The following is a 57,530-nucleotide window of genomic DNA, read 5'->3' as shown; positions in this document are numbered from 1 at the left end:
GTCGACACCGAATGCCACTCTTTCGAAGCGCTGATGCCCCAGCTCGGCAAGCACGAACTCCGACCAGTCCTGGCGCAGGTTGCCGAAGAACATCAGCCGCAGACGATCACAGGTCGCCATGATGCGCACCCGCACCACTCGTTCGGGGGCCTCCGGCCACCAGGCGCTCAGCGGTCGCGGCACCGGCTCTCGCGCCAGCAGCGCCTCGCGCAGGGCTCCCTTGCCCACGGTCGCAGGCAGGCCCGCCTCGGCGATCTCTGCCGCCAGGGCCTGGCGCAGCTCGGTGAGTCGCAGCTGGGTGAAGAGCGTCGCCACATCGAGCACCGGCGCCTCTTCCACCAGCCCGGCCGCCACCAGCGGCGCCAGCGCCGACTCGGTATCGCCGATCTCGGCATCGATCTCGGGATAGGCCAGCCGCGAAGGGCGAAAGTGCTCGCCCTTGCGCATGACCATGCGCACCAGCAGCGCCCGTGAACCAAGCGGCAGGCCGGCAAACAGAGCCAGGAAGGCGTGCTCATCATCGCCGAGCAGGTCGCCGTGGCGCTCGGCCACCCAGGCCAGCACATGCTCGAAGTTTGCCAGGTAATACAGCGGGTCTTCGAGGGGGGCGGCGATGCCTTGATTACTGTTCATATATCCATGATATCAGCCGACAGGGGCAGACTCACCCCTCCAACGACGGCCAGTCGCCGGAAAAGTCTTGAGCGGTGCTGCCATCTGCGACAGCCCAAGGCAGCAATGTCGGTGGCGGCGCCGGCAGGCCAGCGTCATAAGGAATCATCCGGGTCGGAGGTCTTGCACTTCCCAGGACTGACGCCGCGCCATGGCCCCCCATGGCCCACGGTGTCGGCTGCATAGGCGTCGCGCTCTCCGAGGGGGCGAGGCTCACCGACGGTCGTATCACGGTAGGTCTGGCGCTCCATTTCCGCGTTGAACTCGGCCCCGAGCAGCACCACAAAGGCCGAGAGCCAGAACCACAGCATCAGCATCACCACCGCGCCCAGTGACCCATAGATTTCGCTTACGCTGACCACGCGACCGAAATAGAGCGATAGCCCAATGGAGCCGGTCAGCCACACCAAGGTGGCGACGACAGAGCCGACGCTGAGCCACCTCCAGCGTGGCGACCGCCGATAGGGCCCGAAGCGGTAGAAAACGGCAATCACCAGCATCATCACCACCAGCAGTGTCGGCCAGCGCAGCCAGGCGATGGCCCTTACCAGCAGGGTATCCAGCCCCAGCATGCCGATCGCCAGCGGGAAGAAGGCGACAAAGGCAACGGTGACCAGCAGCATGAGGATCAGCCCCAGCGTCAGAGCCGCGACGATCAGGCCGCGATGCAGCGCTCCGCGTCTGTCCTGTTCTCCATAGACAACATTCAGTCCCAGCACCATCCACAGCACGCCCTTGGAGCCGATAAACATCGCTACCAGCACGCTGCCCAGCGCCGTGAGACTGAGGCCGGTACTGGTGCTCTCGCCGATCTTGCGTGCCTGGTCGTTGATCAGGCTGGAGGCCTCGGGCGGCAGGTAACGGCTCAGCTGAATGATCTGACCCGCCAGGTCCTGAGGATCCATCACCAGCGCCCAGATCGAGATGATGGCCGCGATCATCGGGAAGAGCGCCAGCATGGCATTGAAGGCAATACCGGCAGCCATCATGGCGACGAGATCCTGGGTGACCTCCTGCTTGACGCGCCACAGGATGTCCAGCCAGCCACCCGCGGGGATCTGACCGGGCTTGCTGGCGCAACGCCCATGTGTCTGCTTCGCCATAGGCACCTCCGTTGCAGTGGGGAAGCTGCAGCGCTCTCCTTGCTCATTTATCGATGTTGCCAGTTGATATCGGCAGTCTCACATCCCGGCGGCAAGCTCGGCGATGACGCCGGCGGCGGGGATCGGACGACAGCGACTGGCGTTCTGCCCGGCCCAGAGTGGCGAGAAGTCACCGCTGCCCGTGGCCTCGGCGGCAGCGCGTAGCGGCGCGATTGCCGAGGTGGCCAGGGGAAAGGCCGGGGCCACCTCGGCCATGGGCCCCAGCTCTCGCATCAGCCGGGTGACGATGCCTCGGGCCGGACGACCGCTATAAAGGTTGGTCAGCGCCGTATGACATGCCGCCTCCGACTGCAGCGCGCGGCGATGGATCGCCGAGATCGTGGTCTCGGGGCAGCACAGCAGGGAGGTGCCTACCTGCACGGCATCGGCACCCAACGCCCGGGCCGCCGCCACCCCGCTGGCATCGGCGATCCCCCCGGCGGCGACCAGGGGCAGGCCGACGGCATCACGCACCTGGGGCAACAGGGCAAGGATGCCCATCTGGGTCGTGATCTCCTCTCTCAGGAACATGCCGCGATGCCCTCCAGCCTCCAGCCCCTGAACGATCAACGCATCGGCTCCCCGAGCGTCGAGCCAGCGAGCCTCCTCCACCGTGGTGGCCGTGGAGAGAACCGTGGCGCCCCAGGCCTTGATCCGTTCGAGCAGGGCGGCGTCGGGCAGACCGAAGTGAAAGCTCACTACCTCGGGCCGAAAGGGTTCCAGGACATCACAGGCCTGATGGTCGAAGGGGCGACGCCCTGGCCCCTGGGTCACTGCATCGATATCCAGGCCGAACTCGGCGAAGAAGGGCGCGAGCGCCTTGTGCCAGCGCGCCTGGACGCCAGGGTCCGGCTCGGGAGGAGCATGGCAGAAGAAGTTGACGTTGAGTGGCGCCGAGGTGGCGGCGCGGAACGCCGCGAGCTCCTCGCCCATGGCCTCGGGCGAGAGCATGGCACAGGGCAGCGCCCCCAGCCCTCCGGCTCGCGCCACGGCGATGGCAAGGGCGCTGTCCTGGGCACCGGCCATGGGTGCCTGGAGGATAGGCAGCTCGATGCCGAGACGCTGGTGCAGAGATGGCGAGAGGGTCATGACAGGCTCCGTCACGGGGGTGAGTATCGCTATAGTCTGCTTGCCCCCTCTTGTCCGCGGCAAGACGACATTGGGCGCAGCGCAGGTCTTCAACAAGAACCGGCGCGGTGGCTGTTGCGGGATGGTCAACGCTCACTCTGCGGCGGGCTCCAGCACCATCTGGGCGTCCCGGATGCGGATATCGAAATGGTCGAGGAAGCTCATGCCCAGCAGGGCGGTATCGCCCTCCAGGCCCAGGCTAACGGAACCACGCACATCACGGGCCACATAGCCGCCCAGGCTGACCTCATCGAGCATGGTGAGATCACCGCGCACTCGGCCGTTGGCGGTATTGAACCAGGCGCTGCCGGTCGCCTCGAGCCCCAGCCGCTCGGCCATCTGCCGCGGCAGTGCCACATAGGTGGCACCGGTATCCACCAGAAACTCCACCGGCTCGCCGTTGATTCGACCGGTGGCCACGAAGTGGCCGCCGCGATTGCGCTCGAGCACCACCGGCGTGCCCTCACCCACGGCATTGACCAGATGGCTGTTGGGGTTGCGCTGGCGCTCCACGAAACCCTGGAACCACCAGGTCCCGGTCGCGATGAACAGCATCCAGAACAGCAGCATCATGCCAAGCCCGGTGCGCTTCACTCCCCTGCCCTGATCGCTCATCCTGTCACTCCCGGCAAGGCCCCGATCTCCTTTGACCCACTCGAGGCTAGTGGATTCCCCACGCTCGACGGATCACTCTGCCGAGAGATCACCCCTGGCGCGGCCGTTGCGTGCCTCCCAGGCCGCGGCGGCGCGCTGGCCTCGAGCCTGGTCGACGAACAGGCAGATCAGGATGGCAACGACAAACAGCGCCGCACACAGCAGTATCGAGGCCTGCAGCCCCACCACCGACTGCAGCAGCCCCAGGGCGATGATGCCGAAGACACCGGCCAGCTTGTTGGCCAGCCCCCAGAAGCCGAAGAACTCGGCGGCCTTGCGAGTCGGCGAGAAGAGCCCCACCAGGGCACGGCTGGCGGACTGACTGGAGCCCAGCGAGAGCCCCGCCAGGCAGCCGACGAAGAGAAACAGATGCTGGGCCTCCCAGCCGAGCCCGAAGCGCCCATTGAGCAGGGCCGTCACCTCGGGGGTGGCCCAGATGGCAAGTATCGCCGCCACCCACAGCACCAGGGTGAACTGGTAGGTGAGCTTGGTGCCGATGCGATCCTGGATAAAGCCGAAACCCAGGGCACCGGCCGCCGCGGTGACCTGCACGATGATGAACATCAGGTTGCGAATCGACTCGTCCCAGCCGATCACCTGGGCGCCGTAGATAAAGGCGAAGGCGATGATGATGTAGACCCCGGCCATGGAGAAGAGCAGCGAGACCAGGAAGGTCGCCAGGTCCCGAAAGCGCCGCAGCTCATGCAGGGTCGTCGAGACACGCTCCCGGGCGATATCCCGGTAGGGCTTGCCGGCGGGCTGCGGCGTGCCACGCTCCTTCACCCACAGGAAGGTAGGAATGGCGGTGACCAGGAAGAAGCCGGCGGCGAAGGGCCCCACCCAGCGAATACGCTCGAAATTCTCCGCCGTCGCCTCCCCCAGCGCCACCAGGGTGAAGCCGGCGGCGAAGAGCCCCCCGACGTAGCCCAGCGCCCAGCCGAACCCGGAGATCTTGCCCAGATCCTCCGGCGGCCCGAGATCGGGCAGGAAGGCGGCGATAAATGACTCGCCCATGGAGTAGGCGTAGTTGGAGACCACGATCAGCGCGAGGCCAAGCAGCACGTAGCCCGGCGCCACGAAGTAGAGCATGGCGGTGGCGGCCACCGTGGCCAGGTAGCTGGCAAACAGGAAGCGCTTCTTCTCGGCGCGGTAGTCCATCACCGCGCCGCACAGCGGCCCGGTGACCACCACCAGCAGATAGCTGACGGCCAGCGCCAGGCTCCACAGGAAGTTGGCCAACCGGTAGTCGCCGCCGCGCTCACCGACGATCACCGTGGTGAACAGTTCACCGAAGACCACGGTGATGATCAGCAGGGTGTAGGCCTGGTTGGCGAAGTCGAACATCGCCCAACCCAAAATCTCCTTGCGCGAGGCCCTGGGCCTGCTGGGCGCGTCGGCGGCGGTCACGCTCATGGCGGGGCATCCCTATCGAGAAAGGGGCCAAGATAGCAGTCGCGGGCCTCCCCGGCCATTGAGGTTCGAGGGGCAAGGGTAGAGACAAGTGCTAGACCAGATCCCGAGTGATCGTCTCGTCCCAGGTCCCTGCATAGATACGGGTATCGCCCTCCCAGGCATCCAGGGTGGCACGGATACGGAAGTTGTCGACGTCGCTGGTCAGCAGGGTTCGGGTCAGGGTGTGGACCTCCCAGTCACCACGCCTGAAGCTGCGCCTCCACTCGGTCCAGCCGCTGACGCTGTCATAATTGCCGTAGGTGTACTGGTAACGCTCGGTGACCCGAGCCGCAATCTCGAGGCCAATATCGTCGATTCGATAGCGCCCCTCGTCGTGAATCACCTCCAGCATCGTCTTGTCGCTGGCGAGATCACGGATCACCCGCCAGGTCTCCTGGGTCGGCTGTAGCAGCGTCTTGGCCAGGGGCGGTGCGCCTTCGGGCTCGGCGAAGGGCACCAGGGCTGCCTCCTCCTGTGGCCGCGGCTCACGCAGGGGCAGCAACAGGCGGCTTTCCGCGGGCCACACGGTCAGGCGGACCGGGCGGGGTGCCGGCCAGGCCAGGGGCCAGTAGCTGGTGGAGAGCGCCAGGCGGATGGCATGACCGGCGGCGAATTGCTGGGCAATATGCTTGAGTGATATGCGCACGCGGTAGCGCCGTCCCGGCTCCATTGGCTCGGGGTGCTCATCGCTGTCGCGGTGGCTCAGGTTGAGCAACCCATAGGAGACCCGGGTGGCCTTGTCGTCTTGCCCGATATCGGAGAGGCGCAGCGCCACCATGGCCACCGGCTGGTCGGCGGCCACCATCAGCTCGACCACCGGAGCCCCGCAGATCTCCAGGGGGGCATCCAGGCGAGAGGTCTGGAAGACCAGTGCCCCGCCATCCTCGTCGCGCTGATCATAGGGCAGGTCCGGGGGGGCATTGTAGGAGCACCATTTGCCGGCGTAGAGCCCCACCGAGAGCGGCGACCGGATATCCAGGGTCGCCTCGGGGTCGCTCCCCGCCATCTCCTCTTCAGGCAGCAGGTCATGCCCCGGGGTCAGCCGTAGCGCCCAGGGGAGGATGTTCGGCGATGGCCAGTCGGGTTCGGCGACCCAGCGTCCGGGGCGCTCGTCGTAGCGGGCCGAGGGTGGGGCAGAATCCTGCATCCACAGCCGCAGCATGGGCTCGTCCATGATCCCGGTCTGCTCGCCCTTGAGCCACTGATCCCACCAGCGCAGCGACTCCTGAAGGAAGCCGATGGCCGGACCGGGCACGCCGAGATGCGGATACTTGTGAGCCCAGGGGCCCACCAGCCCCTTGCGCGGAACATCTATGCCCTCCAGCAGGCGAAACACCGCGTTGCAGTAGCCATCCGCCCAGCCGCTGACCGCATAGACCGGACACTGGATCCGCGCGTAATCCTCGCATACCGAGCCATGTTTCCAATAGTCGTCGCGACGCTGGTGTTCTAGCCACTGAGTGAGCCACAGGCCGCTGCCATCGAGGCGCTGCATCCACATATCGCGCCAGCGATCCCCCACCAGCTCCGGATCCGGCGGACAGGCGTTGCCGTCGAACATGGTCGATGCCCAGGAGAGATTGTCGGCGAGCAGACAGCCCCCCATATGATGAATGTCATCGGCGTAGCGATCGTCGGTAAAGCACAGAGTGATCACCGCCTTGAGCTGAGGCGGCTGCAGAGCGGCGATCTGCAGGCCGTTGAAGCCACCCCACGAGATGCCCACCATGCCCACGTCACCGGTACACCAGGGCTGGTCGGCCAGCCACTCCAGAACCGCCAAGCCGTCATCGAGCTCCTGGGGGGTATATTCGTCGGTGAGCACGCCGTCGGAATCGCCGGTGCCGCGGATATCGACCCGTACCCCGGCGTAGCCATGGCCGGCCCAGTAGGGGTGAACCTGGACGTCACGCTCGGCGGTGAGGTCGCGCTTGCGATAGGGCAAGTACTCGAGGATCGCCGGAACGGGATGACGCTCGGCGTCCACGGGACGCCAGATGCGCACCCCCAGGCGAATGCCGTCGGGCAGCGTGATCCAGGTCTCCTCCTCCATAACCCGGCGCGGAAAATCGGTGACGATGCGCATTCCTGTCCTCCTCCGTCAGCCTTCGATCTCGTCGAACTCGAACGTCAGTCGGGCCGCCAGACGCTCGTAGTCCTCGAGGAGGCGTTCTGCGCTGTCGGCGCCCATCCAGATATAGGCCAGGGCATAGCTGTAGCTGTCCTGCTCGAGCAGCGTCGACAGGCGCTGCCCGGCCTCCACCTGAAGGGCGATCACGCTACCCGGAAAATCCGCCTCCAGGGCGGCGACTTCCGCGTCACTCGGCACTCGGGTGGCCACGGCATCGACGAAGAACACCCGATAGAAGAACTTGGCCGCCACGGCGTATTCACCCTGGCGATGCGGCATGTCGGGGCGCCGCCCCAGGGCCAGGTCGATGGTGACCTGCTGGTTGCTGACCCCGTCGACCTTCTCGAAGAGGTCGCAGTGGGACTGGGAGATACGGGTATTGATCTCCAGCAGCCAGATGCGGTCCTGCACCTCGTCCCAGAAGTACTCGATGTTGAAGGCCGAGTTGTCGAAGCCGATGTGGCGCATCACCCTGTCGGTGAGTTCGCGCATCTTGTCCTGGATGGGGGCGGGCAGCCCCGAGGGGTAGCGATAGTGGAAGAAGCTCAGCACCTGAGGATAGCGCAGCGAGTCGACGATGCCGTAGCTGACCACCTCGCCCTCGAAGACGTAGCCCTCCACCGTGCACTGCCACCCGCCGATGATCTCCTCGGCCATGCAGAAGTGGCCGTCCACGGCGGCGATCTCGTCGGGCAGCCGGGCACGCTCGAGCACGGTGTTGAAGGGATCGGCGATCAGGCCGATCTCCTCACGCAGTTTCTCGATGGCGTGGTAGAAGTCTTCCGGGGTGTCGATGCGAAAGCCCAGCCGCGACCCCGAGGACTTGATTGGCTTGATGAAGAACGGGAAGTAGAGTCCGGCTTCGCCGATATGGACCAGCGCCTCGTCATCGAAGGGATCGAAGGCCGTGAAGCCGGGAATATAATCGGCGATCACCTCCTTCTGCACTCGGCGACTCCAGTACTTGTGCTCGCACTTGAGCAGGCTGGACAGCGTGGGGGAACGAGTGCCGAAACGCTCGCAGAGGATCGGCAGCATGGTCGACACCGGGAAGTCCATGTAGCCGACGATGGCATCCACGCTGCCATCGAAGGCCTCCAGCCGCTCGGTGGCTTCATCGAGCATGGCGGAAATGTCGAAGACCTCGGTGTCGTAGACCGCCGCGGGGTCGATGACCCCATGAAAGCGCCAACCGTCGGCTCCCCTGAGGCTCTCTAACCGCTCCCGGTTGAAGTCGTTGAGCCCCACCACGAAGACATGGCGCACTGCACTGTTCATGGTCACCTCCCGCCGCCCCTCGACGGCACCACTGACCAAGCCTGGTCGCCGTCACGGCGACACGGCCATCATCTTGCAGCATAGTCCTTGCAGCATGATCCAGCCGAGGAGGGATGAGCGGGCCCAGGCTACAGCACCAGGCTGACGATCAACGCCGAACCGCCGACCACCAGGGCGATGATCACGGCCAGTACGACCAGGCGATCGAGCCAACGATCGAAGCGTGTATACCGGGCAGCGGAGTGTCGCCGTCGAGTCGCTCCCCGACGGCGACGCTCACCCGTAACAGGAGTGGGAGGCATGGCGGAAGTCCGATTTCACCATTGATACCCAAAGCTTACGACCTGCACCAGCGGTAGGCCAGCGATGAGAGGCCCTCGCGGGGATTGATAGGTCACTCGACCACCTTGAGGCTCGAGGCAGTTGCCCCTCCCCCGCCCGGCGAAGCGGTCTCGACGTAAGCGGCATTGCATCGAAGGCGATCCGCCCCCATCAATACTCTTCAGCAGGCTAACTTTTTCGCCCCACGCCAACCGGAGCTTTCATGTCTCGCCTCGCCGCTACTTCCTTGTCCGTTCTCGACCTGGCCCCCATCCGCGAGGGTGGCAGCGCCGCCGACAGCTACCGTGAAAGCGTGGCCCTGGCCCAATTGACCGAGCGCCTGGGCTTTACCCGCTTCTGGCTCGCCGAACATCATGGCATCGAGGGCATCGCCAGCGCCGCCACCGCGGTGCTGATCGGCCATGTGGCCGGTGCCACCCAGCGCATCCGTGTGGGCAGCGGCGGCATCATGCTGCCCAACCATCCGCCCCTGGTGATCGCCGAGCAGTTCGGCACCCTGGAAACCCTCTACCCCGGGCGTATCGACCTGGGGCTGGGCCGCGCACCGGGTTCCGACGGTGCCACCATGGCGGCGCTGCGCCGTGACCCCTATGCCGGGGTGGACGACTTCCCGCAACGCCTGGAGGAGCTGCAAGGCTTTCTCGACGACCCGCGACCCGACCAGCGGGTGCTCGCGGTTCCCGGCCAGGGCACCCATGTCCCCCTCTGGCTGCTGGGCTCCAGCGGCTACAGCGCCCAGCTCGCCGCACGCCTGGGCCTGCCCTTCGCCTTCGCCGCCCAGTTCGCCCCGGGGTATCTGTTCGAGGCACTGCGCCTCTACCGCGACAACTTTCAGCCCTCTGCGGTCCTCGAGCGCCCCCACGCCATGGTCGGGCTGCCGGTGGTCGCCGCCGAGACCGATGCCCACGCCGACTACCTGGCTTCCACCATGCGCCAGAAGTTCCTGGGCATGATTCGTGGTCGACGCACCAGCGCCAAGCCCCCGGTGGAGCACCTGGAGATGTCGCCTATCGAGGAGGCTCAGCTGCAACAGTTCCTGGGGGCCGCCATCGTCGGCGGCCCCGGGACCGTGCAGCAGGGGCTGGAGGCCTTCCTCGAACAGACCGGCGCCGACGAGCTGATGCTCAACACCGACGTCTATGCCCTGGAGGACCGCCTGAGAAGCTACGAGATCGTTGCCGACATGTGGAAGAGGTAGTCTATAAGGAACGAACTCTGTCCCCGGGCTTTCCAAGGGGCAGTTCATCTTGCGTCACACCCGACGCGACCCCTGGAGGTTAACATGCCCGACTCCCAAGGCCCGCACCGAGATCCCCGCCAGAATCCCGCCTGGCGCGCCGCCCAGCAGTGGCAGCAGCGCGCACGCCAACGCCAGGGCAATGGCCTGCTCGAAAGCCTCAAGATGCTGCTCGCCTGGCTGCTGTTCGGCACCCTGATGATCGTGGCCATGGTCTTCGGCCTGATCTTCATGCTGCTGGGCTGGGCGCTGATGCCGCTGCTGCGCCACCGCCTGAAGAAGCGCATGGAGCAGATGCGTGCCGATCAGGCCGAAGATGTCAGCGGCGGCTTCAGCTACCGCGAGCCCCGCTATCGCGAGACTCACTCCTCCAGAGGAAACCACCACGAACAGCAGGTGCTGGAGGGGGATTATGAGGTGAAGGGGGACGAGGATCAGAAGCGGTAAGCAGAGTCGACAAACACTACGGGCCCGCCATCAGGCGGGCCCGTATCACGATAGCTCCACATCAAGGGTCGCCAGAGAGCAGGCTTATTCCAGCGACTCGTAGGGTAGCCCGACGTAGTTCTCGGCGATGGTGGTCAGCCCCGCCTCGGAGCTTGTCACATAGTCGAGCTCGGCCTGCTGCATGCGAGTATTAAAGTCCTCTTCTTCGGAGAACTTGTGCAACATCGAAGTCATCCACCAGGAGAAGCGCTCGGCCTTCCAGATCCGCTTGAGACAGGTCGCGGAGTAGTTGGGGATCAGGTCGGTGCGCCCCTCCTGGTAGACCTGGACCATCAACCGATAGAGGGTGTTGACGTCGCTTGCCGCCAGGTTGAGCCCCTTGGCCCCGGTGGGCGGCACGATATGTGCCGCATCCCCTACCAGGAACAGCCGGCCGTACTGCATCGGCTCGACCACGAAGCTGCGCAGCGGGGCAATGCTCTTCTCGAGAGACGGTCCGGTGACCAGCTTGGCGGCGACATCATCGGGAACACGCCGCTTGAGCTCCTCCCAGAAGCGCTCGTCGGACCACTCCTCGACCTTCTCGTCTAGCCCCACCTGAATATAGTAGCGGCTGCGGGTCGATGACCGCATGCTGCACAGGGCGAAGCCACGCTCATGGCGGGCATAGATCAGCTCGTCGGCCACCGGCGGAGTATCGGAGAGCAGACCCAGCCAGCCGAAGGGATAGACCTTCTCAAACTCCTTGATGCGATCCGCCGGGATTGACTTTCGCGAGATACCGTGGAAGCCGTCGCAACCTGCCACGTAGTCGCAATCGAGACGGTGAGTCTCGCCATCCTTTTCGAAAGTGATATAGGGACTATCGCTCTCGAGGTCGTGGGGCTGCACGTTGTCGGCCTCGTAGATGGTCGTGCCTCCGATCGCTTCCCGCGCCTCCATCAGATCACGCGTCACCTCGGTCTGGCCGTAGACCATCACGGTCTTGCCCCCTGTCAGCCCGGCCAGGTCGACGCGCACACGACGATTGTCCAGGGCCAGCTCCACACCATCATGAACCTCACCCTCTTCATCCATGCGCTTGTCGACACCCGCCTCGCGCAGCAGATCGACCATACCCTGCTCGAGTACACCCGCACGAATACGGCCCAACACGTACTCACCGCTCTTGCGCTCGAGAATAATATTGTCGATTCCCTGGCGGCTCAGCAGCTGGCCAAGCAGAAGGCCCGAGGGCCCGGCACCGATGATCGCGACCTGAGTTTTCATGACGGGGAGACTCCACTGTTTGGAATGGTGAACAGATGTTCGCTATATGAATTGTATTTTTTACTGAAAACCCGCCCCGAATAAGACAATATTGGTAGTTAAATATGGACAATCACAATACAAGCCTGCAACTTTAGTCACATGCCTGCTGAAAAGCTTATGTCCACCAACGCCGTCCCCGTCTTCAAGCTGTATGGCGAGACGCGCCACTGGCCAACCCCGGATCTACTCCACTGGGAATCGATTGCCGAGCGCAGCCGGCTGCACGACTGGAAAATCCAGCCTCACCGCCATGCCGACCTGCTGCACCTGCTCCATTTGACCACCGGGCGCGTCCGCCTTGAGCTGGAGGGGAGCCAGCGCTCCCATGAGGCTCCCCTGATCATCGTAGTGCCCGCCATGAGCATCCATGGCTTCCACTTCTCACCGGATACCCAGGGCCATATCATCACCCTGGCCAGCCCCCTGGCCGAACGGCTGGAGCAGCAGCTGGGTGCCCTGGCAGGAGCAATGTCACTGGCCACCGCCTACCCTCTCGAGGCCGATCGACCGGCCCGGCGCATCGCGACCCTGGTGGACCAGCTGGGAGACGAGTATCGCCACCCCGCCCCCGGCCGCGAGCGCATCCTGGAAGCGCTCACCGAGGCGCTGTTCATCGAGATCTCCCGCCTGATCGCGAGACCGCTCCACACCGGCAGCACGAGTGCTCCTCGCCCCCAGGAGCGAGGACTGGTACATCTGCAAAACTACCAGGCACTTATCGAACAACAGTTTCGTCAGCAGCCTAGTGTCGAACGGTTCGCCGAGCAGCTCGGCATGACCAGCGCTCATCTCAACCTGCTGTGCCGTCGCCTCGCCAATCGCAGTGCCCTGCAACTGCTGCATGAACGGCTGCTGCTCGAGGCGAAGCGCCAGCTTACCTACACCAACATGACGGTCGCCCAGGTTGCGGATAGCCTTGGGTTTTCGGAACCCGCCTACTTCACTCGCTTCTTCAAGCGCCTGACCGGCCTGGCACCGCGTGAGTTTCGGCGGCGCCAGGCCTAAGCGCGGCCTCGATATCATGCCCGCGGCAGTACCCCAAAAACGACAGCGCCCCCGCGAGCATGGCTCTCGGGGGCACTTGTTAGTCTAGAGATTGGCCCAGGGACTTCTGATGCTCACATCAGGAACAGCGCCGTCAGCGCCGGAAAGAGGATCAGCAAGGCCAGTCGCACGAAATCCGAGACGATAAAGGGTGCTACCCCCTTGAATATCTCGCCCAACCCGACATGAGGCGCCATGGCCTTGATCACGAATACGTTCATCCCAACCGGAGGGGTTATCAGCCCCAGCTCAACGGTCAGCACGGTGATGATGCCGAACCAGATGGGGTCGATACCGAGCGCCTGGATAATCGGATAAACCACCGGCACCGTGATTACCAGCATGGCAATCGCATCCATGAACATCCCCAGCACGAAATAGAGCAGCAGGATGCACAGCACCACGACCATGGGCGAAAGCTCCATGCCATAGAGCAGATCGGTAATCGAGAAGGAGATCCGTGACACCGAGATGAAGTAGCCCAGGGTCTCGGCACCTACCAGCATGAAGAACACCACCGCCGAGAGCGCCAGGGTCTCCTGCACGCTGCGCCATAACGCGGCTGCGCGCATGCCCTTGACCAGGGCGTAGAGCAGGGTGGCGAAGGCGCCGACACTGGCTCCCTCGGTAGGGGTGAAGGCGCCAAAGTAGATGCCCAGAATCATTACCAGAAAGACCGCGAAGAAGGGCACCAGGCCAGAGAGCGAAGCCAGCTTCTGTGTCCAGGTGGTCGACTCGCCGGCCACCGCCAGCGATGGCTTGATCCGCATCACCACGCTGACCGTCAGTGCATACATCACCAGCCCCATCAGCCCCGGCACCAGGCCTGCCATGAACATGTCGCCGACCGATTGCTCGGTAAGGATGGCGTAGATCAGCAGGGCGATGGAGGGCGGAATCATGATGCCCAGGGTTCCCCCGGCCGCCAGCGCGCCGGTGGCCAGGCCCCGGTTGTAGCCGTAGCGTTCCATCTCGGGCAGAGCGACACGGGTCATGGTGCTGGCGGTGGCCAGCGAGGAACCGGAGATCGCCGAGAAGATGCCGCAGGAGCCGACGGCAGCGATGGCCAGGCCACCCTTCCAGCCACCGCAGATCACACGGGTAGAGTGGAACAGCTTGCCGGCCATGCCGGAGTGTGCCGCCAGCACGCCCATGAGGATGAACATCGGTACCGCACTGAAGCTGTAGTTGGAGAGCACTTCTACCGGCACGGTCTTGAGCTGGGCGATGGCGGCATCCCAGCTGATCACCTGGGCAAAACCCACCACCCCGACAATCAACATGGTCAACGCTACTGGTACCCGTAGCATCATCAGTACCAACAAGAGGCCCAGACCGATGGCCCCGATCATCTCACTCCCCATGGGAGACCTCCCCTTCGACGCCGAAGATGGCACTCAACAAGGCATGGACCAGACTCCGTAGTCCCAGCATCAGACTGAGTACGGCGGCGGCGTAATAGATGGGCCCCATGGGAATCCGCAGATCCTGAGTCACCTCACCATACCGAGCAGCCGAACTGCCGGACTCCAGCAGACCGAAAAAGAGCACCAGGCCAAGGGCCGTGAAACCCAGAAGATAGACGCCGTGCAGGCGGTTCTTGATGGTGGGTGACAGGCCATGGGAGAAGGCCTCCACCACCACCTGGCTCTTCTCCACATTGGCGGCCATGGCCGCCAGCAGCGAGAACAGCATCAAATAGCTCACCAGTTCCACACTACCGGTCACGCTCAACGCCACGCTCCCGTCGGTGAGCCGCGATAGATAGCGGGTAGTGACATCAACGATGGTGACCCCCAGCAGCCCCAGCAGGGCGATGCCGGCCACTAGCTTGCACAACAGGGCCAGCCAGTGGCTGGCCCTTTTCAAGGTTGACTGCATATGGCTTTACCCCTGATCGGCGACGCAGGACGCGCTGGCGGCCAGGGCCGCCTCGTAGACCTCGCGACCGGGCAGTCCTCGCTCTTCGAGCTCGTCCAGGTAGCTCTCGATCCCGTCCTGCAGCGGCTTCTGCCAGTCCGCATTTTCCAGCGGGCTTTCGATCTCGCGGATGGTATGTCCCGCTGCCTTTGCCTCCTGCTTGCCCTCCACGTCGAGGCGGTCGAATACCGTCCCCGCATTCTCTGCCCATTTCATTCCGGAGTTGGCATCGATCACCGCCTGCTGCTCTGGGCTAAGGCGGTCGTAGGCGCGCTGGTTCATGGTCGCCACGAAGATCAGGGTGTAGAACGGCACCTCGGTGTGATACTCGACCAGTTCAATGATACGAAAGCCCTTTAGCCCCTCCCACGGAAAGCTCAGACCGTCGATGACACCTCGCTGCATGGAGGTGTAGATATCCGGCGCCGGCATGCCCACGGGGGTTGTCCCCATGTTCTCGAGCATCTCTCCCGCCACTGCGGTGGGGCGACGGATACGCAGCCCCTCGAGGTCAGCCGGCACCTTCACCTCGGTATCGATGGTGTGAATCCCCCCGGGGCCGGTGGTAAAGAAGAACAGCGGGCGGGTGTCAGCGTACTCATCGTCCAGATGCCCGTCCTCGTAGAGCGTCTGCAGTACACAGGCCCCCTGGGTCGCGCTGGTCGCTACCCCGGGCAACTCCACGATCTGTGACAGCGGGAAGCGACCGGCGGTATAGCCCTGCGCTGTCGCACTGATATCGGCGATTCCCTTGGACGCCGCTTCATAGAGAGAGTCTGGCTTGGCCAGCGTACCGGAGGGGAACATCTCCACCTTAAGCTCACCCCCAGACTCCTCCTCGAGGGTTGCGGCCCACTCCTCGAAGATATCCTGGTTAATGCCCGAAGCACCCGGCCAGAAGTGGGCCATGCGCAGGGTAGTGGCCGATTGAGCAGAAGCCGCGGCCAGGCCGGCAATGGACGCAACCAGCAGGCAGGCGGTGAACTTGGTTTTCATGGTAATCCTCCGAGAATTGTTGTCGCTGCGTCAGTCGTTCGCATAGTGAACATGAGTTCGCAGAATAGGCCAAAAGTAAACCATTGGCCCGCGCCACGAAAAGCGACTTTAGTCTTACCCCAGCAACTCCGAGCATAACCACACCCTCGTAGTATCAGTTTCAAATCGCCTGGGGGTGGTTGGTCACCACCTCCGGACCGATTGTTTTTCGCAGGGCATTTCCCAATCACCCGAGAGCTGATACCGCCAGAAAAGTTTAGTAGCGCAATTTCTGCTGAGACCACTGTTGAAATTAAGCCTGGAGAAATTTCCAACTTTAGTCTCGTTGCCGTTTGACAACATGATGCTAACCTTATGTACGCACAGCGACCTACGGTTCGCTATGCGTACAAAATGCATTTCGATCTCAATCTACAACCATAATTCGCTTCTTGGTGGATAAATATGAAAAAGACCTTAACCTCAATGGCGATAGCAGGACTTGCAATAGGTACTTCCATCACAGCTATTGCGGATACGCAGGTGGTCATGCTGGGTACTGGTACCCCCGTACCCAATGGGGAGCGCGCGGGAGCCGGTATCGCGGTCATTTACAACGATGAGGCCTATGTCTTCGATGTCGGCGCCGGAGTGATCGAACGCGCGACCCAGGCCGCCGAACGTCTCGACATCGCTCCACTAAGCCCCGTCAATATCGACCACCTCTTTCTGACTCACCTGCACAGCGACCATGTTCTGGACTACCCGGAATTGCTGGGCACCTACTGGTGGCGCCGCACGGATCAGCTCAAGGTCTTCGGCCCTGAAGGCACGCAGGCCATGAGCGAAGGCATCTATACTATGCTGGCCGATGACACCGAGACCCGGCTCAAGGACAAGAGCCCGGTCACCAACCCCGATGCGGCATATGCCGATGTCACCGAAATCACCGCCCCGGGCACGGTGTTCGAGGAGGATGGAATCAGGATCGAGGCCTTCCCCGTCTCCCATGGACACTGGGACTTGGCCTATGGCTATAAGGTGACAACCCCCGACAAGACCATTGTCATTTCCGGCGACACCTCGATCAACGAGGAAGTCGAAAGGCAAGCTGAAAAGGCCGATATCCTAATCCATGAGGTCATCAGTCACTCCGGCTGGAAGGAGCTTCCGGAACAGTGGCAAGCCTATCATCAGTACGCTCATACCCTGACCGACGAGCTGGCCGACTTGGCGAACGCCGCTCAGCCCGACCTGCTGGTGCTCTATCATGTACTGCACTACGGGGCCCCCATCGAGTCAGCACTCGAGGAAGTCCAGCGTGACTACGACGGCGACGTGGTACTAGCCGATGACCTGGATGTCTTTAAATAAGTTCGAATCCTAGGTTTATAAGATACTTGCGTTCATCGGTGGCCACCGATGTGTCTACTCGAATTCGTCTTACGGCCGGGGAGTTGACTCTCTGGCCGAAGTTGCGGATCTGAGCGGCCCCGCAACCACAATCCCACCAGCTCCCCCCTGTCGTTTACATCACAAAAACTACTCAAAGGATACATCCATGCAGCAACACACCCACCTATGGCTTGCTCCCCTCTCTTGCGTCATCCTCCTAGCCGGACCGGCACAGGCCCAAGAATCCCATAGCGGCCCCAATTTCAAGGGCGAACTGGCGACCGGCGCACTCAAGGTCGATGACCGCGACATCGATGCCTGGGCCTTTGGCCTGGAGGCGGGATTCGACGGACTTTTCACCTTCGATGATACCCCGCTCAAGCTCAGCTATGACTTCGTCGCCGACTTCACCAACGCCGTCAATGACAATGACGCCTTGACCTGGACGCCGGGCAATCCCAACGGCGGCACCGATGACGACATTTATATTCGTACGGCAAGATTGTTACTGATCAGCGATTATGGCTCCTTGCTGTTTGCCCCCCGCATTCCCTCCGGTCAGTGGAACGCACTCTACTCCGAGATCGACAACTACTACTACAATCGCTTCCATGCCCAAACCGGCGACATCGCCATCTTCGGCCAGGTGGAGCAGGCCAGTGATGTCATCGCCTATGTATCGCCAACGTTCGGCGGAGGCTTCCGCTTCGTAGGCACTAGCCTGACCCTGGACGATGCCAACAATAAAGACTCGGATGTCTGGGCCGCTCGACTGGTGTATAACAACGCCGAAGGCCTCAAGGCAGGCATCGGTCACGTCATCACCAATGCCGAACAGCTACCCACGGACGATGACTATCACCGCTCGGTGGCGTCGCTGAGCCATGAACTCGGGCGCCTGGACCTGGCAGGCATCTACGAAATCAACCGAGACCATCCTACCGGCGACTTCGATTCCTATGGGACAAATGTCACCTACGACCTGACCAATCGCTGGACGACAAGTCTAGGCTACGCCGAGAAGCGCCACGATGATAACGAGGCACTGAATGAGCGGGTCGTCGTCGCGGACATCAAGTACCACCTCGGCGAGAACACCACCCTCTTTCTGGAGACGGGCCAGTACGAAGAAGCCCATGACAATATCGCAGGCGGTATCAGCATGAAGTTTTAAGTGCACGCCGCATGGTGCCCGTCATCCAAACCGATGACACCGGGAAGAGCTGACGCTATTTACGAAGTCGTCTTAGAAGACAGGGCTCAGGTAGAGCTATCCCAGTTCAGTTCACGAAGCAGGCTGCTCCCGAGACCGCCATGTCACTCGATGTGCATGAAACCGGTATTGCCAGTGCAGGGATCCAGACTCTCAACAAGATCATCACCCTGCACCAGGCCACGCACGACTGGCGCCATGCAGCGGGGCACAATACTATCCGATCTTCAGCACCGGCTTGACGGTGGTGCCGTTCGCCGAGTCCTCGAAGGCCTGGTTGATCTGCTCCGGCGCATAGAACCTGACCAGCCTGTCGAAGGGAAAGCGCCCCTCCTTGAAGTAGGCCACCAGCTGCGGAATGAACACCCGCGGCACCGAGTCACCCTCGATCACGCCGATCATCGACTTGCCCTCGGCCATCAGGTCCTGGTGCACATCGAGCGTCACCTCGGGGGTGACGCCGACGATGGCCGAGACACCCAGCGGGCGCAGCGCCTGTAGTGACTGGCGCACCACCATGGGCACACCGGTGGTCTCCAGCGCGAAGTTGCTGCCGCCACCGGTGATCTCGCGTACCCGCTCGAGGGTATCCTCATTCTGGCCGTTGATGGCATGGGTCGCCCCCAACTCCCGGGCGAGCTCGAGACGGCTGTCGTGAACATCCACCGCGATGATCTGGTGGCAACCGGCGATGCGTGCCGCCATGATGGCGGATAGCCCCACGGCACCACAGCCGTAGACCACCAGGCTGGAGCCGAACTCGGGCTTGAGCCGGTTGAGCACGGTACCTGCACCGGTCTGGATGCCGCAGCCCAGCGGACCGAGCAGCGCCAGATCCACCTCGGGGTCGACCTTGACCGCATTGCGGGCATTGACCACGGCGTGACTGGCAAAGGACGACTGGCCAAAGAAGGTCGCCAGCGCCTCGTCACCCCGGGCGATACGGTGGCTGCCATCGTCCATGGCGCCACCGAAGTTCAAGTCATTAAAGGTGTCGCAAACGGTAGGATGCCCGGTCAGGCAGTGTCCGCAGCTACCGCAATGGGCAAACGACAGCACCACATGATCGCCCACCTCGAGCCCGGTCACGCCCTCGCCGAGGGCCTCGACTACGCCGGCTCCCTCATGCCCCAGCACGATGGGGAATGGGGCGATCCCCAGGTCGCGGGCCACGGCATCGGTATGACAGACACCGGTGGCCACGATGCGCACCCGCACCTCGCCCAGGGCGGGCTCGGCCAGTTCGACCGATTGCCATTGAAAGTCGCTGCCCTGTTCGGCGGTAACTGCCGCTTGAATCTGCATGGATAGTCTCCTTCATCGGAAGGCCCCGCCGGTCCGGCGGGGCATTAGAGTGCCATCAGTGTACGAGGCGCCTCCACGCCGCCTTGCCTCAGAAGAACTTGGTCAGCTGCAGGCGGATAGCATCGCCCTCGCTTTCGAGCCCCTTCAATCCACCGGCCTCGGCATCGTACTCATGGTAGACGGCACCCTTGAGCATCACCCCGGCCTGGGGCCAGAGGTAACCCGCCTCGGCGCCAATGGCGTGGCGCTCTGCCTTGGCGCCGATCGCTGCGCCGTCATCTGCCTCGAGCTGCCAGGCGTCGTAGCCCACCAGGCCGAGTTCCAGGCCGCTGTCCAGTCGATGACCGAAGCCCCACTCCACCAGCCAGCTATCGCCGGGGGTAATGCCGGTAGCGTCCTGCTCGGTCTTGATCTCGTAGCGTGACAACGCCGAGAAATTCCAGCGACGCTCGGCATCGAAGTGCCAGGCACCGCCCAGGGTCAGCATGGTGGTACCGTAGCCCTTGCCTACCGACGCCGGGTTATGGCGGTCAAAGTCGGCGGTGTCGAACCAGTGGCCGGCGGCAAAGGTGGCATCCCACTGCTCGCCGTGCCAGCCCAGGATCACCGGGCCGATGAAAAGATCACCGATACCATCGTCATCGAAGCGACGCCCGCCAGCGACATCGAGGTCAAACTCGAGATCGAGCATCGGCACGATCGCCTCCACCCCGTAGTCGGCTCCCAGGAACCGCTGGTCGGTCACCCAGATAAAGCGGTGCGCCAAGGCGTTGACCGAGCCACTATTACGACCAGGTGCCGCATCCCCGCTCTGATCATTGAAGCTGTCGATGTCATAGTGCATCAGGTAGCCACGGTAGTAGAGGCCCTCGGGTGGCAAGCTCGTTGCGCTAAGCCCCTCGATTCCCGGCACATAGTGGCCGTTCACGGCCAGTGCAGGCGTGGCGACAAGGCCAGCCCCCAACAGGGCCGACAGCCGGATACTGTTCTTGAATGTCATCATGCATTGTCTCTGTTATTGGCATGGCCTGACCCCGCTTGCCGCGGGGCAGGCGTTATAGGCGACGTAGAATCAGAAGGGATAGCCGCGCGGCGCATGCTGTACACTGATCCACTGATCAGTGGTGAACTCCTCGATGGCCCAGTCGCCGTTGAAACGACCCAGGCCAGAGTTCTTCTCACCGCCGAAGGGCACATGAGCCTCATCGTTGACCGGCATGTCGTTGACGTGAGTCATACCCGCCTTGACGCCCTGGGCGAATCGCGCCCCGCGCGCCAGGTCGGCGGTGAACACCGCGCTGGAGAGGCCATACTCGCACGAGTTGGCCAGCTCCAGGGCATGCGCCTCGTCACGCGCCTTCTGGATGCCGACCAGCGGGCCGAAGATCTCCTCGCGGCTGATCTCCATGTCGGGGGTGACATCGCCGAACACATGAGGCGGCACCAGCTGGCCCTCGACCTCGCCCTCGAACAGCACGGTGGCTCCCTCCTGCCTGGCGATGGCGATCTTCTCCTCCAGCCCCTCGCGCTGCTTGGCGTTGATGATCGGGCCAACCACGGTGGCCATATCATCGGGATCACCGACCTTGAGTCCCTTGACCTTGGCCACGAAGCGCTCGACGAACTCGTCGTAGCGCGACGCATCGACGATGATGCGGTTAACCGCCATGCAGATCTGCCCCTGGTGCAGGAACTTGCCCATCGCAGCGGCGTTGACGGCCTGTTCGATATCGGCGTCATCAAGCACCACGAAGGGGCTGTTGCCACCAAGCTCCAGGGCCACCTTCTTGATGTGTTCACCGCCGCTGCAGATGCCACCGATGCGACGCCCCACCGGGGTCGAGCCGGTGAAGGAGATCATGCGCGGTACGCGATGCTCGACGAAGGCGTCGCCGATCTCGCTGCCGGCCCCCACCACCACGGAGAGCAGCCCCTTGGGCAGGCCGGCTTCCTCGAAGATGCGCGCCAGCAGCAGGCCACCGCACACCGGCGTGTCGCTGGCCGGCTTGACCACCACGGCGTTGCCCAGCGCCAGCGCCGGGGCGATGGAACGCTGCGACAGGTGCAGCGGAAAGTTCCAGGGGCTGATCACCCCCACCACGCCCAGCGGCTTGCGATAGACGCGGTTCTCCTTGCCCGGCACGTTGGAGGCCAGGGTCATGCCATGCACGCGACCCGGCATGCTGGCGGCTTCCAGCGTGATGCCGCGCGCCGCACCCCACTCGACGTTGGCCTTGAGCCGGGTGCTACCCGACTCGCGGATCAGCCAGTCGATGATTTCCTCCTTGCGGGCGTCGAAGATCTCGACCACGCGATGCATCAGGCCGGCGCGCTCCGCCGGCGGCGTCGCCGCCCACTCGGCCTGGGCCTTCTCCGCCGACAGATAGGCGGCATCCAGGTCATTGCGGTCGGCCAGGCGAATCTCGAGCAGCTCGCTGTCATCGAAGGGGTTGGTCACCCTTGCGCTGCGCTCGCTCGCTCCCTCGCGCCACTCGCCGGCGATGGGTTGCAGATGGAAGTCACTGTAACGTTCCGTCATCTCTTGATTCCTCCTGGAGGATCACGATGGCGTCAGGACCATCGCGATGTATGAGTGAAGACCGGCCTCAGTCGTAGATCGCCAGGTCCGAGGCCAGTACGAAATTACCGTCGTAATAGCCGGCCATCTCTTCGCGAAGCTGCTCATCGGTCTGCCCGAAAAGCAGGGGATGAGTCATCACCAGCAGCTCCGGCTCAATGGCATCGCCGATCTCGGCCAGCTGCTTGGTGCTGGTATGGGCGTGGTACATGTAGTCCTGCCAATCCTGTGGCAGCTGGTGAACACCACCCTCACTCATGACCTCATGGATCAGGATATCGGCGCCCTCGAAGTGCTCATAGAGCGCCTCCTCGTGGCGCGTGTCGCCGCTGATGACTACCGTCTTCTCGGGTGTCTCCACCCGGTAGCCGAACGCCATGCCGTCCTCCCAGCTGCCGTGGGGCACCTTGAAGGCGGTGATGGTCACCTTGTCGTCCTGATGCACCACCTGGGTCTCGCTGATCTCGGTGACATCGACATTGAAGCCATCCGGGTTGGCCGGCTGGGTGCCATGCAGGCGATGGTCGATATCATCGACATAGGCCTCCAGGATATTGGTGGTCATGGCCTCGACCCCCTTGGGCCCGATCACCTTCATCGGCTCGCTGCGCCCCATGATCCAGGGACGCAGCATCAGCTCCGGCATGCCCATCACATGATCCGAGTCCAGATGAGTGACGAACACCTTGTTCATCTCGCCGTAGACGGAGTCGTTGCTGAAGTAGATATCCTCGGGCATGAAGTCCTTCCCGGAGAGCGCATCGAAGTTCCTGACGAACCCCGGACCGGCATCGAACAGATACATCTCCTTGTCGACCACCACCAGGATGGCCTGACCGGCGCGCTCATGCTTGAGCACCGGCGTGCCGGTGCCCAGCATCACCACGGTGGTATTACTGGACATCGTTGCGTTGCTGGCGGCAGATTCCGGTTCCGCGGCCAGCACGGACTGGCCGCCCAACAAGCCAACCAGGACCATCGGTACCAGTGGTTTCAGGGGAAAGTGCATGGGCATATGGGGTTTACCGTTTCTATTGTGCTTTGATGTGTGCAGGCCACCACGCCGAGGGTGGCCCGTGTGACTCGACCGCTGATCAGGAGCGGATGCCCGACTTACCCGGCGACAGGATGCCATTGGGATCCAAAGCATTCTTCAGCGTCTTGTGCACCTCACGCAGTGGCTCGCCGAACGTCCCCGCGACCTGCTCCATGAACTCGGTGTTCGTGCGGTAGAGACCGTAGCCACGCTTGGCGAACTCATCGATCAGCTCGGCGAAGCAGTCATGGGCCCGCTGGGTCTCTTCCGGATCCTCGCGGTTGTAAAGTAGGTCGATGACATGGTGCATGTCGCGCCAGCCGACGATGTACTTTGCCACGTAATCGAAGCCGTACTTGCCGAGGATCTTCTGAGCCAGCTCGGTCTGATCCTTGGTCTCGCTGCCCTTCGCCTGGGAGACCGGCGCAAACCACATGGAGCCACCACCCCCACGCCAGTTATAGAGGCCGAACTCCTGAAGGTTCATATCCCCCCTCATCAGGGCCGCACGATACTCGAAGCCACCGCCTCGTTTCTCGGCCTCCTCGCCGTACATGATCTTGGCCTTGCCACTCTTTCCGAAGGCCTGCTCGACGATCTTCCAGTTGACGTCAATCTGCTCGGGGGTGCCGTATAGCGCCGCGTAGACGTTCCACTCGCCGACGCCCTCATCCTGCTTGATGCGCTCGATGGCCTCGCGCGGGATGGAGTCACTACCCTCGTAGTAGGTCTTGCGCTGCACATGAGTCCCCGCATCCCAGAGGGTGTGCACAATCACCACCGCATTGGGGATGATCTGGGCAATGCGCAGCGGGCGCAGAACATCAACGATCTCCTCGATATCCTCCAGGTCGTCGTACTGGATAACGAAGGGACGATAGGCCGGGGGCTCGGGCATCAGCCACAGGCCCATCTTGGTCACGATGCCGTAGTTGGACTGGGTAAAAAGGCCGTCGATATAGGGACCATAGCCCCACTTGAACACCTGCCAGGAGCTGGAGTTCTCGATGCCTCCCATGCCGGTGCGTACCACCTCACCGTTGGCCAGCACCACCTCCATGCCACACTGGAACATGAAGTGTTCACCATAGGGTGTATAGCCCACACCGCGGTCCAGGGTATTGCCCACGGGGCCTGCGATGGCCGAAGGAGCCGGCGGATCCAGCCACAGCTTGAGGTCGTTCTCCTTGATGTAGTCGTAGAGCTGCTGATAGGTCACGCCGGGCTCGAGCAGTGCCGTGCAGACCTCGGGATCGACATCGAGAATCTGGTTCATGCGGTGCATATCGAGGATCACCTGGCCGGTCTCGCCGGGGGCGGCGCTGCCGTAGCCCAGGTTCTTGCCGGTGGAGATGGTCCAGATCGGTACCTTGTACTCGTTACAGGTGCGCACGATGCCCTGAACCTGCTCGGTAGTGGTGGGCAGCAGCGCCGCGGAAGGGATGTAGTCCTTGTCGTCGCCGGCCATCATGATCTTGGTATAGGGCGCGAGCTGGTCGCCTTCGGTCAGGACACTATCGGCCCCGAGAATCTCGCGGAACCGAACGAGGGCAGCGTCGAAGTCAGCTTCGGACACGCCCTTGGGAAGAATTCGCTGTGTGGTGCTCATGAAGTCGTCTCTCGATTATTGTGATCGGGGGCTTACAGCCGAACCAGGAAGCTCAGCTCGGTGGCACTGACGGACTCACCGTACGGACGCCTGATGTCTTGGCTATGGCGCGCGCTACCCGAGGCCGTTGCCAGGCGGGCATATTCACGCCCCAGTGCGGCTTGCCAGCTGCCCGCATCTACCGCCAACGGCGCCGCGATGGGACCGCGATGGCTCAGCAGGCGATGCTGTCCCGCGTCATGTCGCCCCAACGCCAGCACTCGGCCGCGACCGGCCAGTAGACTGGTCAGCAGTACCAGGCCCGCCTCATCGGTAAATCCAGTCGCCAGCGCGCCGGCGGGCTGTGCATTCAGCGCTAACGGGTCGAGACGACCTTCATAGCGCGGCGTCCAGCCCTGCTGACGCAACCCCTGACCTAGCTCGGTCGTGGAGCGATCGACACCGAAGAGGCTGATCGAGCCATGTGCCGGATCATCAGCAAGGCCGACATCGGAGGCCCAGGCGGCCCCCAGCGAGAGCGGCACGGAGGCGCCCAACAGCAGGCCATTCTTCATGAGTTGTCGCCGTGTCAGCTTCATGGCGCTACTCCTCGCTATCCGCGGCGGGCGCCAGATCGCCGCCCATCAATGCCTGGATCAGCGCCTCCAGCTCAGGGTCGCTGATCTTGGCTTCGCGGAAGGACGGCATGGCGGCTCGGCCGTTGCGTACCGTCATACGGATATAGTTTCCACGCGCCTCATGGGCCACTTCGGGGAATGCCATGGTGATCGGAGCCACCTTGTTGGCGACGTCCGTTTCGTGGCAGTGGGAACAGACCTGCCGGTAGACTTCGGCGGGTTCACGCATATCGGTTTCACTCTCTGCCGCCGCCACGGAGGGGAGCAGCAGAGAGCCGAACAGGGTCAGTGCCCCGATCGTCACTGGGGAGAGGTGCCGGGAAAGCACCCTTGTTATGTTTTTCATGGTCAATGTCACCCGTCTGGTCGTTATGGGCTTGCCGTCGATAGAGCCTCCAACCACCCCTAGACTTTAGTCTAATCAAAAGGTTATCAGCGGACTCCAGCCCTATTTACCTGTCAAGAACCATGCCGAAACTGTAAAACCATGGGTAATCAAGGCATTAGGCGAATTACACGCAAACATTCATTCGCAATACGAACATACGTTCGCTAATATCGGTTAACCATTTGCTCATCATTGCCTAAATCATCACCCCAGGGCGTCACCTCCTGATACTGCCTGGGTGATATCCTGGCATTGCGACTTGTCGACGAGTGACTCATGACTGCCAGCACTCCCCAGTACCCCAGCGCCCGCGACCTGATGGACGCCCTGCGTTTCCTTCCGGAGGAGGGGCAGGTCTGGTTGGGCGAGCAACGCATGTTGCTGATGTCGCTGCAGGCGTCGGCGTTCTTTCGTAATGAGCTGGTGTCCACCCTGGGAGCGGAGCGCGCCCGTGGCGTCTTCATCCGCCTGGGCTACTACTCCGGCCTGCAGGATGCCGAGCTCGGCGAGTCACTGCGCGGCAGGCAACTGGGGCTGCACGACAGCTTCCTGGCTGGCCCACAGCTTCACGCGCTGCTGGGCCACGTCAAGGCAGTACCAGGCCAGCTGGATATCGATCTGGAAGCCGGCCGGTTCTACAGCGAGTTCATCTGGCAGGGCTCGTTCGAGGTTGAGGTGTGGCGTTCTCGTGGCGTACAGAGCGCGCCGGTGTGCTGGACGCTACTGGGGTACGCCTCGGGTTATGCCACCCAGCTGCTGGGACGCGAGGTGCAGTATCGAGAAGTGGAGTGCCTGGGCTGCGGCGACGCCCGGTGCCGGATCATCGGCAAGCTGGCCGAGGAGTGGTCCGACCATAAGGCCTTCTCCTCCCTCCTGCGTGAAGCCCCACTGATCGATGAGCTTTACGAGCTGCAGGCGCGGGTTGCGACCCTGGAGGGAGACCTCACCCATCAGCGGCCCGACGATGACTGGGGTCCCATCGGTTCGGCACCCGCCTTTCGAGAAATGTTGACGATGCTCGACAGTGCAGCCGTCTCGGAAGTGCCGGTGTTGCTGCTCGGAGAGACCGGCACCGGCAAGGAGATCCTGGCTCGGCGCCTTCACGAACAGAGCCTGCGTGCCAAGGGCCCCTTTGTCGCCGTCAACTGCGCCGCCATTCCGCCGGAACTGATCGAGTCTGAGCTATTTGGTGTCGAGAAGGGAGCCTATACCGGCGCGGTACAGTCACGCCTCGGGCGCTTCGAGCGGGCCCACGGCGGCACCCTGTTCCTCGACGAGCTGGCCGAGCTTTCTCCCCGTGCCCAGGCCGCCCTGCTCCGTGCCCTGCAGGAGCACCAGATCGAACGTGTCGGTGGCCAGGACGTGAGGGAGGTAGATGTGCGGGTAGTCGCGGCCACCCACAACGATCTGCACCAGCGGGTCGCGGAGGGAGCCTTCCGGCGTGACCTGTTCTTTCGACTCAATGCCTTTACGCTGACGGTACCGCCCCTGCGCGACCGTCTCGAGGATATTCCCACTCTGGCCGACCACTTCCTCGCCAGCTGCGAGCACCACTATCAGCGCCGCACCTTGGGCTTCTCCGACCAGGCCCGCTCGGCCATGGCTCAGTACACCTGGCCCGGCAACGTGCGTGAATTGAAGAACACCATCGAACGTGGAGTGATTCTCACCGCCGACCAGAAACATATCACCGAACGGGCACTGTTCGGCGACTACCGAGTCCCCACGCTGCAAAAGGAGAAAGGGCAAGGACTCAACGACCGGGGCCGACTCGAGGCGTCGACAGAGATCCCTGACTCGGAGGACACACCCCGGCAACATATCCAGGCCCTGTTCGATGCCGGGCTGACCCTCGAGGATATCGAGCGAGAGGTGCTGATCGCGGCCCAGGAGGAAAGCGAGGGCAATATTGCCGCCGCCGCCCGCCGGCTGGGCATGACACGTCCCGCCTACGCCTACCGTTTGAAGAAGTACGACCTACGCTGAGGCCGGGCCGGGCATCGTTATCTCCGGTTCATTTTCAGGGCGACCCTGAAGGCATTGAAAGTCCAAGAATCTCGCGGGCCTGCTGCCAGCTGGCCACCGGACGCTCGTACCTCTCGCACAGCGCCACCGCACGCTCGACCAGGGCCGCATTTGAGGGGGCGAGGCTATCGCGATCGAGACGCACGTTGTCCTCGAGCCCGGTGCGGGTATGACCGCCGGCGGCGATCGACCACTCGTTGAGCAGGTACTGGTTGGCACCGATGCCGGCACCACACCACTGGGCGTCGGGCGCCAGCCGCTTGAGGGTCTCGATATAGAAATCGAAGGTGGGCTTGTCCGCCGGCATCGCGTTCTTTACCCCCATCACGAACTGCACATAGAGCGGCGCCTTGAGCTTGCCCTGCTTGGAGAGGCTCACCGCCTGGTGGATATGCGACAGATCGAAGGCCTCGATCTCGGGCTTGATGTCATACTTGAGCATCTCATCGGCGAGCCAGTCGACCAGCTGCGGCGGGTTATCGTAGACGCGATTGGGGAAGTTGTTGGAGCCCACCGAGAGGCTGGCCATATCGGGCTTTAGCGGCAGCATGCCGCCGCGCTCCTCGCCGTCCCCTGAACGACCACCGGTGGAGAGCTGCACGATCATGCCAGGGCAGTGCTTGTTCAGCCCCTCCAGCAGGCGACCGAACTTCTCCGGGTCGGAGCTGGGCGTCTGGTCGTCGTTGCGCACATGACAGTGGGCGATGGTAGCGCCGGCCTCGAAGGCCGCCTGGGTGCTCTCGATCTGCTCCGTGACGGTGATCGGCACGGCGGGGTTGTTTTCCTTGCGCGGCAGGCTGCCGGTGATCGCAACACAGATAATGCAGGGTTTGGACATGGTGACCTCTTTTTCTTATATCGAAAGTGCATGGGGGGCAGTGTTGGAAGGGGGAACCGTTCCCCCTCTAGGCTAGTGGCCGGCGCCATAGACACCAGCGCCGCCCCCGAAAGAGCGGCGTCACTGATCGGGTCACGGCAGAATGGACAAGTCGTTCCGATCAGAAGTCGAAGAAGACCGTTTCACCCTCACCCTGCAGGCGAATGTCGAGGCGATAGCGCACCTTGCCGTCGACCTCTTCACGCTTGGCAATAAGGGTCTGGCGACGTGTCGGTGACTCGATGCGCGACAGCACCGGACACGCGGCGTTAGCCTCGGCCTCATCATCGAAGTAGAGGCGAGTCTGCAGCTGGATATTGATGCCGCGGGCAAAGATCGCCAGGTTGATGTGCGGCGCCTGGGACTGACCACTGGCGTGAGCCACGGGGCCCGGCTTGACGGTAGTCAGTGACCACTCGCTGCCATGATCAAAGGTGGTGGCGGTTCTTCCGAAGCTGTTGAACGGCTTCTCAAGGTCGAATTCCGGCTGGTACTCGCCGTTGCTATCGGCCTGCCAGGCCTCGATAAAGGCATCGCGGACCAGATCGCCATTGCCATCGATCACGGTGCCGACCACCTCGATATGCTCACCCTCGGCCTCGGGGCGCGCCATCTCGTTCCAGATCTCCTCGTCGCGGGTCGGGTTGCCGGCGGCGGCCAGGGCCAGGCCGATATGCACGTAGGGGCCGGCGGTCTGGGAGGCGGTCTCACGCAGCATCAGTTCGCTGGTGGGTCGGGAATTCGGCTGGTTCATCTCGTCACCCCTGTTACTGATTTTCGAAGTAGGTCTGCAGTTCGCCACGTACCACCAGGTCGAAGCGATAGGCCAGGCAGTCCATGGGCTTGCTGCGGGCCATGTCCAAGCGACCTATCATGGTCTCCACGGCTTCGGGGTCCTTGAGGGTGTGGACAATGGGACACAGCGGGATCAGCGGGTCGCCCTCGAAGTACATCTGGGTGATGAGGCGCGTGGAGATCGAGGGGCCCATCACCGACACGTGAATATGCGAGGGGCGCCAGCTGTTGGGATCGTTGGGCCAGGGGTAGGGGCCCGGCTTGATGGTGCGAAAGCGATACCAGCCCTGCTCATCGGTCAGGGTGCGCCCCACACCACCGAAGCTGGGGTCCAGCGGCGCCAGGTAGCTATCATTCCGGTGGCGGTAGCGACCACCGGCGTTGGCCTGCCACATCTCCACCAGAGTATGAGGAACCGGCTTGCCGAACTGGTCGACCACGCGGCCGAACATGATGATGCGCTCGCCCTGGGGTAGCCCCTGGTTCTGGTCCTGACGAAAGTTCAGCAGCAGGTCATTATCGTGTGGTCCCATTCGCAGTTGACGAAAGTCGGGGCCGGAAAGCTCCGATACCGTGGGCTTCTGCATGCTGACCAGAGCCTGCTGCGGTGACCGGGCAACGGAGGTCTTGTACCCCGGGGCATAGGCCGGCGGGTGCCAGTTGCGGTCGCGCTCGACGAATCGCTTGCTGTCGTATTGCATTTCATTCCTCTCAGGGGAGATTACATTGACCCAGATCAGTCTGACGGTAGTCACACGGGCTGCCAATTGACACCTTGGGCCCCACCCATAACCCAGGGGTTATGGGGTGCCCGATGCCACTCCTCGCAGCGTCTCACAGAATGTCTCCAGCGCCAGCGAGGGCGCCAGGCTGGTATTGATGCATAACCCCACCGATCCCCCTCGCTCCTCCAGGGGCAGGGCCAGCTCGGCAAGCACTCCCGCGTCGACCGCCTCACATGCGGCCTCCTCCGGTGCCACCCAGACGGCATCGCTCCCCTGAACGTAGTGTTGGCCGATTGGAAGGGAAAGCGTCTCGAGTTGGCTTGCCGGCAACTCCAGGCCGTGACGTACGAAGAAGCTGTCCACCCGCTGGCGTAGCGTGGTCTGAGGGGGCGGCAGCACCCAGGGAAAGCCCATCAACTGATGTGGTTCCAGATGAGCCTTGTCGGCGAGCGGGTGTCCGCTTCGTACCACCAGAACCAGGCGTTGGTAGAAGAGGTGCTCGAAGGAGAGATCGAGGATCTCCCGCGCCTCGGTCATGCGCCCCACCACCAGGTCCAGCTCACCACGACGCAACCGAGAGAGCAGGAAGGCGCTGGGGCCGGTGACTACACTGACCCCGCTCTCTCCCTCCATGCTCGCCTGCCAACGCAGGATCGCCTCCGGCAGCAATCGGCTCTCCACCGTGGAAAGAGCCCCGACACGCAACCAGCTGCCGGCGTGTTCCTCGCCTAGCGCACCCACTCCCTCTTCCAGGGCACGCAGCGCCGGGCCGGCATGCCTCAACAGGGTCAGGCCGGCCTCTGTCAGGGAGACGCCACGGGGGGTACGTTCGAAGAGGCTGGCATCGGTGATCTCCTCGAGCTCCCGAATGGTCTTGGAGACCCCCGGCTGAGTGATCGACATCCGCTCGGCGGCCCGGGCAAAGCTTCGCTGGCGAGCCACCTCCAGGAAGGCCTGGATATGACGGAGCTTGATCCGCGCATTGAGCACACCAGACCTCCTGTTATCGAGATGGCGACCTTACGGTATTGCCACATGCCATACGCTGGGCAACACGCTGGCCTGATATCGAAGCAGACCGGGGGTCACTCCGCCGTTTCGCCCCACCCCAGCTCCTTGGCCAGTGCAAAGGCGTGGTTGGCCGCCGGCACGCCGCCATAGATGGCCACATGCATCAGCACCTGGCGCAACTCCGACTCGGATAATCCGATACGCTTCGCCGTCTTGAGGTGCAGGGTCAGCTCTTCACGCCCCAGGGCAGCAAGGATGCCGGTGGTGATCATGCTGCGCTCGCGACGGGTCAGGTCCTCGTTGCTCCACAACTCCCCCCAGGCCAGGCGGGTGATCATCTGCTGGAAGGGTGCGTCCAGGCTGTTGGCATTCGCGGTGGAGCGTGCCACATGCTCCTCGCCCAGTACCTGTTTGCGAGTAGCGAGACCGGTGGCATAGTCGACGCCTCTGGAGCCCACGTCCCCCAGGTCCACGGCCAGCACCGCCAGCAGCTTCTCGGCAAACAGCTCCGGAACCTCCACGGAGGGCACATGACCCACACCATCGAGGATCTCCAGAGGAGCGCCATCGAGCTCTTCGGCCAGGGCCTCGAGAGTCGCCGGCGGGGTGGCCAGGTCCTCGCTGCCACCCAGCAGCTGTACCTTGACCCCCTTCCCCGACAGCTTGCCGGTGAAGGTGTCGCGACCCAGCATCTCGCAGAGCTTGGCGTAGGCCTCGTCGTCACCGCGCCCCATCTGGGTGCACCAGCCCGCCTTGAGGGCCGGCTCTGCCTCGAAGCAGGCGGGGGCGAACCAGCGCGGGACGATCTCCTCGGACATCGCCGCCAGTCCCTCCTGGCGCACCCGGCCGGCTCGGGTGTTCCACAGCTCGGCGTTGCCGATCACGGCTCCGGTGTTGGTCAGGGTGGCGGTAAGCAGGCGCTCTGCATGTTCGGCGATCAGCTGCTGGCCCACCGCACCTCCGATGGAGGTGCCGGCATAGTGGAAACGCCCTGCCCCCGCATGCTCGGCCAGTGCCAGGGCCTCGGCGGCCAGGTCAGCCGGGGTAATGGGGCCCTCGCCCCAGGACTGGCTGGCGCCATGGCCGGGCAGGTCCCAGGTCAGCACGCGATAGCGCGGCAGCAGCATCGGCAGCACGTCATCCCATACCGCCTGACTCATGCCCAGCGGATGGGCCAGCACGACCAGCGGGTTGGCCTTGGGGCCTAATAGACGATAGGCGACGCTGCGCCCGTTGATAGTCAGAAATGCCATATAAAGCCTCCTGTCATACCCGTTCGATCAGGGTCGCAATGCCCTGGCCCACGCCCACGCACATGGTGCATAGCGCATAGCGCTTGCCGCTCTTCTGCAGCTCATGGGCGGCGGTCAGCAACAGGCGCGCACCGGACATGCCCAGCGGGTGCCCCAGGGCGATGGCACCACCGTTGGGATTGACCCGCGGGTCATCGTCGGCAATTCCCAGGTCGCGCATGCAGGCCAACGCCTGGGCGGCGAAGGCCTCGTTGAGCTCGATCACCTCGATCTCATCGAGGGACACGCCGGTGCGCTCGAGCAGGCGGTTGACCGCCGGCACCGGACCATAGCCCATGATGCGCGGCTCGACACCGGCGGTGGCCATGCCGAGAATCTTCGCCATGGGCGTCAGTCCATGCCGCTCGACTGCGGCGGCACTTGCCACCAGCATGGCGGCGGCGCCGTCGTTGACACCGGAGGCATTGCCGGCGGTAACGCTGCCATCCTCACGAAAGGGAGTCGGCAGGCCGGAAAGCTTCTCGAGGCTGGTCGCGCGCAGATGCTCATCCTGGTCGAAGATCAGCGGCTCCTGCTTGCGGCGCGGGACCTCGATGGCGGTAATCTCTTCCTGGAACCGCCCGGTCTGCTGTGCCGCGGCGGCCTTCTGCTGGGAGCGCAGGGCGAAGGCGTCCTGGTCCTCACGGGAGATGCTGAACTGCTCGGCCACGTTCTCGGCGGTCTCGGGCATGGAGTCCACGCCATAGGCCCTCTTCATCTGAGGGTTGATGAAGCGCCAGCCGATGGTGGTGTCCTCGATCTTCTGCCCCCGGGAGAAGGCGCTGTCGGCCTTGCCCATCACATAGGGAGCGCGGGACATGGACTCCACGCCACCGGCCAGGGCCAGGTCCATCTCGCCGGCCTTGATGGCACGGAAGGCCGTGCCCACCGCATCCATGCCGGAGCCGCACAGGCGGTTCAGGGTGGTGCCCGGCACCGAGGTCGGCAGGCCCGCCAGCAACGCGGACATGCGTGCCACATTGCGGTTGTCCTCACCGGCCTGGTTGGCACAGCCCATAAAGACCTCTTCGATGGCGGCAGGCTCAAGGCCCGGCGCCTCGGCCAATACCGCCTTGAAGATGGTGGCGGCCATGTCGTCGGGGCGCACGCTTGCCAGGGTACCGCCGAAGCGGCCCACGGCGGTGCGGCGTGGGTGGCAGAGGAATACGTCGGTCATGTGACTCTCCTGATCGGCTTACTGGCCGGCATGGGCTCGCTCGGTACGCGCTTTCAGCTCGCGCAGGATCTCGAGCTCCTTCTCGCTGGGCTCGGGGGTGCTCTCGAGCACCTCGGCGAAGCGAATCTCCCAACCGGTCGCTTCCTGGACCTGCTCGGCGGTGACTCCCGGATGGAGCGAGACCACGACCAATTCTCTGGTCTCGGGGTCGGGCTTCATCACACAAAGGTCGGTAATCACCCGAGTCGGCCCCTTGCCGATATTGGGTACGCCGTCACGGCCCTTGCCGTCGCGGCCGAAGCCCAGCGTGGTGACGAAGTCGACCTCGTCCACGAAGGCACGCTTGGAGTGCTTCAGGGTGATAAACACTTCACCGGCATTCGTTGCGATCTCCGGCGCCCCCCCGCCACCCGGCAGGCGTACCTTCGGCTCTCGGTAGTCGCCGATCAGGGTAGTGTTGAGGTTGCAGTAGCGATCGATCTGGGCGGTGCCTAGAAAACCCACATCGATCTTGCCGCCCTGCAGCCAGTAGCGAAACATCTCCGGCACCGCCACGGTGGTCAGGGCCGTCTCGGCCAGCTCGCCGTCGCCGATGGAGAGCGGCAACACATCGGGCTTGGTCTGCAGGGTCCCGGACTCATAGATCAGCACCACGTCAGGGGCGTGGGTCAGACGCGCCAGGTTGGCTGCCTCTGAGGGCAGGCCGATACCAACGAAGCAGGTGGTGCCGTTCTCCAGGGCACGGGCCGCAGTCACTGTCATCATCTCGGAAGAGGTGTAGTCCAGACGCTTATCGGCGGCACTCATCAGGCGTTTCCTCCTGCGTTCATGACATTCTCTTCGATCCAGGCCGTGAAGGTGTCGCGATCCCTGGCGATGGCATCCCACTCCTTGTAGAAGGCGTTGTTGCGCGGGTAGTAACCATGGGCATAGGAGGGCAGCGAGCCCCGCTCGGCCACGGCGATGGCGTCGATGGCCCAGCCGGGAAGGATACAGGCGTTGGGATGGTAGCCCGGCTCGCTGCGCAGATCCTCCACGACCTCCTCGACGGTGACGATACTCTTCCTGGCGGCCAGCACCGCCTCCTTCTGGACGCCGACGATGCCTTCCACCAGCACGTTGCCGGCGCGATCGGCCTTCTGAGCATGCACGATGGAGACGTCCGGACGCACCGAGGGTACCGCGGCCAGCCGCTCGCCGGTAAAGGGGCACTCGATAAACTTGATCTGGTCATTGACGCTCGGCAGTTCACTGCCTACATAGCCGCGCAACACGGCCAGGGGCAGCCCCGCCGCACCGGCCTCGAAGGCGCAGGCCATGGCGGCATGGCTATGCTCGAGAATCTCGACCTTGTGGGGCCAGCCCTTTTCTACCGCGTCACGCAGGCGATGCAGGGAGCCCACCCCGGGGTTACCGCCCCAGGAGAAGATCACCTTCTTGGCGCAGCCGGCGCCGATCAGCTGGTCATAGACCAGATCGGGCGTCATGCGGATCAGGGTCAGGTCACGTTTCTTCTGGCGGATCACTTCGTGGCCCGCGGCGAAGGGAATCAGATGGGTAAAGCCCTCCATGGCCACGGTAGCGCCGTCCTCGACGTAACGCGCCACCGCATCATGCAGGCTCAGGAACTCAGCCATGGGTTTTCTCCTGGCGGTTTCTCTTACTAAAGTTCGCTAAGCGAACTTTGATTTGTGATACGAACAATCTACTCCGCCATTACCCATATCGTCAATTTGGCTACCATTTAAATCACACGAGGGAGGCACTGCCCCCCTCGTAGATAACGATTATTTTCCATTTATTTTCATAAACTTAAACATCAATCAACCAGTTCCTGGCACGCTGTACCTGATCCCTGCTGCTACCAAGGTACAAGGCGGGATTCGTTGCCCGGGCGACCGTTTCTGCTTCCAGTCGACCCTGGACCTCGGGATGGCAATTAATGGCGTCGGCATAGGCAATGCCTTGAAGACGCGCTGTTTCGGCGGCCTCGGCACTGATCCGCTTGGCAACATCGGGCCCCAAGGTCGGCGCCAGCAGCTTGGCGACCGGCTCAGCCATGATGCCCCCACCCGTTACCGCCAGATTGCGCCGCATCGCCTCGGGATGCACCTCCAGGCCCTCGAGCAGCACTGCCGCCTGCTCCAGCGCCCCCTCCAGCAACAGGGCGCTATCGATCAGCGGTGACCATTCGGCATGCCACTCTCCCAGCCCCCGTTCCAGCGGCTGGGCGGCGGCGTTGAGCAACACCGTGGTATGACCATGCACCTGGCGGGCCGCACCGCGAATCAACGCGCAGCGCACTGGATTGCGCTTGTGGGGCATGGAGGAGGACTCCCCCATGCCTGGAGCCGAAGGCTCGGCGACCTCGCCGACCTCTGTCTGGGTCAGCAGCGACACATCCAGGGCTAGTTTCTCGGCGGCTCCGGCCACCGCATCCAGGGCGGTACCCAGCGCGTGGATGGGCTGGCGGTCGGTATGCCAGGGCAGTATTGGAACGTCGAGCCCCAGCCGTCCGGCGAGGGCATCCATAAAGGCGAGCCCCAGATTGTCCCCGCCAGCCCCTTCCAAACCGGAGTGCACGCCCACTGCCCCGCCGAACTGTACCGGTAGTTCGATTGCCGCCAGACGGCGACGCGCCTGTTCCAGCCCGACCGCCCAGTGGGCCACCTTGACCCCGAAGGTGATCGGCAGCGCCTGTTGCATCAGCGTTCGTCCCACCATCACCGTGCCGGCATGGGTCTCCATCAGCGAGATGGCGGCACTGCGGCATCGCACCAGCAGAGACTCCAACGTCGCCAGGCGCGGCTTGAGCAGCAGCATCAAGGCGCTATCTACCACGTCCTGACTGGTGGCTCCCTGATGGAAGTAGCGCCTGAGGTCATCGGGCAGTGCCGACCGTGCCTGCTTGACGAAGGGAATGGCCGCATTGCCACCGCTGGCGATGCCGGCAGCGATCGCCTCGCTATCGAAGACATGCGCCTCGAGGCTCTCGCGCATGGAACGGCTGGCACGGACTGGCACGGCACCGTGGGCCTCCTGAACCTCGGCGAGGCCCAGCTCGAAGGCCAGCATGGCCTCCACCATAGCCTGGGCATTGCACTGGCTCAGTGCGGTTTGGCTCATAAAGGGGTGCTGCAGCAGGGAGGCAGGCATAGTGGTCTCTCGATATCGTTCGGATCGGGTCTGTTCGGAATAGGCCCTGGCCGATATAGCCTGGCCAATCGACTAAAGCCCAACCACGCACACATGTTCGCGATTCGAACATTATGCTAGATTGGAGATCGACCTCGAGCAACCCAGCATGGCGCATGGATGGAGCGAATATGACACCCAAGGAAGACGTGCTAAGCCCCGACGACCGCGACTTTGTCACCGCCCTGGCCAGCGGGCTGGAGGTAATCCTGGCCTTCGACGATGCTCACCCCCGCATGACGCTCAGCGAGGTCGCCGCGCGTACCGGCATGAACCGCGCCCGCGCCCGGCGCTTCCTGCTGACCCTCCATGCCCTGGGCTATATCAGCAAGCAGGGGCGAAACTTCGAACTGGCACCCAGGGTACTGCAACTCGGCTACGCTTTTCTGTCCAGCAACAACTACCGCAGCGTGATCCAGCAGGTGCTCGAAGATATCACCCAGCAGTGCGGTGAGTCCTCCTCGCTGGGTGTACTCGACGGAGAGGCGATAACTTACGTCGCCCGATCCTCTTCACCACATCGACTGATGGCCATCACGCTCTCGGTAGGTACCCGGCTGCCCGCGGCCCATACCTCGATGGGCCGTGTGCTGCTGGCCCAGCTACCCGAGGCGGAGCTGGATGCCTGGCTCGCCCGCGTCACGCTGGAGAAACATACCGACAAGACCATCACCGACAAGGGAGAACTGAAGCGCTGTATCCTCGAGGTTCGCCACCTGGGCTACGCCATCGCCGACCAGGAGCTAGACTCCGGACTACGCTCACTGGCGGTTCCCGCCTTCGATGCCAATGGCAAGCTACTGGGCGCCATCAATATCAGCACCAATGCCGCCCGTATCGATCACGACACCCTGATACAAGAGTATCTGCCGCTGCTACAGCAGAAGGCGCAAGAGATTCGCACTACCATCAGCTGATCTGCCAAGGAAGGCCTCATGCTGGAGATTCTGACGATCACGCTTCCGATCTTTATCTTGATCGGTGCCGGCTTCCTGGCGGCGTTTTCCGAAGTACTGAGTCGCGACAATATGCAGGGCATCGCCACCTTCGTGATGTTCTTCGCGCTGCCCTCGCTGCTGATTCGAGCCCTGACCGCCACCCCGCTCGAAGAAGCCTTGAATATCGGCTACCTGCTGGCCTATGGCCTTGGATCGTTACTGGTTTTCGCCGTGGGGATCGCCCTGGCGCGCTGGCGCGGCCATGCGCTGGATGCCGCGGCCATTCACGCCCTGGGCATGTCGGCGGCCAATAGCGGCTTTATCGGCTATCCGGTTGCGGTGATGGTCATCGGCCCACCGGCGGCGATCTTCATGGCGCTGAACATGGTCGTGGAAACCCTGCTGATCATTCCCATGGCCCTCACCCTGGCTGAGGCCAGCCGTCATGATGGGGGAGGGCTCAACCAGATAGTGCGCAAGACACTCGTCAGGCTCTCCCGTAACCCGGTATTGATCGGCCTGCTGACAGGCATGGTGCTGGCCCTGACCGGCTGGCAGCTGCCCACCCCACTTGCCAAGGCCATCGATATGCTCGCCGAGGCGGCTGGGCCAGCTGCCTTGTTCACCATCGGTGGCATGCTGCATGGCCTGAAGGTGCGTGGCATGGCGGCCGATATGGGGCAGATAGTGATCGGCAAGCTGCTGCTGCACCCCCTGGCGGTGCTGGCCTTCTTGCTACTGCTTCCCGAGCCAGACCCGATGATGATTGCGGGCGGCCTGCTGTTCGCCTGCGCGCCGATGATCAGCGTCTATCCGCTGTTCGGCAAGCAGTTCGACCAGGGCGATACCAGTGCCGCCGCACTGATGGTCGGCACCCTGGCCTCCTTTCTTACCATCAGCCTGTCGATCTGGCTGCTGACCCAGGCCGGCCTGCTGCCCATCTAGTCACCTAGTTCGACCGCATCACCGCCTCCAGGGCGGCGCGATAGCCCTGGCTCCCCAACCCCGCAATCACACCATCGGCACGCAGCGAGACATAGGAGTGGTGGCGGAAACTCTCGCGCCGGTGCACGTTGGAGAGGTGGACCTCGATGACCCGGCCGTCGAAGGCGTTCAGGGCGTCGAGGATCGCCACCGAGGTGTGGGTATAGGCCGCCGGGTTGATGATGATCGCCGCGGTGCCGTCCAGGCGCGCCGCCTGGATCCAGTCGATCAGCTCCCCCTCATGATTGCTCTGCCGACAGGTGATCTCCCAGCCCCCCTGCGCCGCCTGTTCATGGAGCGCATTATTGATGTCGTCCAACGTTTCATGGCCATAGACCTCGGGCTGGCGGGTGCCCAGCAGGTTGAGATTGGGGCCATGCAGCACCAGTGCCTTATTGTGTCGCATCACATTTTCTCCAGGCGCATGGGGACGCACGCCCCAGTTTTTCATTACACCACCTCGACGCGAAGCGGCCACGAAGTCGTTTCCCACTATCACTCTAACATACTGTCATTATTCGGTTTTGTAGTCATCATTAGCGGACGGCATCGCACCATCAGAAAACGGCATCGCCAAGCACTGCCAGCGTTATTGTGCGCGCCTTTCTCGGCTCGATAGGCTCATAAGGTAAGTGAGCCCAGCCTGCAATGTGCAAGCGCACTTCATCGCTCGCCAGAACAAAGTCAACAAGGTGTCTGCCGCATGGTAACCGAATCTCTTATCGGCCTTGCCGAAACGCTAGTCTATGGTTTCATGGGCATTGTATTCACCAGCGTGCCTATCGCCGGTAACTCCGTGCCTATTATTGTGCTTTGGCTGATTGCAGGTGCCCTCTTCTGCACCGTTCGTTTCGGCTTCCAGCAGTTCCGTTCGCTGCCTTTGGCACTGCGCCTGCTACGAGGAGAGTTCAACGACCCCGACGCCCCCGGCGAAGTCAGCCACTTTCAGGCGCTGACTTCAGCACTGTCGGTTACCGTTGGACTCGGCAATATCTCGGGCGTGGCGATTGCCATTGCCATTGGCGGTCCTGGCGCCGTTCTTTGGATGATGGTGGCGGGCTTTCTCGGCATGGCGACAAAATATGCCGAATGCACTCTGGGGGTGAAATATCGCACCGTGCACGCCGATGGCACCGTCTCCGGCGGCCCCATGTACTATCTCAAGCGAGGCCTTGGCGAGCGTGGCTGGCCACGACTGGGGGCTGCACTCGCGAGCTTCATTGCACTAGCCATCATGCTGGCCTCATTTGTCTCCACCAACATGTACCAGGTGAATCAGGTTTACACTCAGGTCGTGACGGTGACCGGTGGAGCAGGTAGCTTCTTCGACGAGAACGCCTGGCTGTTCGGCACGGTGATAGCAGGCTTCGTGGGCGGTATCGTCATCGGCGGCATGCAGAGCATCGCTCAGACCACCGAGAAGCTACTGCCAGCCATGTCGCTCCTCTACGTCACCGCGGCGCTGATAATTCTGATAGCCAACTACGCCCAGCTTCCCCAGGCGATGATGACGATCCTGACTTCGGCCTTTGATACCGACAGCGTCACCGGTGGCCTCTGGGGCGCTATTACCCAGGGCTTTATTCGGGCCATGATCTCGAGCGAGGCCGGCATGGGAACCTCGGCAATTGCCCACGCAACTGCCCGAACCCGCTTCCCGGCCGCCGAAGGTCACGTCGCTCTATTGGAGCCCTTCATCGATACCGTCGTGATCTGCACTCTGACGGCCCTGGTCATCGTCGTCACTGGCACCTACCTGGAAGAAGGGCTGAATGGCATCGAGATGACCTCGGCAGCTTACGCCACTGTACTGCCCTGGTTCCCACTGATACTGGCGGTGTCGGTGACTCTATTCGCTTTCTCCACCATTCTGGTCTCCTGCTACTACGGTCTCCAGGCCAGTGAAATGCTTTTCGGCTATCGCAAGCGGGTGAAAGCCACTTATCTGATTGTCTTCCTGTCGCTGACCGTCAGCGGCTCTCTGGTCAGTCTGGACCTGATCGTCGGACTCATGGACTCCCTAGTGGTGCTGATCTGCATTCCCAACATCATCGGGCTGATCGTCCTTGCTCCCGTTATTCGCGATGAGCACCGTCGCTTCAAGGCGCATGTCCACCAGCGAGATCGAGCACGGCTATCGGTCAGTTCCTGATTCGGCGCTCTCATTACCTACCGCCGGCAGAGACTCTATCGCTCGCTACCATGCACCTCACGCATCGCATGAAAGCGAAACGGCATTGTCCGGAGCGACTCTCCCGGACATAGCATCAATGCCATAACGACGTTTCACCTCCAATAACACTCAGAGGAAGTCGAGATGCTGATTCCCGACCACCAGCTCCCTGCCGTCGTGGCGCTGACAGGCGTCTATGCGACCTTCATCCTGCTCTACGCCTACTACTTCTATCGCAAGGTGAAGACCTTCGCCGGCTACAACGTGGCCGGGCGCTCCATACCACTGGTGCCGATGATACTGACGATTCTTGGCACCTCTATCGGCGGCGCCATGTTGCTGGGACTAATGGCCGATGCCTATCGTATCGGCATCAGTCAGATGTGGATGCTATTCCCGCTGATCGGTGTACTGGCCATCCTGACGGCCTTCTTCGTCCGACGCCTGCGCCAGGTAGGTGATAAGCATGAGCTCTTCACCGTAGGCGACTACGCTGCAGTGCGCTTCGGCCCACTGGCCCGTTACCCGGCTTCGATTGCCAACCTGGTGGCGATCTCGGCGCTGACCGGCATGCAGTTCGTGGCCCTCGCGACCATTCTCAGGCTACTGTTCGGCCTCGAGACGACGCATGGCATCCTGATCGCCTGTGCCTTTCTCACCCTCAAGACCTATCTGGGCGGCTTCACCTCGGTCGTATGGTCCGATGCGGTGCAGGGCACCATACAGACCATTGGCATCGTGTCGCTGTTTGCTGCCATCTATGTGATGTCCGGTGGCTGGGGAGAGATAGTCACCAAGGCCGGGGACAGCGGTCAACGGGCGCTGCTTACCTTGAGCAATATCTCGACCTATAAGATCGCCCTGTTCATGCTGACCCTGGGCGCTGCCGTGCTGGTACGCCAGGACTTCTGGTCACGCATCTGGGCCGCCCGGGATCTGCGCACCACGATCAAGGCTTACTGGTGGTCGGTGGTGCTAGTACTGATCACCGGCTTGGTAGTGGTGCTGACCGGCGTCTTTGCCAAGATAGGCTTGGGCATCGTCGCCGAACCGCCAGCGATGATCTATTACCATGTCATACAGGAAGCGATGCCCTTCTGGTTCTTTGCCCTGATGCTGATCACGCTGATGGCCACCGTGGTCTCCTGTGCCGACTCCTACTTCATCGCCGGCGCCTCCACGCTGGTCAGCGACTTCGTTCAACCCCACTTTCGGGGCGCCAGCGACCGTCAGCTGCTGATGTGCAGCCGGGGCGCGGTCATCGTCATGGCCCTGATCTCGCTGCTGTTGGCGCTGGCGGTACCGCGGCTGATACAGCTATGGATCACGGGGTCGGCAATCCTGGTATCAAGCCTGCTGGTGCCGCTTCTTCTTGGCGTGCTGTGGACACGCCCCAGCCGACGCGCGGGCGCCTGTGCCATGTGGGCCGGTCTGGTGGTGGCGATGGCCTGGCAGCTGCTGGGCGAGCCCGGTGGCTGGAGTCCAGTGTTTGTCGGAGTGCCTGCATCGGCGCTGATGCTGGCCGGCATCATGCTGCTCGATGCGCGTCGCGCTCCGCTTGCCCCGGCCACAGACTTCGACTGAGCCAACATTGCCGAGCGCAAGCCCGGCATTCAGCGCTCGAGGCGATGATAAAGGTGCTCCAGAAAATGGCGCTGGAGCGGTGAATCACGCTCGCATCGCCATACCGCCGAGGTATGGAAGGTCGCGGTGACATCGCTAAGTGGTCGTACGATCACTCGATCGCCGATCCAGCGCCGCGCCGACTCGATATGGATGCTGACCCCCATGCCTGCCGCCACGAAGGCAAATACCGCCTGGCTGTTGAACGCCTCCTGGGCCACCCTTGGCTCGAAGCCGTGCTCCAGGAAGATCGCATCGAGATGGCGGCGATAGTCACGCCAGTTGCGTCGATTACCGATCACGTAGGGCTCATTCTTGAGATCGGCAAGCGCGATCTCCGTCTTTTCGGCCAGGGGGTGGTTGGGAGGCAACAGAGCCACGAAGCGCTCCTTCTGGACGACGCGAGCATCGAAACCTTCGATCTGCATGGTCCCGGAAACAAAGGCGACGTCGAGCTTGCCGTCCTCGAGTCGCTGCAGCTGTGGAGCATTGGGCTCGTAGATGAATTCCACATCGACGCCCGGATAACGCTCTCGAAAGGCCTGTACCACCTCGGGAAGGCACCCTAGCAACGCCATATCGGTGTAGCCGATCCGTAAACGCCCCTGCTCCCCACTGCCGGCCTGACGAGTCAACTCAACGGCATCATCGAGCTCCTCGACGATACGCTGCGCCTTGTCCAGGAAGACCCGTCCCGCCTCGGTCAGGGATACGCTGCGATTGCTGCGTATCAGCAAGGGTTCACCGATAGCCTCCTCCAGCTGCTGAATGGTTCGACTGAGGGCCGGCTGGGTTAGATGCAGCGCCGTCGCCGCCTGACCGAAGTGCAGCTTGTCGGCCACGACGATAAAGGCCTTGAGCTGTCGGATTTCAATTCTCACGGCGATAACTCCGGCGCATGGTGGGATGTGTGTTCAACATTATACTTTGCCGCCCCCCTTCCCAATAATCGAAGCCATCCAAGCTCCACTCTTCAACAACAAGGTATCACCATGACCACCACGGTGTTCAGTGCCAGGAAGATCATTACCATGAACCCGTCGCTACCCGAAGCGACGCATATCGCGGTGTGCGACGGTCGCATTCTGGCGGTAGGCAATGCCGAGAGCATGGCCGAGCTGGCGCGCCATCAGGGTGATATGCAACATGACGACCGCTTCGCCGACAGGGTGATCATGCCAGGCATGGTGGAGGGGCACAGCCACGCCCACGAGGGCGCCCTCTGGCAGTACCTCTATCTGGGCTACTATCCTCGTCGCGATCCGGAAGGCACCCTGTGGCAGGGCATTCAGGACACGGCCGCCATGCAGGCGAGGCTGCGTGCCGCCGCCGACGCCATGCCGGCCGGAGAGCCGATCATCGCCTGGGGCTTCGATCCTATCTTCTTCGGCGACCAAGTCGTCGACCGCCACGCGCTGGACACCGCCGTCAGCGATCGCCCGGTTGTGATCGTGCATCTTTCCTTCCATGCCATGACCGTCAACAGCGCCATGATCGAGCGGGCTGGACTGGATCGGCATACGCATATTGAAGGTGTCCTGCTCGATGACCAGGGCAACCCCACCGGCTCGATCAAGGAGATGGCGGCCATGCACGCCATCCACGAGAGTCTTGGCATCAACGTCTTCGATATCGTCTCTCAGCCCGACACTCTGCGCCGCTTCGGCCGCGCGGCGACTCAGGCAGGGGTCACCACCGCCACTGACCTCTTCAATCCCCTCACCGACGAGGGCATCCAGGCACTGGAGACGGTGACCCAGGAAGATGACTTCCCGCTACGCCTGGTGCCGGCGATGAGCACCCTCGGCCGTCCCATCGATGAGGGTATCGAACGGCTCGCCGCCTGTTGCGAGAAGAGCAATCCGCGACTTCACTTCGGTCTGGCCAAGGTGATGAGTGATGGCTCCATGCCCGCCTTCACCTGCCGCATGAAGTGGCCCCACTACCATAACGGGATGCCCAACGGCGCCTGGAATGCTTCTCCAGAGGAACTACGGCGTGTGATTCAGGCCTATCACCAGGCAGGCGTCCACCTGCAGATCCACACCAATGGCGATGAAGCCGTGGAGCTGATCCTCGATTGCCTCCAGGAGGCACTGGAACTGTGGCCACGCCTCGACCATCGCCATACCCTGCACCACTGCCAGGTTGCCGACCAGGCCCAGATGCGCCGCGCCAAGGCGCTCGGGGTGTGCATGAACCTGCTCACCAACCACCTCTATTACTGGGGTGACGTCCATGCCGACACCGTGCTTGGCTGGGAGCGGGCTCAGCGGCTCAACCCTGCCGCCTCGGTGCTTCGCCACGGCATTCCACTGGCGATTCACAGCGATGCCCCGGTCACCCCGCTGGGGCCGCTGTTCACCGCTCATGTGGCCTGCACCCGCAAGACCGCTTCCGGCCAGCTGTTGGGGCCCTTCGAGCGAATCGACGTCCCTCAGGCACTGGAAGCGGTGACTCTGGGAGCGGCCTATACGCTGAAGCTGGATCACCTGGTCGGTAGCCTGGAGATGGGCAAGTATGCCGATATGGCGGTACTCGATCGCGACCCCCTGGCCGGAGACGGGGAGGCGCTAGCCGAGGTAGGCGTGGTGGCCACGATGCTGGGAGGCCGGGTCCATGAGGCCTGAGGCCGAGGCGGCGGCGACGCCGATCCCCATGACGGTGATCGGCGGTTTTCTTGGCGCGGGCAAGACCAGTTACCTTAACGCCCTGATTCAGGCCGGCCTGCCGGCCGGCTCGCTGATCCTGGTCAACGACTTCGGCGACATCAATATCGACAGCGCCCTGATCGACTATCAGGACGACCGCGTGATCAGCCTGACCAACGGCTGTATCTGCTGCACCCTGGGGGGCACCCTCGCCGAACAGCTCGCCGAGGCACTACGCTTTACCCCGCCACCCACGGCGATCTACATCGAGGCCAGCGGCGTCGCCAACCCGGCGCGCATCGCCGATATTGCGCGCATCTCATCACGGCTTTATCTGGCCGACGTCGTCTGTCTGATCGATGCCAGCCAGGCACTCACCAATGCCGACCACCCTCAGATCGGAACGGCCTGGCGAGAGCAGGTCGCCGCTGCCAACCGGCTGCTGCTCAACCGGACGGTGGATGACCCGGAGCACCGCGCCAAGGTCGACCGCCTGATCGACTCCCTCAACCCTGGCGCCGTACGGCTCGAGCTGGCTGCACCGGAAGGGGCGCCCAAGCCACAAGCCGCGCCCCCCCCGCCACGCTTTGCCCCCGCCCCCCGGGGCCAGGGGCATCCATGGCGCAGCGTCACACTGTCACCTGCTGGCGAGGTGGAGGCCGATGAACTTACACGGCTCCTCGAAGCGCACGCCGACGTGCTGACGCGGGCCAAGGGGTTTATGCGCTGCCGCGGACATGCCCATCCCCGACTGCTGCAGTTCAGCGGCGGACAGGCCCGGTGGCAGTCGGCACTACGCCCGGCCAACGAGTCCCGGCTGGTGCTTATCGGCCTCGAATCATCGCGCTTTGACACGCTCTGTCGACGGGTCGAGGCACTCGGCAACACCGGCCTTTCGGGCGGTGATGACACTCCTCACTAATTCGCGACGGAGGTTTCCTTGAACTATTCCCGACTCACACAGCGCATCGCCGGTGAAGGCTCGGCTGCCTGGGATATCCATATACAGGCGCTGCAACGCCGCGCCCGCGGCGAGGATGTGACCATCCTCTCGGTCGGCGATCCCGATTTCGACACCCCAGCTCCGATCGTCGAGAGCGCGGTGGAGAGCCTCCGCGCCGGACACACCCACTACCCCGACATGCAGGGCAAGCTAGCCCTGCGACAGGCCATCGCCGCACAATATCGCGAACTCGGCGTGAGTGACGTCGTCGCCGAGAACGTGATCGTGCTGCACGGCGCCCAGTGTGGGCTCTATGCCGTGGCCCAGTGCCTGCTCGACCCCGAGGATGAGGTGGTGGTCCCCGAACCCACCTACGTCACCTATGAGGCGGCCATCAAGGCCACGGGAGCGCGTATCAGCCAGGTGCCCCTGAGCCCCGACGATGACTTCCGGCTTCGTCTGGAGGCGCTGGAGGCAGCCATCACTCCTCGCACCAAGGCGCTGATGCTCAACAGCCCCCACAACCCCAGCGGTCAGATCATCGACCGCGCGACCTGGGAGGGTATCGCCGAGCTGTGCCATCGCCACGACCTATGGCTGGTGTCGGACGAGGTCTATGCCGACCTGGTCTTCGATGGCGAGCATCTATGCCCTGCCACCCTGCCCGACATGGCGAAGCGCACCGTGGTGGTGAACAGCCTCTCCAAGTCCCATGCCATGACCGGCTGGCGCCTGGGCTGGGTGATGGCGCCGCATGGACTGATCGGCCACCTCTTCAACCTCTCGCTGTGCATGCTCTACGGCTGCCCAAGCTTTCTCCAGGATGCGGCGCTGGAGGCGCTACGCCGGCCACCGGCGGCACTCGAGGAGATGAAGGCCGCCTATCGTGCACGCCGCGATACCGTCTGCCGGTCGCTCGCCGACAGCTCGTTGGTGTCGGCGGTATGCCCCGCAGCAGGCATGTTTTTGCTGGTGGACATTCGACGCACGGGCCTGTCAGCCAAGGCCTTCAGCCAGGCCCTGCTCGACGATTATGACGTCTCGGTGCTCTCCGCCGAAGCCTTTGGTCCCTCCGGAGCAGGCTTCGTGCGCCTAAGCCTTACCGTCGACGAAGCGCTGTTGATAGAGGCGTGCCGTCGACTGCTGGCCTGTGCCGAGCGGCATGCTCGATCCTCGATCGACACCTGAAGGGACTATCGCAAAGAGCGAGAAGTTGAGTGAGTGGTAACGAAGCGCCTCCTCGGTTTCCCGAGGAGGCGCTGTCGTATGATGAACATTGGCCAGCCATGGGCCAATAGGCGTCAGGTCATGACTTGGTGCCACTCGCCAGCTTGATCAGCTTGCGGTTGACAAACTCTCCCATGCCATCGGGACCCAGCTCACGACCGAACCCTGACCGCTTGACGCCACCGAATGGCAGCTCGGCGGCCGACCCCGGACCCTCGTTGATATGTACCATTCCCGCCTCGAGACGAGCCGCCAGACGCTGTGCACGCTCGATATCCCGAGAATGGATCACCGCCCCCAGCCCGTAAGCAGAGTCGTTGGCCAGGCGAACGGCCTCCTCCTCGCCATCCACCGGATAGACCACCGCCACGGGACCGAAGAGCTCCTCATGAAACAGACGCATCTCCGGTGTCACGTCGGTGAGCAGAGTAGGCTCATACCAGGCCCCCGGACGATCCAGGCGCCGCCCCCCCGTCACGACACGTGCTCCCTGGGCCACGGCATCCTGCACCTGAGCCTCCAGGGTCTCGAGGGCTGACTCGGAGGAGAGCGGCCCCATGAAGGTGGCGTCATCCTGGGGTGCCCCTACCGCAATGCTCTCCACTGCCTGCTGGAAAGCGTCCAGAAAGTCGTCATGCAGGCGACGGTCTACCAGGATCCGCTTGGCCGCGTTGCAGGCCTGACCGGCATTGGCGAAACGACCGATCAGTGCCTGCTGCACCGCTAGTTCCAGATCAGCATCCTCCAGCACGATAAAGGGGTCGGCCCCCCCAAGCTCGAGAACCACCTTCTTGAGATTGCGACCGGCGATCTCGGCCACCGCCGCTCCGGCGCGCTCGGAGCCAGTCAACGATACGCCCTGCACCCGCGAGTCGGCGATCACTGTGGCGGCCTGTTCGTTGCTGGCATACAGATTGACATAGAGGCCCTCGGCCGCACCGGCATCGCGGAAGATCTGCTCCATGGCCGCCGCCGACTCCGGACACTGCGGCGCATGCTTGAGCAGGATGGTATTGCCAAGCATCAAATTGGGGGCAACGAAGCGAGCCACCTGATAGTAGGGGAAGTTCCAGGGCATGATGCCCAGCAGCACCCCAAGCCCCTGCTTGCGTATCACTGCACTACCTCCACTCGACGGAGACAAGGGCTCGTCGGCCAGCAGACTCGGCCCCTGCTCGGCGTAGTAGCGATAGATGGAGACTACAATGTCGATCTCGATGCCACCCTGAAAGAGTGGCTTGCCCATTTCTCGCGCGATAATCTCCGCCAGTGCCTCTCGACGCTCGGCATAGAGGCCTGCCACCCGGTTGAGTAGAGCCGCACGCGCGGCGACATCGCTCTGACGCCAATCGCTGAAGGCACGATGTGCCACCTCAATCGCCGTTCGAACCTGATCATCGGTAGCAGTGGGAAACGTTTTTTCTACCTCGCCGGTGGCAGGGTTGGTCACGGCATACTGGGTCATGCGTGGCTCCTTGTACTGACTGTGGGAATCGCCTTCAGGGCAGGTCATGCTGCGAATCGGTGATCACATGAATCAACGCCGGGCGGCGCAGCTCGACGACCGCGTGCAGGCCTCGTTCTACCGCCGCTGCCGCTTCATCGTTGGACATCACGGTCTCACCATGACCGCCATAGGCTCGGCAAAGCGCGGCGAAATCAGGATTGGCCAGCCCCGTACCGCTGATGCGATGGGGGAAATGCATTTCCTGATGAGCTCTTATGGTGCCGTACTGGCCATTATCCATTACCAGGATCAGCATGGCGGCGCCGTACTGGACAGCCGTGGCGATTTCCTGGCCGTTCATCATGAACTCGCCGTCACCAGCCACTACTACACATAGCCGCTCCGGATGCGCCAAGGAAGCCGCCACGGCGGCCGGCACGCTGTACCCCATGGATCCATTACGGGTACTCAGCTGGCTAGGAAAGGTGCGCGTGGGCAGAAAGCGCTGCGCCCAGGCGCAATGGTTACCGGCACCAAAGGTGTAGACGGCGTCGTCAGGGAGATGCTTGACCAATTCACCCACCACTGCACTCATGTGGGCGGTCCCGGCACGCGTGGACGGCAAGCTCTCGGGAGCCGGCAGGAGAGAGGTTGCCTCCTGCACCGCCCGCCCCTCGGCCCGCCAGCCTTCCCACTCCGCACGACGGCCGAGTTCGAGGCCGTCCACCGCCTGAGCGAACGCCACGGGGCTGGCAACGATATGACGACTGACGGCGCCACTGCGACCGCGCAGCGCGGTGTCGATATTGACCAGGATATTGGTGCGGTCGTGGCCTTGACGCGCGGTGAACCCCTCGGTGGGGACATCGCCCGGTACCGCTCCCACCGCAATCAACAGATCGGCCTGCTCGAACATGGCCAGACTCATGTCCGTGCGCCCATAGCCCAAGGGACCGCAATTGACCGGTGAATCGAAAGGCACCCGATCGGCAGCGCGCCAGTCGTGCACCACCGGAATACCGTTGCATTCGGCGAAGCGGGTCAGCGTCGCGGCTGCCTCGGGAGTCCAGCGCTGGCCGCCAACGAACAGCAGCGGCTTGCGCGCCGTCATCAGACTCGACTTGAGCGCCTCCAGCTCGGCGTTAGATACGGCCCCCTCGGAAAGCGGAAGCGCCGGATGCAGCCGCGATGAGACCTCATGAGTAATCACATCTTCGGGCAGGCCGATCACCACGGGTCCCGGACGACCGGAGCTGGCGGCAAAGAACGCTTCGGCCACCACCTCGGAGGCGCGCTCCGCTTCGTCGAGCACAAAGACGCGCTTGCACTGGGTACCGAACCAGGCGTGGGGGTCGAACTCCTGGAACGACTCACGCATTCGGTCGGCGACAGGAATCAAGCCAACGAACAGCACCATGGGCACGGCATCCTGCCAGGCGGTGTGCAGGGCCACGAAGGCGTTGGCGGCACCCGGGCCACGCGTGACCATCGCCACGCCGGGCCGTCCTGTCAGCTTGCCATGGGCTTCTGCCATATAGGCCGCGCCACCCTCGTGACGACAGACCACGGTATCAATGCTGCTGACGTCATGCAGGCCATCGAGCACGGCGAGATAACTCTCGCCGGGCACCACGAAGACGCGTTCGACGCCGTGTAGCGCCAGTGAATCGACGATGACGCGACCGGCGTGGCGATGTGTCATAACTTGCTCCTAGGTTCCAGAAAGATACTTTCGGTTCCATGCTAGGAGCTGCGCCAACGCCTGGATAATGCTTTGTTTCACTCGTTTGATACGCCAGAGGCATTACCTATCTCGGCGCACCCTTACCCGCCAGGTTCCAGCAGCCGCTGCCACGCCTCGATGACCGCCCGACGATGATCCTGGAAGGCCTCGTCGCGACCGCGTGCCGGCTCACGGGTGAGCGAGGCGCGATGAGCGGCGCTGCGCAGCGCCAGGTAGGCCTCCCGCAGGCGCTGGCACTCCCTGGCCGGCAGGCGCTCGCTGGCCTCCAGCGTCTCGAGGATGCGCATGTTGTCGCTCCACTCGAGCAGTGCCGGGGTCTCATGCCCCATGGCCAGCACGGCGTACTGGCAGAGGAACTCGAGGTCGATCATGCCGCCGGGATCGTGCTTGAGGTCGAACTCCCCCTCCCCGCTCTTGCCCCCCAGATGGTCGCGCATCTTGTGGCGCATCTTGGTGACCTCGTCGCGGAGCAGCGCCACGTCACGCTCACGCCCCAGAATCTCACGACGCACGCCGTCGAAGCCTTCGGCCAGCCGCGCTTCACCGGCCACGACCCGAGCACGCACCAGTGCCTGATGCTCCCAGGTCCAGGCCTCGCGACGCTGGTAGTCGGCGTACGCCTTGAGCGAGGTGACCAGCAGGCCGGAGTTGCCCGAGGGGCGCAGTCGCATATCCACATCGAACAGCGTACCCGCAGGCGTCACTGCGGTGAGCAGATGGATGATGCGCTGGCCGAGTCGCGTGTAGAAGATCGCATTGTCCAGCACGCGCTTGCCATCGGTCTCGCCCTGGGGAGCGCCATCGTGGATAAACACCAGATCCAGATCGGAGCCATAGCCCAGCTCGATGCCACCCAGCTTGCCATAGCCCACGATCAGGAAGGCCGGCGTCGCATCGGCGCGGCTGCCATCGGCCAGCAGCGGAAAGCCGTGCTTGCGAGTCAGATGCTTCCAGGCCATGGCCAGCACCGCCTCGAGGATCACCTCGGCGATATAGGTGAGGTAATCGCTCACCTTCATCAGATGGCGAGTCCCGGCGATATCCGATGCGGCCACATGCAGCGTCTGGGCATGCTTGAAGACGCGCAGGGCCTCCAGCTGGGCCTCCTCGTCCTCCTCGGGAATACGGCCCAGGGATTGGCGCAGCTCATCGGCGAGCCGCGCCTTGTCGGCAGGGGTGTAAAGCGTGTCGGGCGTCAGCAGCTCGTCGAGCAGGATCGGGTAGCGGGCCAGCTGCTCGGCGATCCACGGGCTCGCCGAGCAGAGCGTCATCAGGTGCCCAAGCGCGTCGGGGTTCTCGCGCAGCAGCGCCAGATAGGCGGTGCGCCGCAGTACCGACTCGATGAGTGGCAACACGCGCTCCAGGGCAGTATCCGGCGCATCGCTCACGGCGACGGCATCGAGCAGCAGCGGCAGCAGGGCCTCCAGGCGCTCGTAGCCGATGCGTTGCATGCCCTGCACCTGCCGCGAGTGATAGAGCGCTCCGAGTCGACGTGCCGCCGCGGCGGGGTCATTGAAACCCGCCTCCTCCAGCAGCACGGCCCCCTCCTCCTCGTCGAGCTCGCCTCGCCACAGTGCTCGCCACTGCTCCAGGGGAGTGCCGCCGGCGGTCTCCTCGGCAACCTCCTCCACCTCCTCCTCGGGCTCGGCGATCACCGCGTCGAAGTGATAACGCACCCGGCCACGCACCTCGTCGAGGCACGCCATCAGTGCCGGCCACCCCTCCAGGCCCAGCGCCAGCGCGACCCGCTCACGATCGAGCTCGTCGTCGGGCAGGCACTGGGTCTGACGATCCTCCAGGGCCTGCAACGCATGTTCCAGGTCGCGCAGGAAGACATAGTCGGGCATCAGCTCCTCGACCACCTCGACGGGCAGCATACCCAGTTCGGGCAGGCGCTCCAGGGCGGTCTTCAAGGAGGTCACCTGCAGCTCGGTATCGCGCCCACCGCGAATCAGCTGAAAGGCCTGAACCACGAACTCCACCTCGCGGATGCCGCCGGGGCCGAGCTTGATGTTGCCCTCCATGCCCTTGCGGCGCACCTCGCGATTGATCATGCCCTTGAGTTCACGCAGCGACTCGATGGCCCCGAAGTCGAGATACCTGCGATAGACGAAGGGGCGCAGGCCGGCCAGCAGTTCGGCACCGGCATCCAGATCGCCGGCCACCGGCCGCGCCTTGAGCATGGCGTAGCGCTCCCACTCGCGCCCCTGGTCCTGATAGTAGCTGGAGAGCGAGTTGAAGCTGCCGACCAGCGGCCCCCCGTCGCCCAGAGGGCGCAGGCGCATGTCGACCCGGAAGGCGAAGCCGTCGGCGGTCACCGCATCCAGGGCCCCGATCAAGCGCTGACCCAGCCTGGTGAAATACTCCTGATGCTCGAGGGACTTGCGCCCGCCTTCGGTCTCGCCATTCTCGGGAAAGGCGAAGATCAGGTCGATATCCGAGGAGAGGTTGAGCTCGCCGGCCCCCAGCTTGCCCATGCCCAGCACCACCAGACGCTGCTCATTGCCGTCGCGACGCAGGGCGGGACGACCCCAGCGCGGCTCCAGGAACGTCTCCAGCCAGGTCAGCGCTGCCTCCAGGCAGGTCTCGGCCAGCCGTGACACCGCCGCCGAGGTGGCCCACATGTCGGTACCCCCGGGTCGTGTCAGGTCACGCCAGACGATGCCCACCATGCGCGCGCGACGAAAGCGCCGAATGACGGCATGCATGGAGGCTTCGTCCTCGACCTCCTCGAGGCGCTCCTCGAGCCAGCCGCGCAGGACATCGGGATCCGGAGAGGCGTCGAGCTCGCCACTGGCGTCCAGGTGCATGAGCCAGTCAGGATAGCGCACCAGCGTCTCGGCCACGAAGTCCGATATGGCCAGTACCCGGGCCAGCTGCTCGCGACGCGGCTCGGCGAGGCCGAGCCAGTCCTCCAGGGGGGAGTCGCGGTCGGTCATCTCCGCCAGGTGTTCGGCCTCCCCCAGCGCCTCGGCGAGCCGCTCCCGGGTGTGCTCGAGCGGCGCCCTGAGGGGTTCGGGAGTGTCGTTCAGTGGCAGGAAGTCTTCGGGCAGAGGCATCGGCGTCTCGCGTCCAGGGTGGCGAATACCCCCAGCATAGCGAAGCGAGGCCCCCGCTGGCACCCGCCGGGTCGATGTATCAGCCGAAGAGTTTCTGACCCAGCAGCAGCAGCCAGGTCAGGCCGGCCAGCAGCAGCGACATCATGACGGCTGCAGACCCCAGATCCTTGGCACGCCCGGAGAGCTCGTGATGCTCGGGGCCGATGCGGTCCACGATGCTCTCGATGGCGCTGTTGAGCAGCTCCACACTCAGCACGACCAGGCCGCTACCCAGCAGCAGGATCCACTCCACCGGCCCATCGCCGAGCCATCCGGCCAGCGGCAGCAGCAGCAGGAACAGGAGCAGTTCCTGTCGAAACGCCGCCTCGTGGCGCCAGGCGGCCTTCAGCCCCTTTATCGAGTAGCGGGTAGAGTTCACCAGATGACGCCAGCCGGTATGTCCGGGTTTCATCGTGTCTTCCTTGTGTTTTCCTTGGCGCGTTGACCGGGTCGTTCAGTGGTCATCGATCATGCGCTCGAGATCCATCGCCAGGGGATCCAGGACCTCGGACCAGCTCAGGTAGGGAGTATTGCCGGTGCCGTTGATCAGCACGCTGAAGGCGCCCCAGCGGCCGCTGGCGGTGCGGAAATAGCCACTCACGGCCCTTACCGTCACCGGCTGGTTGAGGGTGCCGGTCTTGAGCATCACATGCCGCTGGAAGGTATCGGAGCCACGCCGAATAAAGCGCATGACGCCATTGTCCGGAGACTGCAGGGCGGCCACGAAGCTGGGGAACAGGGAGGGGCGGTGATAAAGACTATCCAGCAGGGCATTGGCGCCACGCGCCGAGGTGCGATTCTCCGGCGTCAGTCCACTCCCGCTGAACAGAGTCACCGGCCCATGGTCGGGAATGCCGGCCACGAAGGCCTCGATGGCGGCCCCCGCCGAGCGCAGGTCAGCGCGTGGCGACGCCACCAGGTTCAGGGCCAGCATATCGGCCATGTAATTGTTGGAGTAGTTCATGGTGCGCAGTAGCAGTTCCTGCAGCGGCTTGCCATCCACGGCGGCCAGCGTAGTCGCCGTGGATGGTGGTGCCTGCTGGGTCGTATCCGCCCCGCCACTCACGGCGATGCCGGCCTGGTCGAGCATCGCCAGCAGCGTCAACGCCATCTGGCCGGCCGGGTCGGCGCTGGCCCGATAGATATCGCGAGGATGGGCATTGGTGGAGATCTGGCCACTCAGCTGCATCACGTCGCGGCCATCGCGGGTAATGCGCACCGCGCTGATCTCGGTGCCGCTGTTGTCCGGGCGGGTCACCACCCCGTTGTCGATGGCCAGGATGGCCGCCTGGCTATCACAGCCGGTGACGTTGGCCGGCTCTCCGGGCGTGTCGGCGGGTGCCACATTGACACACCAGTTGCCGTAGTTGACCCCGGCCGAGGAGAGCAGCGCACTATAGGCGTGACGAGTCCGCTCTCGCGCCTCACAGCGGTCGTAGGTGAGGCACTCAACGGGACCGAAGCGCCATTGGCTGACCAGCAGTCTGCCGTTTACCCTGCGCACTCCCGTCTGATAAAGACGCTGCACCAGACGCCAGAGGTCTTCACTGGTCAGTGCCGGGTCACCACCACCCTCGAGGATCAGGTCGCCCTGCAAGACCCCGCGATTATCTGGCTCCCGTGTACTGATCAGACGAGTGGTGAAGCGGTGCTGTGGTCCCCAGCGATCCAGCGCGGCCGCGGCCAGGTAGCTCTTGCTGACCGACGCGGGGGACAGCAGGCGCTGCGGCTCTATGGCGGCCACCACGCGATCATCATCCAGCAGCCTGGCTTCGGCGCTGATCCGGAACCCCTTGTCGAGTAGACGCGAAAGAGTCTCGAAGCCGGATGCGTGGGCGGGCAGGATAAGAGACAGCAACAGCAGGGCAGCAGCAGGACGCAGGCAACAGCGCATGACAGGGCTCATAAGCGGGTGAGTGTGGGCCTTCAGTGGGCAGAGACGGTAGAGAACAGCTGGATCACCGCGACACCGCCAATGATCATGGCGATACCCAGCAGTGCCGGTAGATCCGGCCTTTCACCATAGAGCAGAACGCCTGCCACGGTCACCAGCACGATGCCCAGCCCCGCCCAGATGGCATAGGCGATTCCCACAGGCACGGTGCGCAGCACCAGGGCAAGCAGATAGAAGGCCAGGCCATAGCCCACCACCACAGCCACACTCGGCCCCAACCGGGTAAAGCCCTCCGAAGCCTTGAGTGCGGTAGTCCCCACCACCTCGGCGACAATGGCCATGGCCAGATACAGGTAGCTCATCGACATCTCTCCCGGGTCAGCCGGCGGTGCATGATGCGATCGAAGGCCGTGTTGAAGACCAGCGCGTAGCACAAGAAGAACAGCATAAAGCCAAGGTCCAGCCAGAATGCCTCGACCAGTCCGATCTGCAGCCACCACGCCACCGCCGGCAGCGTCATGATCAACAGCCCCAGCTCAAAGCCGCCCGCCTGAGCGATTCGCTGCCACACGCTGCGACGCCGAGTCGGTACCCAGCTATCAAACAGCCGATTCCAGATCAGATTCCACAGCATCGCCGCGCTTGCCAGGCCTACGGCCAGCACTCCGATGGCGCCGCTATCGTGACCGGTCAGCACGCTGCTTGCCGGGATCACGATCGCCAGCCCTAACGCTTCGAACAGCACCATATGAGTCAGGCGCTCTCGCCAAGAACGCATCGGTCTCTCCTTGCCATCAACACATTGCTTTCAGGATTGCCCACCTAGACCGTCGCAATCAGCTCCGGACGATACGGCAACTCGAGTGCTAGTCGCCATAGCGGCTGGTCACTAAGGTGGTATTTCTGCTCGAAGGGCGTCAGATACTCTCCCGCTGGATCCAGCACTTCGATCTCGGCGGCAGCACCGGTGGCATGCTCGAGCCCCAGCGCAAACTCCTCGACATACAGCCGCCAGTTGGAGCGCAACTCCAGCCGCCCACCCAGCGCCAGGATAAACGGGAAGACCGGATGGCCATGCCAGCGCAGCTTGAGAAGTGTCGCCTTGGGGTAAGGGTTTGGGTAGAGCAGGTAATGACGAGCCGGCCGCCATCCAGCCTGGAAGACAAGCCGCCAGAAGTCCACCAGGTCGGCCCTGACCAGCAAGGCGTTCTCCGGCAAGGGGCCATGATCCCGACTCAGCCGGCTCTCGCTACGATCCACCCCGATGACGGCATGATCAGGAAAGGCCCCCGCCAGCCGACGGGTCGAGATTCCCACCCCGCAACCGGCATCCAGGATCAGCGGCATGTCGCTGCGCGCCTCTCTCCAGCGTGCGGCGGATGCGAAGGCTTCGCGGGTGTGCTCGGCGACAGGCTTGCGCCACGGATACTTCAGGGCACGCGCCACGCGTGTCTCGAGGCCCTGGTGCGGCCCCGCCTGATTGGTAACGATGCGGCGAGAAGTGGCTTGCATGACGACCTGCTGTGATACGAAACGAACACTGATTCTACCAGCCTCGCCTATCCCCCGCTCGGACTGCCACACCCCCTTGGCAGCGCCGCAAACACACCCCCTTGGCAGCGCCGCAAACACACCCCCTTGGCAGCGCCGCAAACACACCCCCTTGGCAGCGCCGCAAACACACCCCCTTGGCAGCGCCGCAAACGCAAAAAGCCCCGAGCTCATCATGAGCTCGGGGCTTTTTAAAATAAGTGCCTGACGATGACTTGGCCGGCACTCCGGGACTCTCCATGGGGGGGCCCTAAAACGACGAAACCCCGACCATGGGCCGGGGTTT

General features: G+C 63.4%; 51 protein-coding genes (1 of these 51 running past the window's edge). 13 read left to right on the top strand and 38 right to left on the bottom strand.

The genetic code is table 11. The annotated features are described in order from the left end of the window. From RM463_RS13090 to RM463_RS13055, 8 genes are all read right to left on the bottom strand, one after another. Positions 1-633, bottom strand: the beginning of a protein-coding gene (locus tag RM463_RS13090) for a VRR-NUC domain-containing protein (RefSeq protein ID WP_195689833.1). Its footprint begins 1,074 nt before the window's first position; only the first 633 of its 1,707 coding nucleotides appear in the window; its start codon is at positions 631-633; its stop codon lies off the left edge, out of view. 134 nt (positions 634-767) lie between these two features. Further along, positions 768-1,775: a YihY/virulence factor BrkB family protein gene (locus tag RM463_RS13085; protein ID WP_195689832.1), complete on the bottom strand. Its 1,008-nt coding sequence runs from the start codon at positions 1,773-1,775 to the stop codon at positions 768-770. 78 nt (positions 1,776-1,853) lie between these two features. Then, positions 1,854-2,903 (bottom strand): nitronate monooxygenase family protein, encoded by a 1,050-nt coding sequence (locus RM463_RS13080; protein WP_195689831.1) that lies wholly within the window; start codon positions 2,901-2,903, stop codon positions 1,854-1,856. A gap of 132 nt (positions 2,904-3,035) precedes the next feature. Further along, positions 3,036-3,557, bottom strand: a complete 522-nt coding sequence (locus RM463_RS13075; RefSeq protein WP_195689830.1) for a TIGR02281 family clan AA aspartic protease — start codon at positions 3,555-3,557, stop codon at positions 3,036-3,038. Between the two features lie 72 nt (positions 3,558-3,629). Beyond that, a complete protein-coding gene (locus RM463_RS13070) occupies positions 3,630-5,009 on the bottom strand; it encodes an MFS transporter (protein WP_195689829.1) in 1,380 nt (459 codons plus the stop codon). Positions 5,010-5,100: 91 nt separating this feature from the next. Then, positions 5,101-7,134 carry a CocE/NonD family hydrolase gene (locus tag RM463_RS13065; RefSeq protein WP_195689828.1) on the bottom strand — a complete coding sequence of 678 codons (2,034 nt, stop codon included), beginning with the start codon at positions 7,132-7,134 and terminating at the stop codon, positions 5,101-5,103. A 15-nt stretch (positions 7,135-7,149) separates the two neighbouring features. Beyond that, on the bottom strand, positions 7,150-8,457 hold the full coding sequence (locus RM463_RS13060; protein ID WP_195689827.1) for an ATP-grasp domain-containing protein: 1,308 nt from the start codon (positions 8,455-8,457) through the stop codon (positions 7,150-7,152). Between the two features lie 128 nt (positions 8,458-8,585). Beyond that, positions 8,586-8,759 (bottom strand): hypothetical protein, encoded by a 174-nt coding sequence (locus tag RM463_RS13055; protein WP_195689826.1) that lies wholly within the window; start codon positions 8,757-8,759, stop codon positions 8,586-8,588. A gap of 242 nt (positions 8,760-9,001) precedes the next feature. On the opposite strand from RM463_RS13055, the gene RM463_RS13050 reads away from it, so the two are divergent. Together RM463_RS13050 and RM463_RS13045 are read left to right on the top strand one after the other, a co-directional pair. Beyond that, on the top strand, positions 9,002-9,997 hold the full coding sequence (locus RM463_RS13050; protein ID WP_311430259.1) for an LLM class flavin-dependent oxidoreductase: 996 nt from the start codon (positions 9,002-9,004) through the stop codon (positions 9,995-9,997). Positions 9,998-10,081: 84 nt separating this feature from the next. After that, positions 10,082-10,483, top strand: coding sequence for a hypothetical protein (locus tag RM463_RS13045; protein ID WP_311430258.1), 402 nt, complete (start codon positions 10,082-10,084; stop codon positions 10,481-10,483). A gap of 84 nt (positions 10,484-10,567) precedes the next feature. Here the strand turns inward: RM463_RS13045 and pobA are convergent, their stop codons facing one another. Further along, positions 10,568-11,752, bottom strand: coding sequence for a 4-hydroxybenzoate 3-monooxygenase (pobA, locus tag RM463_RS13040; RefSeq protein ID WP_195689823.1), 1,185 nt, complete (start codon positions 11,750-11,752; stop codon positions 10,568-10,570). 159 nt (positions 11,753-11,911) lie between these two features. On the opposite strand from pobA, the gene RM463_RS13035 reads away from it, so the two are divergent. Next, on the top strand, positions 11,912-12,799 hold the full coding sequence (locus RM463_RS13035; protein ID WP_311430257.1) for a helix-turn-helix domain-containing protein: 888 nt from the start codon (positions 11,912-11,914) through the stop codon (positions 12,797-12,799). 113 nt (positions 12,800-12,912) lie between these two features. Here the strand turns inward: RM463_RS13035 and RM463_RS13030 are convergent, their stop codons facing one another. From RM463_RS13030 to RM463_RS13020, 3 genes are read right to left on the bottom strand one after another with little or no spacing between them, the layout of a single operon-like run. Next, on the bottom strand, positions 12,913-14,202 hold the full coding sequence (locus RM463_RS13030; protein WP_311430256.1) for a TRAP transporter large permease: 1,290 nt from the start codon (positions 14,200-14,202) through the stop codon (positions 12,913-12,915). Continuing rightward, positions 14,192-14,719, bottom strand: a complete 528-nt coding sequence (locus RM463_RS13025; RefSeq protein WP_195689821.1) for a TRAP transporter small permease — start codon at positions 14,717-14,719, stop codon at positions 14,192-14,194. The genes RM463_RS13030 and RM463_RS13025 overlap by 11 nt, the downstream gene beginning before the upstream one ends. 6 nt (positions 14,720-14,725) lie before the next feature. Next, a complete protein-coding gene (locus RM463_RS13020; RefSeq protein WP_311430255.1) occupies positions 14,726-15,754 on the bottom strand; it encodes a TRAP transporter substrate-binding protein in 1,029 nt (342 codons plus the stop codon). A gap of 444 nt (positions 15,755-16,198) precedes the next feature. Here RM463_RS13020 and RM463_RS13015 point away from each other — a divergent pair, with 444 nt between their 5' ends. Then, complete coding sequence (locus RM463_RS13015) at positions 16,199-17,107, top strand: MBL fold metallo-hydrolase (protein WP_311430254.1); 909 nt, start codon at positions 16,199-16,201, stop codon at positions 17,105-17,107. Positions 17,108-17,294: 187 nt separating this feature from the next. Further along, positions 17,295-18,302, top strand: coding sequence for a porin (locus RM463_RS13010; protein ID WP_311430253.1), 1,008 nt, complete (start codon positions 17,295-17,297; stop codon positions 18,300-18,302). Positions 18,303-18,557: 255 nt separating this feature from the next. Here the strand turns inward: RM463_RS13010 and RM463_RS13005 are convergent, their stop codons facing one another. The 7 genes from RM463_RS13005 to RM463_RS12975 all read right to left on the bottom strand — a co-directional run bounded on the left by RM463_RS13005 (position 18,558) and on the right by RM463_RS12975 (position 25,832). Beyond that, positions 18,558-19,646, bottom strand: coding sequence for an NAD(P)-dependent alcohol dehydrogenase (locus tag RM463_RS13005; RefSeq protein WP_311430252.1), 1,089 nt, complete (start codon positions 19,644-19,646; stop codon positions 18,558-18,560). A gap of 88 nt (positions 19,647-19,734) precedes the next feature. Then, a complete protein-coding gene (locus RM463_RS13000; protein WP_311430251.1) occupies positions 19,735-20,649 on the bottom strand; it encodes a transporter in 915 nt (304 codons plus the stop codon). Between the two features lie 69 nt (positions 20,650-20,718). Then, positions 20,719-22,185, bottom strand: a complete 1,467-nt coding sequence (locus tag RM463_RS12995; RefSeq protein WP_311430250.1) for an aldehyde dehydrogenase family protein — start codon at positions 22,183-22,185, stop codon at positions 20,719-20,721. A gap of 67 nt (positions 22,186-22,252) precedes the next feature. Then, positions 22,253-23,128 carry an MBL fold metallo-hydrolase gene (locus tag RM463_RS12990; RefSeq protein WP_311430249.1) on the bottom strand — a complete coding sequence of 292 codons (876 nt, stop codon included), beginning with the start codon at positions 23,126-23,128 and terminating at the stop codon, positions 22,253-22,255. Between the two features lie 190 nt (positions 23,129-23,318). Beyond that, the gene (locus RM463_RS12985) at positions 23,319-24,869 is read right to left on the bottom strand and encodes an FAD-binding oxidoreductase (RefSeq protein WP_311430248.1); all 1,551 of its coding nucleotides are present in this window, start codon (positions 24,867-24,869) and stop codon (positions 23,319-23,321) included. 32 nt (positions 24,870-24,901) lie between these two features. Beyond that, on the bottom strand, positions 24,902-25,447 hold the full coding sequence (locus RM463_RS12980) for a hypothetical protein (protein ID WP_311430247.1): 546 nt from the start codon (positions 25,445-25,447) through the stop codon (positions 24,902-24,904). Positions 25,448-25,451: 4 nt separating this feature from the next. Beyond that, a complete protein-coding gene (locus RM463_RS12975) occupies positions 25,452-25,832 on the bottom strand; it encodes a cytochrome c (RefSeq protein WP_311430246.1) in 381 nt (126 codons plus the stop codon). Between the two features lie 318 nt (positions 25,833-26,150). On the opposite strand from RM463_RS12975, the gene RM463_RS12970 reads away from it, so the two are divergent. Then, entirely contained in the window at positions 26,151-27,860 is a 1,710-nt protein-coding gene (locus RM463_RS12970; RefSeq protein WP_311430245.1) for a sigma-54-dependent Fis family transcriptional regulator, read from the top strand. 34 nt (positions 27,861-27,894) lie between these two features. Here the strand turns inward: RM463_RS12970 and RM463_RS12965 are convergent, their stop codons facing one another. The 9 genes from RM463_RS12965 to RM463_RS12925 all read right to left on the bottom strand — a co-directional run bounded on the left by RM463_RS12965 (position 27,895) and on the right by RM463_RS12925 (position 36,932). Then, positions 27,895-28,737 carry a 3-keto-5-aminohexanoate cleavage protein gene (locus RM463_RS12965; RefSeq protein WP_311430244.1) on the bottom strand — a complete coding sequence of 281 codons (843 nt, stop codon included), beginning with the start codon at positions 28,735-28,737 and terminating at the stop codon, positions 27,895-27,897. Between the two features lie 160 nt (positions 28,738-28,897). Continuing rightward, positions 28,898-29,530, bottom strand: coding sequence for a protocatechuate 3,4-dioxygenase subunit alpha (pcaG, locus tag RM463_RS12960; protein WP_311430243.1), 633 nt, complete (start codon positions 29,528-29,530; stop codon positions 28,898-28,900). Between the two features lie 13 nt (positions 29,531-29,543). After that, the gene (pcaH, locus tag RM463_RS12955) at positions 29,544-30,272 is read right to left on the bottom strand and encodes a protocatechuate 3,4-dioxygenase subunit beta (protein ID WP_132041968.1); all 729 of its coding nucleotides are present in this window, start codon (positions 30,270-30,272) and stop codon (positions 29,544-29,546) included. 99 nt (positions 30,273-30,371) lie between these two features. Beyond that, positions 30,372-31,286 carry a pca operon transcription factor PcaQ gene (gene pcaQ, locus RM463_RS12950; RefSeq protein WP_311430242.1) on the bottom strand — a complete coding sequence of 305 codons (915 nt, stop codon included), beginning with the start codon at positions 31,284-31,286 and terminating at the stop codon, positions 30,372-30,374. A 95-nt stretch (positions 31,287-31,381) separates the two neighbouring features. After that, positions 31,382-32,560 carry an alpha/beta fold hydrolase gene (locus RM463_RS12945; protein ID WP_311430241.1) on the bottom strand — a complete coding sequence of 393 codons (1,179 nt, stop codon included), beginning with the start codon at positions 32,558-32,560 and terminating at the stop codon, positions 31,382-31,384. A gap of 13 nt (positions 32,561-32,573) precedes the next feature. Further along, positions 32,574-33,776 (bottom strand): 3-oxoadipyl-CoA thiolase, encoded by a 1,203-nt coding sequence (gene pcaF, locus RM463_RS12940; protein ID WP_311430240.1) that lies wholly within the window; start codon positions 33,774-33,776, stop codon positions 32,574-32,576. 18 nt (positions 33,777-33,794) lie between these two features. After that, entirely contained in the window at positions 33,795-34,562 is a 768-nt protein-coding gene (locus tag RM463_RS12935; protein ID WP_311430307.1) for a CoA-transferase subunit beta, read from the bottom strand. A 20-nt stretch (positions 34,563-34,582) separates the two neighbouring features. Continuing rightward, positions 34,583-35,413, bottom strand: coding sequence for a CoA transferase subunit A (locus RM463_RS12930; protein ID WP_195689805.1), 831 nt, complete (start codon positions 35,411-35,413; stop codon positions 34,583-34,585). A gap of 175 nt (positions 35,414-35,588) precedes the next feature. Beyond that, on the bottom strand, positions 35,589-36,932 hold the full coding sequence (locus RM463_RS12925) for an adenylosuccinate lyase family protein (RefSeq protein ID WP_311430239.1): 1,344 nt from the start codon (positions 36,930-36,932) through the stop codon (positions 35,589-35,591). Between the two features lie 170 nt (positions 36,933-37,102). Between RM463_RS12925 and RM463_RS12920 the strand changes: the two genes are divergently transcribed. Together RM463_RS12920 and RM463_RS12915 are read left to right on the top strand one after the other, a co-directional pair. Next, complete coding sequence (locus RM463_RS12920; protein WP_311430238.1) at positions 37,103-37,888, top strand: IclR family transcriptional regulator C-terminal domain-containing protein; 786 nt, start codon at positions 37,103-37,105, stop codon at positions 37,886-37,888. Between the two features lie 18 nt (positions 37,889-37,906). Further along, the gene (locus RM463_RS12915; protein ID WP_311430237.1) at positions 37,907-38,854 is read left to right on the top strand and encodes an AEC family transporter; all 948 of its coding nucleotides are present in this window, start codon (positions 37,907-37,909) and stop codon (positions 38,852-38,854) included. Positions 38,855-38,858: 4 nt separating this feature from the next. On the opposite strand, the gene aroQ is transcribed toward RM463_RS12915, so the two are convergent. Beyond that, positions 38,859-39,299: a type II 3-dehydroquinate dehydratase gene (aroQ, locus tag RM463_RS12910; protein WP_311430236.1), complete on the bottom strand. Its 441-nt coding sequence runs from the start codon at positions 39,297-39,299 to the stop codon at positions 38,859-38,861. A gap of 297 nt (positions 39,300-39,596) precedes the next feature. Here aroQ and RM463_RS12905 point away from each other — a divergent pair, with 297 nt between their 5' ends. Further along, on the top strand, positions 39,597-41,045 hold the full coding sequence (locus tag RM463_RS12905) for a sodium:alanine symporter family protein (RefSeq protein ID WP_195689800.1): 1,449 nt from the start codon (positions 39,597-39,599) through the stop codon (positions 41,043-41,045). Between the two features lie 165 nt (positions 41,046-41,210). Continuing rightward, complete coding sequence (locus tag RM463_RS12900; RefSeq protein WP_195689799.1) at positions 41,211-42,650, top strand: sodium:solute symporter; 1,440 nt, start codon at positions 41,211-41,213, stop codon at positions 42,648-42,650. A 29-nt stretch (positions 42,651-42,679) separates the two neighbouring features. Here the strand turns inward: RM463_RS12900 and RM463_RS12895 are convergent, their stop codons facing one another. Continuing rightward, positions 42,680-43,570: a LysR family transcriptional regulator gene (locus tag RM463_RS12895; protein WP_195689798.1), complete on the bottom strand. Its 891-nt coding sequence runs from the start codon at positions 43,568-43,570 to the stop codon at positions 42,680-42,682. A 111-nt stretch (positions 43,571-43,681) separates the two neighbouring features. Between RM463_RS12895 and RM463_RS12890 the strand changes: the two genes are divergently transcribed. Genes RM463_RS12890 through RM463_RS12880 form a run of 3 tightly spaced genes read left to right on the top strand, consistent with a single transcriptional unit; the run spans position 43,682 to position 47,471 of the window. Further along, positions 43,682-45,319 (top strand): amidohydrolase, encoded by a 1,638-nt coding sequence (locus tag RM463_RS12890; RefSeq protein ID WP_195689797.1) that lies wholly within the window; start codon positions 43,682-43,684, stop codon positions 45,317-45,319. Continuing rightward, on the top strand, positions 45,309-46,262 hold the full coding sequence (locus RM463_RS12885) for a GTP-binding protein (RefSeq protein ID WP_311430235.1): 954 nt from the start codon (positions 45,309-45,311) through the stop codon (positions 46,260-46,262). Before RM463_RS12890 ends, RM463_RS12885 begins: the two co-directional genes overlap by 11 nt. Positions 46,263-46,280: 18 nt before the next feature. After that, positions 46,281-47,471 (top strand): pyridoxal phosphate-dependent aminotransferase, encoded by a 1,191-nt coding sequence (locus RM463_RS12880; protein WP_311430234.1) that lies wholly within the window; start codon positions 46,281-46,283, stop codon positions 47,469-47,471. 118 nt (positions 47,472-47,589) lie between these two features. On the opposite strand, the gene RM463_RS12875 is transcribed toward RM463_RS12880, so the two are convergent. From RM463_RS12875 to RM463_RS12840, 8 genes are all read right to left on the bottom strand, one after another. Further along, a complete protein-coding gene (locus tag RM463_RS12875; RefSeq protein ID WP_311430233.1) occupies positions 47,590-48,975 on the bottom strand; it encodes an NAD-dependent succinate-semialdehyde dehydrogenase in 1,386 nt (461 codons plus the stop codon). 34 nt (positions 48,976-49,009) lie between these two features. After that, positions 49,010-50,659 (bottom strand): thiamine pyrophosphate-dependent enzyme, encoded by a 1,650-nt coding sequence (locus RM463_RS12870; protein WP_311430232.1) that lies wholly within the window; start codon positions 50,657-50,659, stop codon positions 49,010-49,012. 122 nt (positions 50,660-50,781) lie between these two features. Further along, a complete protein-coding gene (glnE, locus tag RM463_RS12865; protein WP_311430231.1) occupies positions 50,782-53,760 on the bottom strand; it encodes a bifunctional [glutamate--ammonia ligase]-adenylyl-L-tyrosine phosphorylase/[glutamate--ammonia-ligase] adenylyltransferase in 2,979 nt (992 codons plus the stop codon). Positions 53,761-53,839: 79 nt separating this feature from the next. Then, on the bottom strand, positions 53,840-54,211 hold the full coding sequence (locus RM463_RS12860) for a diacylglycerol kinase (protein ID WP_311430230.1): 372 nt from the start codon (positions 54,209-54,211) through the stop codon (positions 53,840-53,842). A 42-nt stretch (positions 54,212-54,253) separates the two neighbouring features. Then, on the bottom strand, positions 54,254-55,693 hold the full coding sequence (gene dacB, locus RM463_RS12855; protein ID WP_311430229.1) for a D-alanyl-D-alanine carboxypeptidase/D-alanyl-D-alanine-endopeptidase: 1,440 nt from the start codon (positions 55,691-55,693) through the stop codon (positions 54,254-54,256). A gap of 32 nt (positions 55,694-55,725) precedes the next feature. Beyond that, entirely contained in the window at positions 55,726-56,055 is a 330-nt protein-coding gene (locus RM463_RS12850; protein WP_195689789.1) for a multidrug efflux SMR transporter, read from the bottom strand. Continuing rightward, positions 56,052-56,471, bottom strand: coding sequence for a PACE efflux transporter (locus tag RM463_RS12845; protein WP_195689788.1), 420 nt, complete (start codon positions 56,469-56,471; stop codon positions 56,052-56,054). The genes RM463_RS12850 and RM463_RS12845 overlap by 4 nt, the downstream gene beginning before the upstream one ends. Before the next feature lie 44 nt (positions 56,472-56,515). Continuing rightward, positions 56,516-57,205, bottom strand: a complete 690-nt coding sequence (locus tag RM463_RS12840) for a tRNA (guanosine(46)-N(7))-methyltransferase TrmB (protein WP_195689787.1) — start codon at positions 57,203-57,205, stop codon at positions 56,516-56,518. Positions 57,206-57,530: the final 325 nt, after the last annotated feature.

Source organism: Halomonas sp. LES1 (assembly GCF_031846005.1).
Classification (GTDB): Bacteria; Pseudomonadota; Gammaproteobacteria; order Pseudomonadales; family Halomonadaceae; genus Halomonas.
This window is presented reverse-complemented; position numbering and strand designations above follow the sequence as displayed.

Bases quoted from the DNA above. Each gene is read 5' to 3' on its own strand.
- RM463_RS13035 (WP_311430257.1), top strand. From the start codon at position 11,912: ATGTCCACCAACGCCGTCCCCGTCTTCAAGCTGTATGGCGAGACGCGC.
- glnE (WP_311430231.1), bottom strand. From the start codon at position 53,760: ATGCCTCTGCCCGAAGACTTCCTGCCACTGAACGACACTCCCGAACCC.
- RM463_RS13050 (WP_311430259.1), top strand. From the start codon at position 9,002: ATGTCTCGCCTCGCCGCTACTTCCTTGTCCGTTCTCGACCTGGCCCCC.
- RM463_RS13085 (WP_195689832.1), bottom strand. From the start codon at position 1,775: ATGGCGAAGCAGACACATGGGCGTTGCGCCAGCAAGCCCGGTCAGATC.
- pobA (WP_195689823.1), bottom strand. From the start codon at position 11,752: ATGAAAACTCAGGTCGCGATCATCGGTGCCGGGCCCTCGGGCCTTCTG.
- RM463_RS13080 (WP_195689831.1), bottom strand. From the start codon at position 2,903: ATGACCCTCTCGCCATCTCTGCACCAGCGTCTCGGCATCGAGCTGCCT.
- RM463_RS12875 (WP_311430233.1), bottom strand. From the start codon at position 48,975: ATGACCCAGTATGCCGTGACCAACCCTGCCACCGGCGAGGTAGAAAAA.
- RM463_RS12965 (WP_311430244.1), bottom strand. From the start codon at position 28,737: ATGTCCAAACCCTGCATTATCTGTGTTGCGATCACCGGCAGCCTGCCG.
- RM463_RS13020 (WP_311430255.1), bottom strand. From the start codon at position 15,754: ATGAAAACCAAGTTCACCGCCTGCCTGCTGGTTGCGTCCATTGCCGGC.
- RM463_RS13025 (WP_195689821.1), bottom strand. From the start codon at position 14,719: ATGCAGTCAACCTTGAAAAGGGCCAGCCACTGGCTGGCCCTGTTGTGC.
- RM463_RS12890 (WP_195689797.1), top strand. From the start codon at position 43,682: ATGACCACCACGGTGTTCAGTGCCAGGAAGATCATTACCATGAACCCG.
- RM463_RS12985 (WP_311430248.1), bottom strand. From the start codon at position 24,869: ATGAGCACCACACAGCGAATTCTTCCCAAGGGCGTGTCCGAAGCTGAC.
- RM463_RS12840 (WP_195689787.1), bottom strand. From the start codon at position 57,205: ATGCAAGCCACTTCTCGCCGCATCGTTACCAATCAGGCGGGGCCGCAC.
- RM463_RS12845 (WP_195689788.1), bottom strand. From the start codon at position 56,471: ATGCGTTCTTGGCGAGAGCGCCTGACTCATATGGTGCTGTTCGAAGCG.
- pcaG (WP_311430243.1), bottom strand. From the start codon at position 29,530: ATGAACCAGCCGAATTCCCGACCCACCAGCGAACTGATGCTGCGTGAG.
- RM463_RS12860 (WP_311430230.1), bottom strand. From the start codon at position 54,211: ATGAAACCCGGACATACCGGCTGGCGTCATCTGGTGAACTCTACCCGC.
- RM463_RS12850 (WP_195689789.1), bottom strand. From the start codon at position 56,055: ATGAGCTACCTGTATCTGGCCATGGCCATTGTCGCCGAGGTGGTGGGG.
- RM463_RS13015 (WP_311430254.1), top strand. From the start codon at position 16,199: ATGAAAAAGACCTTAACCTCAATGGCGATAGCAGGACTTGCAATAGGT.
- dacB (WP_311430229.1), bottom strand. From the start codon at position 55,693: ATGCGCTGTTGCCTGCGTCCTGCTGCTGCCCTGCTGTTGCTGTCTCTT.
- RM463_RS12980 (WP_311430247.1), bottom strand. From the start codon at position 25,447: ATGAAGCTGACACGGCGACAACTCATGAAGAATGGCCTGCTGTTGGGC.
- RM463_RS13065 (WP_195689828.1), bottom strand. From the start codon at position 7,134: ATGCGCATCGTCACCGATTTTCCGCGCCGGGTTATGGAGGAGGAGACC.
- RM463_RS13030 (WP_311430256.1), bottom strand. From the start codon at position 14,202: ATGGGGAGTGAGATGATCGGGGCCATCGGTCTGGGCCTCTTGTTGGTA.
- aroQ (WP_311430236.1), bottom strand. From the start codon at position 39,299: ATGCGACACAATAAGGCACTGGTGCTGCATGGCCCCAATCTCAACCTG.
- RM463_RS12925 (WP_311430239.1), bottom strand. From the start codon at position 36,932: ATGCCTGCCTCCCTGCTGCAGCACCCCTTTATGAGCCAAACCGCACTG.
- pcaF (WP_311430240.1), bottom strand. From the start codon at position 33,776: ATGACCGACGTATTCCTCTGCCACCCACGCCGCACCGCCGTGGGCCGC.
- RM463_RS13000 (WP_311430251.1), bottom strand. From the start codon at position 20,649: ATGATGACATTCAAGAACAGTATCCGGCTGTCGGCCCTGTTGGGGGCT.
- RM463_RS12900 (WP_195689799.1), top strand. From the start codon at position 41,211: ATGCTGATTCCCGACCACCAGCTCCCTGCCGTCGTGGCGCTGACAGGC.
- RM463_RS12885 (WP_311430235.1), top strand. From the start codon at position 45,309: ATGAGGCCTGAGGCCGAGGCGGCGGCGACGCCGATCCCCATGACGGTG.
- RM463_RS12990 (WP_311430249.1), bottom strand. From the start codon at position 23,128: ATGTCCAGTAATACCACCGTGGTGATGCTGGGCACCGGCACGCCGGTG.
- RM463_RS13045 (WP_311430258.1), top strand. From the start codon at position 10,082: ATGCCCGACTCCCAAGGCCCGCACCGAGATCCCCGCCAGAATCCCGCC.
- RM463_RS12870 (WP_311430232.1), bottom strand. From the start codon at position 50,659: ATGACACATCGCCACGCCGGTCGCGTCATCGTCGATTCACTGGCGCTA.
- RM463_RS13070 (WP_195689829.1), bottom strand. From the start codon at position 5,009: ATGAGCGTGACCGCCGCCGACGCGCCCAGCAGGCCCAGGGCCTCGCGC.
- RM463_RS13075 (WP_195689830.1), bottom strand. From the start codon at position 3,557: ATGAGCGATCAGGGCAGGGGAGTGAAGCGCACCGGGCTTGGCATGATG.
- RM463_RS13060 (WP_195689827.1), bottom strand. From the start codon at position 8,457: ATGAACAGTGCAGTGCGCCATGTCTTCGTGGTGGGGCTCAACGACTTC.
- RM463_RS12975 (WP_311430246.1), bottom strand. From the start codon at position 25,832: ATGAAAAACATAACAAGGGTGCTTTCCCGGCACCTCTCCCCAGTGACG.
- RM463_RS12915 (WP_311430237.1), top strand. From the start codon at position 37,907: ATGCTGGAGATTCTGACGATCACGCTTCCGATCTTTATCTTGATCGGT.
- RM463_RS13005 (WP_311430252.1), bottom strand. From the start codon at position 19,646: ATGCAGATTCAAGCGGCAGTTACCGCCGAACAGGGCAGCGACTTTCAA.
- RM463_RS12995 (WP_311430250.1), bottom strand. From the start codon at position 22,185: ATGACGGAACGTTACAGTGACTTCCATCTGCAACCCATCGCCGGCGAG.
- RM463_RS12970 (WP_311430245.1), top strand. From the start codon at position 26,151: ATGACTGCCAGCACTCCCCAGTACCCCAGCGCCCGCGACCTGATGGAC.
- RM463_RS12930 (WP_195689805.1), bottom strand. From the start codon at position 35,413: ATGGCTGAGTTCCTGAGCCTGCATGATGCGGTGGCGCGTTACGTCGAG.
- pcaH (WP_132041968.1), bottom strand. From the start codon at position 30,272: ATGCAATACGACAGCAAGCGATTCGTCGAGCGCGACCGCAACTGGCAC.
- RM463_RS12920 (WP_311430238.1), top strand. From the start codon at position 37,103: ATGACACCCAAGGAAGACGTGCTAAGCCCCGACGACCGCGACTTTGTC.
- RM463_RS12905 (WP_195689800.1), top strand. From the start codon at position 39,597: ATGGTAACCGAATCTCTTATCGGCCTTGCCGAAACGCTAGTCTATGGT.
- RM463_RS12945 (WP_311430241.1), bottom strand. From the start codon at position 32,560: ATGGCATTTCTGACTATCAACGGGCGCAGCGTCGCCTATCGTCTATTA.
- RM463_RS13055 (WP_195689826.1), bottom strand. From the start codon at position 8,759: ATGCCTCCCACTCCTGTTACGGGTGAGCGTCGCCGTCGGGGAGCGACT.
- RM463_RS13010 (WP_311430253.1), top strand. From the start codon at position 17,295: ATGCAGCAACACACCCACCTATGGCTTGCTCCCCTCTCTTGCGTCATC.